Consider the following 57,671-nt stretch of genomic DNA (forward strand, 5'->3'; position numbering starts at 1 on the left):
TTTGCTGAATAGTACAGGTGTCAACGCTGCATTGGGTGAGAGTCGTTTTATCGTGGCTGAAGCGGATGAATCAGATGCTTCTTTCTTGTATTTGCAACCGATGGCTGCGATTGTGACCAATATCGATGCAGATCACATGGATACCTATGAAGGTAGCTTTGATAAATTAAAAGATACTTTTATTCAATTCTTACATAACTTGCCATTCTATGGTTTGGCCGTAGTGTGTGGTGATGATGCCAATATCCGTGAAATCTTGCCGCGTGTAGGTCGTCCAGTATTGACCTATGGTTTTGATGAAGGCAATGACATTCGTGCGGTCGATGTTGAACAAGAAGGCATGCGTTCGCACTTTACGGTATTGCGTAAAGATCGTGAGCCATTACGTGTCACGATTAATCAACCGGGTTTACACAATGTCCTAAATGCACTTGCTGCGATTGGTGTTGCGACAGATGAGGGTGTTTCTGATGGTGCGATTTGCCGTGCTTTAGCAGGCTTTAGCGGTGTTGGTCGTCGTTTCCAAGTTCAGGGTGAATTTGAAGTCGGCGAAGGCTTAGTGAAATTAGTCGATGACTATGGTCACCATCCAAAAGAAGTTGAAGCAACAATTAAGGCAGCGCGAGCAAGCCATCCAGATCGTCGTTTGGTCATGATGTTCCAGCCACACCGTTTTAGCCGTACTCGTGACTGTTTCGATGACTTTGTCGATGTGTTATCGCAAGTCGATCAGCTATTATTGCTTGAGGTATATCCTGCGGGCGAAAAACCGATTGTGGGTGCGGATAGTCGAGCATTGGCACGCAGTATTCGTCTACGTGGTCAGGTTGAACCGATTCTTGTTGATCCAGTTGAAGGCAATTTGCCAAGTGTTTTACAAAAAGTGTTACAAGCGAATGACCTGTTATTAACACAAGGCGCAGGTAACGTTGGTGCAATTTCGGTAGAATTGGCTCAGCATCGCTTGTATGCCGAATAGTTTTAGAAAATCTCTCCCAATCTTCCTTTAATGAATAGGGAATAGGGGGAGATTTAGAGAATTTAGAAAAGTTTTAAGGATATAAACGTGTCAAATGCTGCAAAATTCGGCAAAGTTGCCGTGTTATTGGGTGGGAAGTCGGCTGAACGTGCTGTTTCGTTGGACAGCGGTCAAGCCGTATTAGAAGCATTATTGCGCTCGGGTGTGCAAGCAGAAGCATTTGACCCTCAAGATCGTAGCGTGACAGAGCTGGTTGCTTATGACCGTGCTTTTATCGTATTACATGGTCGTGGTGGTGAAGATGGCCAAATCCAAGGTGTCTTGGAATGGTTGAACCTACCTTATACAGGAACAGGTGTGCAAGGTTCTGCGATTGGTATGGACAAAGTCAAAACCAAACAAATCTGGCAGGGCAGTGATTTACCAACAGCGCCGTACCGTATTATTACCAAAGAAACTGATTTAGATTCAGTGATTGCCGATCTTGGTCTACCTGTGATTATCAAACCTGTTCACGAAGGCTCAAGTGTGGGCATGAGCAAGGTTGAGAAAGCAGAAGATTTTGCTGCTGCGATTGCTAAAGCGACCGCACATGATGCTGTGGTTATGGCAGAAAAATGGATCACAGGGCGTGAATTTACGATCTCATTTTTAAATGGTCAGCCCTTGCCAGTCATTCGTTTACAACCACCAGCAGATGTTGCTTTCTATGATTATGAAGCAAAATATCAACGTAATGATGTCGAATATGGTATTCCTTGCGGCTTGAGTGACGCTGAAGAGAAAAACTTGCAAGCATTGTGTCTACGTGCATTCCAAGCAGTGGGTGCAGAAGGCTGGGGGCGTATCGACGCGATGCAGGATGAACAAGGGAATTTCTGGTTATTAGAAGTAAATACTGTACCAGGTATGACCAGTCATTCTTTGGTACCGAAGGCAGCACAAGCAGTTGGTTATAGTTTTGATGAGCTTTGTGTTGCGATCTTAGAGCAAACATTAACTGAGTCGGTCTAACTTTTATGGCTCAACTTCCTGCATCAATGCGTCGTAAAACACGACCAGCGATTAGCTCGATTCACGAGAAACCGCCTTCGCCAAAACAAAAAATGGTGAATGCGGGCGGCTGGGCATTGTTGATTATTGCATTTGCTGTTCTTGCCATTGGTCTTTATGGTTTATATAAAGTCATGACTGATGCCAAAGTGGCGGAATTGCAGGTGGTTGGCACCCATTCAGATGTTGAGAACCAACAGATGGTTCAACATTTGGATCCAGTGATTAAAGATAACTATTTCACGTCCGATTTAGAACAAATTCGAGATCAAGCATTAAAGGTCTCATGGGTTGATCGAGTGGTTGTATCACGGGCTTGGCCAAATGCAATTCGAGTGCGCGTTATGCCGCGTCATGCAATTGCACGTTGGGGAACAGGGCGCTTGCTCAGTGATAATGGGGATGTATTTAGTGAGGCTGTGTTAACCGCACATCCAAATTTGCCACTTTTACATGGTCCAGTCAGCCAATCCAAAATGATGATGCGTCGCTATAATGAAATTAATCAGCTTTTTCATCCTGCAAATTTGCGTTTAAAAGAGTTGTATTTAACTGAGCGTATGACGTGGTTTATGCAGTTTGATTCTGGCTTGCGCATTATCGTTGATCAGGATCAGACCATGAATAAATTACAACGCTTAAGCCATTTGGCACAAACAGATCTAAAACCTGTATGGTCAAAAATTTCGTCGATTGATTTGCGATATCGGAATGGCTTAGCGATTCAATGGAAAAATGCAGCACCGCCCAAGATTGTGAACGGTCAGTTTGTTGTAACGATTGATGACACAAGCCTTGCAGGTGCAATTCAGGCAAAGCCATAATACGTGGCTTGAAAATAATAGGCAGTGGTCCTAAACAACATTAAAGAAATGGTATTTAAGTAATGAGTGAAGCTGTTCCCTCAGTTGTTGCGATTGATATTGGGACTCATAAAGTCTCAGTTTTGATTGGTAAGATCCATGCACCGGATAAGATCCAAGTCATTGGCATGGCAACTGCTCGCAACCGAGGTATGGTTAAAGGCAAGATTGTCAGTTTAGACAAGGTGATTGCTGCGATCAAAAATGCAGTATCCGAAGCAGAGGATATGGCTGAATGCCGTATTCACAGTGCGTGGGTGTCGATTCCAAGTACAGAATTACAAAGTTTTTATGCTTCAGGACGTACGCCTGTTGCTAACCATGATCATATTATTACAACAAATGAAGTGGTTAGAGCATTAGAATTGGCGAAAGCAAGTCATGTTTCGCCTGATTATTATTTGGCGAGTGCAGTTCCTTTAGGCTTTGAACTTGGTGACTCTGCTGAATGGGTACAAAACCCAGTTAATATGTCTGCACATAGTATGACGGGTCATTATCAGTTAATGATGATGCCTATCAGCACCATGCAAAACCTTGATCGTGCTATGAAAGGCGCTAATATCGGGGTTGAAAAAATGGTGGTGTCTTGCTTGGCAACAGCTGAAGCAAGCCTGCTTAAAGATGAAAAAGAATATGGCGTTTGCCTTGTTGATATTGGTGCAGGTATTACCAATCTCGCTGTGTATTTAGATGGTCGATTAGCTTTAGCGCGTACCCTCGCGCGCGGCGGTGAAAATGTAACGCGTGATATTGCTGCGGTATTGCAGACCACAACTGAAGAAGCTGAGCGCATCAAGATTTTACATGGTTGTGTTGACCTGAGTGTTGTGAAACCAGATCACATGATTCAAGTTCAAGGGATTGATGGTACTCAAACCATCAGTCGTATTGAGCTTGCAGAAATTATTATTGCGCGTTATGAAGAGATCTTTGCATCAATTCGTGAAGAACTAGAGCATAGCGGTGCAATTCACGGTTTATATCATGGGGTGGTTTTAACTGGGGATGCATGTCAGATTGAAGGTATGGTCAATTTGGCACGTCGTATGCTTGGGGTATCTGCACATTTAGGAAATCCACCATTACAGGTTTATGCTGATGATCAACATTTACCAGCATTACGTCGTTCGATGTATGCAACGACGGCTGGATTGTTGATGTTTAGCCAAAGTGATCTACAAGATGCAGTAGAAGAGCCAGAGGAGGCAAGTGATCGTAGTTTTATTGATCGTGTCTCAAATGGCTGGAATGCATTAAACAGTAAGCTGAAGGCGATATTCTAAGTTGTAGGCATTTTGGGGAAAAATTGTTAGGAAGTTGTAATACTAAGTCACTGGACTTGACAAGCTGACGAATATTGAACAGCATCCTAAACATCAGGTGTTTTAAAAATCAAGGCAGTAACGGGCTGAAGTAACTGCCATTTATATATTAGGAAATCTAAAGGTCATGGCCTCATTTGAATTTATAGAAGATGAACTAGACGATGGCAACGGTCAAGCCCGTTTCACAGTATTTGGTGTTGGTGGTGGTGGTGGTAATGCTGTCCAGCACATGGTGCAATCTGATATCCAAGGTGTGAAATTTGTTTGTGCGAACACCGACAAACAAGCTTTAGATAGCATGAATGCGCCATTTAAAATTCAATTAGGCGAACAAAGTACGCGTGGCTTAGGTGCTGGTGCAAACCCAGAAGTGGGTCAAATTGCAGCGGAAGAAAGTCGTGAAGTCATCCGTCAGCACCTTGAAGGTACTGACATGGTATTTGTCACTGCTGGTATGGGCGGTGGTACGGGTACGGGTGCGGCACCCGTAGTTGCTGAAGTTGCCAAAGAAATGGGTATTTTGACTGTTGGTGTGGTGACAACACCATTCAATTTTGAAGGTCGCCGTCGTCAAAAGTCTGCAGAAAAAGGTATTGATGCTTTAGAAGCACATGTTGACTCGCTTATCATCATTCCGAACCAGCGCTTACTCAGTGTTTATGGCGATATTTCAATGAAAGATGCCTATAAAAAGGCAGATGATGTATTGCTCAATGCGGTACGCAGTATCTTTGACTTGGTTGTAAACCGCGGTCATATTAACCTTGACTTCGCAGATTTGAAAACTGCAATGAGTACTCGTGGTTACGCAATGATGGGTGCTGGTTTAGGTCGTGGTGAAGATCGTGCTCGTCAAGCAGCTGAACAAGCGATTCGTAGTCCGTTGCTTGATAACGTCAACATTATCAATGCCAAAGGCGTGTTGATTAATATCACGGGTGGTGATGATATTACCCTACGCGAAACTGAGATCATTACGGATGTCGTTAACCAAATCGTTGATTTGGATGAAGGTGAAATCTTCTACGGTACCGTATTTGATCCTGATGCACGTGATGAACTTCGCGTAACTGTTATAGCGACAGGTTTAACGCGTAATGCAACTGAAGTTGAACATAAGAAACGTACTGTTCCTTCACATCACGCATCAGCTCAAGTTGCACAGCAATCTGTTGATGAAGACGATGTACCAGCGATCAGTAAACGTACAAATACTGAAGCACCAGTTAGCTCTGCACCAAGTTCTACGCCACGTTCGTCTCCGATGAGCATTCAGGACTATCTAAAAAATCAACAGCGTAAATAATAAAATCAACTATTTAGGAAAAGGGGGCAAGTAATTGCCCCCTTTTTTATTTTTTTAAAATGGCAAAATATGCTAAGTTATATCGGTTTTTGCAAATGAAGTTAGCATGGCATGGTGAAACAACGAACTCTAAAACGTGTGGTGAAAGCGAGCGGTATTGGTCTGCACAGTGGTCAAAAAGTGCTGATTAATTTTGTTCCGCATCATATTGATGGAGGAATTGTATTTCGCCGTATCGATCTCAACCCACACGTTGATATCCCTGCCAACGCTTTATTGATTCAAGAAGCTTTTATGTGTTCCAATTTGGTTCGAGAAGACATTAAAGTCGGCACAATTGAGCATGTCATGAGTGCGATAGCTGGTTTAGGCATTGATAATCTCATTGTCGAAGTCTCTGCTTCTGAAGTACCGATCATGGATGGTAGCGCAGGACCATTTATTTACTTACTCATGCAAGGTGAGTTAGCGGAACAAAATGCCCCAAAGAAGTTTATTCGTATTCTTAAGCCTGTCGAAGCTTTGATTGAAGATAAACGTGCGATTTTTACCCCTCATTCAGGTTTTCAACTGAACTTTACTATTGATTTCGACCATCCTGCCTTTGCTAAGGAATACCAGTCTGTCTCCATTGATTTCTCCACTGAAACATTTGTCTATGAAGTCAGTGAGGCGCGTACCTTTGGTTTTATGAAAGATTTGGATTATTTGAAAGCCAATAATCTTGCATTGGGTGCAAGTTTAGAGAATGCAATTGGTGTAGATGATACGGGTGTCGTCAATGAAGAGGGTTTACGCTTTGCTGATGAGTTTGTGCGCCATAAAATTTTAGATGCTGTGGGTGACTTATATTTGCTTGGGCATCAAGTTATTGCCAAGTTTGATGGCTATAAATCTGGACATGCGCTAAATAACCAGCTTTTGCGCAATGTTCAAAACGATCCAAGCAGCTATGAAATTGTAACATTTGTTAACGAGAATGAATGTCCAATTCCATACGTGAGTGTGACATAAGTCATTGTCTTTCAGTGGGTGTGTTATATTATAACAATCTAATCTGAGATTTTTGTCACAAAATTTGTGTACGTTTTCTTACTGTAAAGCTAGGTTATTATTTTTTATTGCTTGCCAAACGTAGTAAAGCTTGGCTAAGCTTAGGGTCGCTCACATATTCAGCGGCACTGCGTAATAGCTCTTGTGTCTCTGATGAAAGTGCTTTAGATGGGGGAGAGGGTTCACGAGAGACTGTGGTTTTGTTTCTCAACCGGACTTGTATTTTTCGTAATTCCTTGAAACCTTCAAGCTGAGCTAACTGCGCAACATAGTGACTTTGTAAATAACTCAGTTGACTGATCATTGCTTGATTTTCACCTGTTATGGTCAAAATACCATGTTGATAACAAACAACCTGCCATTGCTCTGGTTGGGGCAGTAATGGTTGAATAATTTTCGTAAGTTGTTTCCATTGTGTGACTTGCGTAGTGAGAAACGTTAAGTTTCCAGTTTTTATGTGTTGTCCTTTCTGTTGAAAAACGTTGGTAGGTTCAGACATGTTAACTTCCTCAGAGGTTATGTGTTCATCTTAAGCGTTCAGTTCAACTGTTATCAAGGAAGAGATGATAAAGGAACTTTAGTAAGGACGGTTTCAAGAGGTTTTTTATGCATCATACGCGTCGTATTTTACTCGCATTTTCATTGGCTGCGTCAGCTGCTTCGGTTGCTTTTGCAGATTATCAAAATATCAGCCAAACAACGGACACTGACCGTTTAGAACAGTTATCTAAAACCTTAGCTCAAGGTTCTTATAATCACCCAGATGATATTGATCTGCCAGCAGTTTCAAATGTTTCAGTTCAATTACGTGAAAAAACTATCGAATTGAATAACGCGACGATTGAAAAGAAATACGGCCGTTCTGCAATTTCAAGCAAAGACAATGCACCATCATTCTCTGCGAATACAGGTTATTCTTGGTTGGTAAGCCATCCTTTACAAGAAGGTCGTGTAAGTTCTTCTTGGGGTAATCGTACGCTACTTGGTTCAACGCGTCATCATTCAGGTCTTGATCTTGCTGCACCATCAGGCACGCCGATTTATGCGACTGGTCCAGGTGTTGTTACCAAATCAGGTTGGGGTACAGGCTACGGTCAATATGTTGAGATTGATCATGGCAATGGTTACATCACTCGTTATGCACACGCATCTCGTTTAATCGTGAATGCTGGTGATCGCGTAAGCGCTGGTGAGCATATTGCGAATGTTGGATGCACAGGTCGCTGTACAGGTCCGCATTTACACTTTGAAGTTGTAAAAGATGGTCAACGCAAAAATCCTTCACCGTACTTAGCGATGTTGCCATAATATAATTTGTTAACAGTTGTATAGAAATATTAAAAAATCGCCTTTATTGGCGATTTTTTGTATTTTTTGTTTCATTTGGGTCAATGACTATTTAGTGAGAAAATATTAAGGAATTTTGTATTCATTTGGGGCAATACCTTTATGAAGTGAAAACATGATAAATATATAACGTCAAAATAACTTAAGGGAAAAGGTGAATTGTATGGCGTTTTATGGCGACTCAGACGCGCAGGAAACCCAGGAATGGCAAGAAGCATTTGATTCAGTATTACAACATATGGGCACGGAACGCGCTGCATTCTTACTCGAAAAACTGTATCAAAGAGCAATTGCGAAACATGTTCCAATCCAACGCTTAAATACACCTTATCTCAATACCATTTCAGTTGAAGAACAGCCTGCAATGCCAGGTGATCAGGATATGGAGCGTCGTATCCGTGCTTTGATTCGTTGGAATGCACTGGCAATGGTATTGCGTGCGAATAAAACCGGTGATGACTTAGGCGGACACCTTGCAAGCTTCGCATCTTCTGCGACTTTATATGATGTTGGTTTTAACCATTTCTTCCGCGCTGCTTCAGATAACTTCGGCGGCGATATGATTTATTACCAAGGTCATTGCGCCCCTGGTATTTATGCACGTTCTTTCTTAGAAGGTCGTTTAACTGAGGATCAGCTCAATAATTTCCGCCGTGAAGTCGGTGGTAATGGTCTCCCAAGCTATCCACATCCTTATTTAATGCCTGATTATTGGCAGTTCCCAACGGTATCGATGGGTTTAGGCCCTATTATGTCGATTTACCAAGCACACATTCAAAAGTACTTGATGAATCGTGGTTTGATTAAAGAGGAAGATCGTAAAGTCTGGGCATATCTGGGCGATGGTGAGATGGATGAGCCAGAAAGTACGGGTGCAATTTCACTAGCAGGTCGTGAAAAATTAGATAACTTGGTTTGGGTGGTGAACTGTAACTTACAGCGTTTGGATGGTCCAGTACGTGGTAACGGTAAGATCATCCAAGAGCTTGAATCATTGTTCCGTGGCGCAGGTTGGCGTGTGATTAAAGTGGTGTGGGGCCGTCATTGGGATCCATTGCTTGCACAAGACGCTTCAGGCGCTTTAAAAGCGGTCATGGAAGAAACGGTTGATGGTGAGTACCAACGCTATCAAGTGAAAGGTGGTGCATATACCCGTGAGAAATTCTTTGGTAAGTACCCAGAAGCTGCGGAACTTGTAAAAGATTTAAGCGACGAAGACATCGATAATCTTAATCGTGGTGGCCATGATCCGTACAAAGTTTTTGCTGCTTATGCAGAAGCGATGAAAGCCAAAGGCCAACCGACCGTTATTCTTGCGAAAACGGTTAAAGGTTACGGTTTGTCTGAAGAAATTGAAGCGGTGAACAAAACGCACCAAATCAAAAAAATGCAGATCGACTCTTTGAAATATGTACGTGACCGTTTTAATCTGCCATTTACAGATGACAAGTTAGAAGAGCTTCCGTTCTATCGCCCAAGTGAAAACTCTCCAGAAATGAAGTATATAAAGGCGCGTCGTGAAGCATTAGGTGGCTACCTACCTGCACGTCGTAAGGAGAGTGAAACTTTACCGATTCCTGAATTATCTGTATTTGATGCTGTGTTAAATGGTTCAGGTGGTAAAGAGCAATCGACTACGATGCTGATGGTGCGTTTAATTGCTGCTTTACTGAAAGAAAAAGCCATTAAAGATCGCGTAGTTCCAATCGTTCCAGATGAAGCACGTACTTTTGGTCTGGAAGGTATGTTCCGTCAGCTGGGTATTTATGCTGCTCACGGTCAAAAATATACCCCAGAAGACCAAGAACAGTTAATGCATTACCGTGAAGCAAGTGACGGTCACATGTTGCAAGAAGGGATTAACGAAGCAGGTGCGATGAGCGCTTGGGCTGCGTTGGCAACCAGTTATTCAACCAATAACTTGCCAATGATTCCAATGTACATGTACTACTCAATGTTCGGTTTCCAACGTATTGGCGACATTGCATGGGCTGCTGGTGATGCACAGGCACAAGGTTTCTTGTTAGGTGCTACTGCTGGTCGTACCACATTGAACGGTGAAGGTTTGCAGCACCAAGATGGTCATTCACATATCTTAGCGAACACCATTCCAAACTGTGTATCTTATGATCCATGTTTTGGTTATGAATTGGCTGTGATCGTACATGATGGTTTACAACGTATGTATGTGAACCAAGAGCGAGTGTTCTATTACTTAACTGTAATGAACGAAAATTACGAGCATCCTGCAATGCCAGAAGGCGCTGAGGAAGGCATTAAACGTGGTATGTACTTGTTCGAAAAAGATGAAAAAGCAACGGTTCAATTACTTGGTTCAGGTGTCATTCTGCGTGAAGTGATCAAAGCAGCGAAAATCTTACGTGATGAATACCAGATCCACTCAAACGTTTGGAGCGTAACAAGCTTCAATGAGTTGTCACGTGATGGTATGGCATGTGAAGAATACAACCGTTTACACCCACTGACTGAAGAAGTGAAAGAGTCTTGGGTATCTAAACAGTTACGTGGTACAGAAGGTATCGTTGTTTCAGCAACAGACCATATGCGTGCATATAGCGAACAAATCCGTGCATATCTTCCAGATGGTCGTCCATTTGTTGCATTAGGTACAGATGGTTATGGGCGTTCAGATACTCGCGCAAACTTACGTAGTTTCTTTGGTGTTGATGCTGCACATATCGTTGTTGCGACTTTGAAAAAATTAGCTGACGAAGGTGAAGTAGACGCACGTTTAGTCAAAGATGCAATTTCTAACTTTGAGTTAGATACGGATCGTCCAGTGGCTTGGGCGCCACAAGCGCATCCAGAAGTTCAGGCCGTTGCTGAATATCATGAAACACAAACAGGTGAGGGGAAATAATCATGCAAATCCAAGCACCTGATATTGGCGTAGATAAAGCGCTCGTTGCAGAAATCTTGGTCAAAGTAGGCGACCATGTTGCAGTTGACGATAGCCTTCTGGTGTTAGAGTCAGATAAGGCAACGGTCGAAGTACCAAGCACTGCGGTAGGGATCGTAAAAAGTATTCTGGTGAAACAGGGTGATGAAGTTACCGAAGGCGTCGCATTGATCGAACTAGAGTCTGAGACTGCTGCTGAAGCGCCTGCGAATGACGCACCGAAAGCAGAAGCGCCAAAAGCAGAAGCAAAACCTGTCGAAGCTGAAATAAAAGCACAACCAGCTGTCGCCCCAACAGCGACAGCAAGCCAAGTTGTCGATGTAAAAGTTCCAGATATTGGTGTAGAAAAAGCGTTGGTTGCAGAAGTACTGGTCAAAGTTGGTGATCAGATTGAACCTGAACAAAGTATTGTGGTGGTTGAATCGGACAAGGCGACTGTAGAAGTACCAAGCTCGGTTGCTGGGATTGTGGAAGCAATCCAGATTAAAGAAGGCGACAGCATCAAAGAAGGCGTGGTATTGATTCAGGTCAAGACTGAGAGCGCTGCAACGTCATCTGAACCGCAAGCAGCTCCAGCTAAAACAGAAGCGCCAGTCGCAACTAAAGAAGCACCAGTTGCAAGCAATACCTCAACAGGTAATGTCGAAATTGAAGTGCCTGATCTAGGTGTAGAAAAAGCACTTGTTTCAGAAATTTTGGTCAATGTCGGTGATCGCGTTGAAGCTCAACAAAGCCTATGTGTGGTTGAGTCAGATAAAGCGTCTGTTGAAGTGCCAAGTTCAGTGGCGGGGATTGTAAAAGCAATTCATGTCTCTGCCAATCAAGAAGTTCGCCAAGGCATGGCTTTGGCAATGATCGAGGTAAGTGGTCAGGCTGCTGCTCCAGCAGTGCCAAAAGCTCAACCCGCCGCTGCGCCTGCTACGCAAGCAGCACCAGCAAAACCACAGGCAGCAGCGACAGCAGCACCAAGTGCGCCAGCGCCAGCTGAGAAGCTGACCAAAGAGCAAGAAGCAGAAAATGCGAAGGTTTATGCAGGCCCTGCCGTGCGTAAACTGGCGCGTGAATTAGGCGTTGTTCTAGGTCAGGTCAAGGCTTCTGGTGAACATGGTCGTGTGATGAAGGACGATGTTTTTGCATATGTAAAAGCACGTCTCACGACATCACAGCCAGCACCTTCTGCTCAAGCAGCACCAGTAGCTTCGGGCTTACCGAAGTTGCCAGACTTTGGTGCATTTGGTGGTGGTGAAGTGAAAGCAATGACGCGTTTACAGCAAGTGTCTGTACCACAGTTGTCATTGAACAATTTCATTCCGCAAGTCACCCAGTTCGATGTGGCGGATATTACTGAACTCGAAGCGTGGCGTGGTGAACTCAAAGATGGCTTTAAAAAGCAGGGTCTGAGCTTAACAATTTTGGCTTTTATTGCCAAAGCGGTTGCACACTTGCTCAAAGAAGAGCCTTATTTTGCTGGGCATTTGGCCGATGATCAGAAGTCAGTGTTATTGCGTAACGAAATTCATATGGGGATTGCAGTTGCGACTCCAGATGGCTTAACCGTTCCGGTATTACGTAACCCAGATCAAAAATCGATTAAGCAGATTGCGACAGAACTGGCTGAATTGAGCCAGAAAGCACGTGACCGCAAATTGTCGCCGAAAGATTTACAAGGTGCCAACTTTACCATTACCAGCTTGGGTAGTATCGGTGGAACTGCATTCACCCCATTGGTGAATTGGCCACAAGTTGCGATCTTAGGTATTTCGCCTGCAACCATGCAACCAGTATGGAATGGTAAAGACTTTGATCCACGTTTGATGTTGCCATTGTCATTGTCTTATGACCATCGTGTGATTAATGGTGCGGATGCAGCTCGCTTTACCAATAAGCTGACCAAACTGTTGAAAGACATTCGCACATTACTACTGTAAGTGTTTAAATTATATTTGGAATAACCTCGCAAATGCGGGGTTTTCTTTTCAGTGATACATCAAAACTTAAGCTTTATTTGTGGCCAATTTTATTTAGAATAATTCTCAGTATTGAGTTTAAAACAGGAGCAAGGATGTTTGCCATTTATCGAGTGATGCTACCGCTTTTGCTGGTTGTATTTGTAGCGATGGGGGTGTGGGTGAGTTTTTTGCACTTTCCTTGGGAATGGGTAATGTACGCGGTGATGGGTTTAGAAGTATGTGTTGCTACAGTGGTGATGGCTGTTGAATATCAAGCTCAGCATGTAGGAAGTGCGAGCGGTTGGGGAAGTTTTGGTTTTCTTGGCTTGAGTGCCTATTTTGCATTTCTTTTAGGTATATTCCGTTTGCTGTTATGGGGTTATCAAAAATTCTGGGTCTAAAGATTCAAAATGATATCTTTATTTGTTAGAATAGTATCACTTCATTGGGGAGTAGCCGCTCTTTACGCAAAGTAAAGAGGTGATGATCAACATAATTGTTCAACAGAACATGGTCATCATAGCAAAGAACCAAAGCAGCTTAGGCTGTGCTTTTGTTGGCAAGACCTTTGATTTATCACTCTGCATCAATCTATTTGATTTTGGCTAGCAGGAGGGATAAGTCATCGGTATATATGCTAGCCAGAGCATTCAATTATGTATGAATTTCTCATCTCAACTTCAATTGTTGCCCTTGCAGAAATGGGTGATAAAACTCAGCTTCTTGCCTTACTCCTTGCCGCGCGCTTTCGAAAACCTGTTCCAATTTTAATTGCCATTTTACTTGCAACAACCATTAACCATGGTATTTCTGCGGTATTTGGTCAATGGATTACAACTGTATTAAGTCCTGAGATTTTGATCTGGATTCTTGCACTTGGATTCATCGGTATGGCGATTTGGATGCTGATTCCTGATGAGCTTGGAGATGAAACTGAAAGCATTAATAAGTGGCAACGTTTTGGTGTATTCGGTGCGACTTTTATTTTGTTCTTCTTGGCGGAAATCGGTGATAAAACTCAAATCGCAACTGTCGCACTCGCTGCTCGTTTTGACAGTGTGTTTTGGGTGATGTGTGGTACGACTGTGGGGATGATGATTGCCAATGCGCCTGCTGTGTTTATTGGTAATAAGCTTGCTGATCGTTTGCCAATTTCTTTGATTCATAAAATTGGCGCTGCGATTTTCTTAATTGTCGGTGTTTCAACATTGGTTCAGCATTATTTCTTTGCTTAACGGCTGTATCGACGAAATATAAGTTAAATCAATGCCAAGTCTATTTTGATGAAATTCAACGTAGGACTTGGCATTATTTTTTAATTTTAGTAGTTAAATTTCACTGTAAAATTGATTTGGCGTGGGTTGCCTAGCGTAATCAGATTTTCATTGAGTGCGCCAGCATAGTAGTCTTTATCAAACATATTGCGGATTGAAAGTTGTGCACCCCAATGTTCTGTATCATAGCCTGCTTCAGTATCAAATACTGTGTAGCTCGGAATATCCAACGTTAAACCATCAACGCTTTTTTTCGTTTCGCCTCGAAGTCCTGCACCCACATACCAGCCTAAATTTGAATTTGGTTCAAAGCGATAGCGTGTCGATAAGCTATAGCTCTGTTTTGGAATATTGTCGATGCGAATACCAATATTTTCAGCTGTTGTATCCTGAGTAGTTTTTGCATCAGGTGTATAGGTATATGCTGCGGTGAGTTTGAGCTGATCAAATAAATGCGCCGTGACTTCTGTTTCAATCCCCCGTGTCATTTGCTCACCACGTTGTACTTTAAATCCACTGTTGATTGGATCTGATACTGAGACATTTTGGCGACGTAAATCAAACCATGCGATGCTACCTTGGATGCGTTGATCTAGGCTTTGTAGTTTTAAGCCGACTTCAACTTGCTTGCCTTTCTCTGGGTTAAATGCATTGTCATTAGCATCTGTTCCGCTGACAGGAAGAAATGATGTTGCATAGCTAACATAAGGGGCTGCAATATCATTGATGGTATAGAGGAGAGACGCATTGCCTGTAAATGCATTATCTGATTGGGTTGATTCTGTATTTTTCACCAAATTTTTATTTTGTGTTTCAGCCCAATCGTGACGACCTGCTAGATTTAACACCCATTGATCATTGAGTTGAATTCGATCACGTAGATATAAGCCTGTATATCTGAGGCGATTGATATCATGATTTGTGGGTGATTCAGGACAAGTTACCTTGGTATTGTATTGCGGATGATATAAATTTAAATTGCCCACGGTACAACGGTTATTGATGTAATCGCTTTTTTCTTGCATGGCATCGACACCAATCGTGAGTTCATGCGACATATTGGCAAGGCTAAAGCGTCTTTGTAGTTGATTATCGATTGAAAAACTTAAATTATCGACATCTTGATAACGTCCTTGACGTTGGATTGTGGTGTAATCGATCGTCCCATCAGAATTTTTCGCCCAAAAGTTCTTGCCTGTTGCAGCAAATACGGCAGGACCAACCATGTCTGTTTTTTGTACGGCAAAATTTTGTTTGAACTTCCATTCATTTTCAAAAGTATGTGCAAAATTATAGCCACTCCGATAAACATCCGCATTGTAGCCGCCATGAGCTGGTTCGCTAATGAATAATTTTGAGTCTAATGCGCCATTTGGATTTGTTAGCAATGTACCTAAGACTGGTAAGCCTTGTTGGCGCATATATTCACGATGTTGATAGCTCGCAATGACCGAAAGATCAGTATTGTCACCTAAGTCAAAATTATAAGAAGGTGAAATATAGTAATTTTTAAAATACACGAAATCGGTTGGATCATTTTGATCTGCAACACGTCCGTTGATGCGGAAAGCACCTTTTTCACTGTCATTCGGACTATAGTTTAAATCGAAAGTGCCTTGTTTAAGTTGATTAGAGCCGTAGGTCACAGATCCTCGGTAGAATGAGTCAGCTTGAGGTCGTTTAGTGACCATATTGACCATGCCACCGGGTTGAACGAGGCCGAAATTAACAGATGCAGGCCCTTTGATGACTTGTACTTGATCCATACCAGAGAGTTCTGTTGCGACAAAAGTGCTCTGCCCTTGCCGTAAACCATCAATAAAAACCTGATCCGATGAGTTTTGTCCACGGATAATAAAATCGTCCCAACCACGTCGTCCAAGTTGTCCCGAAACAACACCTGCAACACCATCAATCGCTTCTGCTAAAGTCTGTGCTTGTTTTTGCTCTAGCTGTTCTTGATTAATTACACTGACGGATTGTGCTGTTTTAAAAAGTGGAGCGTCTGACTTTAGTGCTGAAGTTGCTTGAGTGGCAACATAAGTGTCAGTTTGATCTTGCTCTGCTTGAATTGAAATGGTGGGAAGCGTATTGGTTGTATCGTCTGCATAAGCGGTTGTCATAAAGCCGAAAACAAGTGTTGCTAGCAGCGTTCGATGTGGAGGGAGCATAGAAGATTCCAAAACTGAGAGGTATCTCAGATCGAGGTGATATTAATGAGAATGGTTATTATTTTAATTGATGTGAATAAGGATACTCAAGTTATAAATCAGTAAAATTTACATAGATAAATTACGATAAAAGTCCAATATCTGATTGAAACAGCGACTAAATCCCATTATTTTATTATGGAATTAAAAATATTTCATATTTAAAGAATTTTTCTGGGGTTGCTATGAGCTTTGATCGGACTACATCACAAATATTATTTGATAATGGTACTCATAAATGCATTAGTTTTACCAGTTTGGTAAAGGGCGAGGGTATTCAAGCTAATCAATTTTTAATTATTGATCATGATCGTGCTGCTGTTTTAGATCCAGGTGGGGACTTAACGTATGTTCCTTTGACGATGGAATTGAATCGATATACGAAGCTTAAAAATTTAGATTATGTGATGGCTTCGCATCAAGATCCTGACATTATTACCTCGATGCCGCGTTGGTTGGTTTATACCGACGCAAAAGTTGTCGCTTCAAAATTATGGGCACGATTTTTACCACATCTGAATTCAGCTTTTATGAGTGATCGTATGAAAGGCAATTGGGAGGAGCGTTTGATTGAATTGCCTGACACAGGACAAGTGATTCCACTGGGTGAATCATCTATTGTTGCCGTGCCTGCTCACTTTTTACATTCGGTTGGCAATTTCCAATTTTATGATCCAACGGCAAAAATTTTATTTTCTGGTGATATGGGGGCGTCGATTGTTGAAGATGCCAGTCTACCGATCACTGATTTTGAAGCCCACATCAAAAAAATGAAAGGCTTCCATCAACGCTATATGTGCTCAAATAAAGTGATTCGTTTATGGGTCAATATGGTTCGTCAAATGGATTTGGATATGATTGTTCCTCAACATGGCACGGCATTTGTCGGTAAAGAGATGATTAATAAATTTTTGGATTGGATTGAAAATCTAGAATGTGGCGTAGACCTTATGAATGAGTATGTTTTCAGCATTCCAACGGAAATAAATTAAAGCTTGATTAATCCTTAAAATTTGAACGAATAAATCTATCGAAAACAGATAAATATATATTGTTTTCGGTAGTGAATTTTCTTAGGATTCGCGCTATAAAAAATTTGATTTGGTCGCGAGAATTTTAATAAAAATGTTGTCTCAAATTGCTACGCCAGATGCATGCATTAGTTGTGGTGCATGCTGCGCAAATTTCCGTGTCTCATTCTATTGGGCTGAAGCTGAAAGCATGCCTGAAGAAATGGTTGAACCTCTTACAGCGGTTTATTCTTGCATGAAAGGAACCAATCAATCACAACCTAGATGTGTAGCCTTACAGGGTGAAGTTGGTGTCAATGTAAGTTGTTCTATTTATGAAGCGCGTAGCTCAAGTTGTAAAGAAGTACAAATTGCAGATGAACAATGTAATAAAGCACGAATGAAACACAATATGATTCCACTCATTTGTGTCGATCCACAAGATTCTGAAAATAATGAGAATTTTGATCAGGTCTGTTAATTCTGTTTTGATAAATTCAATGTAAAAAGCATTTATTCTGATGAAGAAGTGCTTTTTCTCAAATTATTTTCTTCATAGAAAATGAAAATCACATCGAAATTTGTTTATAATAGCTCACGGAAATTACCAGTGAGATTGTTATGCTGACCATCGTTCAAGAAGCCTTGACCTTCGATGATGTCTTATTACTTCCTGCCTACTCTACTGTTCTCCCAAAAGATGTCTCCTTAAAGACACGTTTAACTCGCGGAATTCAACTTAATATTCCTCTCGTTTCTGCTGCAATGGATACTGTGACTGAGTCTCGTATGGCAATTGCGATGGCGCAGAATGGTGGTATTGGTATTTTGCACAAAAACATGGACATCTCAGCACAAGCTGCTGAAGTTCGTCGTGTGAAAAAATTTGAAGCGGGGATGGTGAAAGATCCTATCACTGTGACACCAGAAACAACTGTTCGTGAATTGATTGCAATCACAAGTGCCAACAACATCAGCGGTGTGCCTGTTGTTAAAGATGGCAAAGTTGTCGGTATCGTAACAGGACGTGATACACGTTTTGAAACGAACCTAGAACAGCCTGTGAGCAACATCATGACAGGTCAAGATCGCTTAGTTACTGTACGTGAAGGCGAATCTAAAGAAAATATTCAAGCATTATTGCAAAAACATCGTATTGAAAAAGTCTTAGTTGTTGGTGAGCACAATGAACTCAAAGGCTTGATTACGGTGACTGACTTCCGTAAAGCCGAAAGCTATCCAAACAGCTGTAAAGATGACCTTGGTCGTTTACGTGTAGGTGCTGCTGTGGGTACAGGTGCTGAGACACCAAGTCGTGTAGAAGCATTGGTTGATGCTGGTGTTGATGCGATTGTTGTAGATACTGCACATGGTCATTCAGCTGGTGTAATTGAACGCGTTCGTTGGGTAAAAGCAAACTACCCACAAGTTCAAGTGATTGGTGGAAATATTGCGACAGGCGATGCGGCATTGGCATTGCTTGATGCTGGTGCAGATGCCGTTAAAGTGGGTATCGGTCCTGGTTCGATTTGTACAACACGTATTGTGGCAGGTATTGGTATGCCACAAATTTCTGCGATTGACAGTGTTGCAAATGCACTGAAAGACCAAATTCCTTTGATTGCTGATGGTGGTATCCGCTTCTCTGGCGATATGGCAAAAGCAATTGGTGCGGGTGCAAGCACGATTATGGTCGGTTCACTGCTTGCGGGTACTGAAGAAGCGCCGGGTGAAGTTGAGTTCTTCCAAGGTCGTTATTACAAGGCGTATCGTGGTATGGGTTCTTTAGGTGCGATGGCAGGTGCGACTGGTTCAGCTGACCGTTATTTCCAAGACTCAAAGGCAGGCGCTGAAAAATTAGTACCTGAAGGCATTGAAGGACGTGTTCCATATAAAGGCCCAATGGGTAATATCATCCATCAAATGATGGGCGGTCTACGTTCTTCTATGGGTTATACTGGTTCATCGACCATTGAAGACCTTCGCCAAAATGCGAAATTCGTGAAAATTACTTCAGCAGGTATGTCTGAATCACACGTACATGACGTAACGATTACTAAAGAAGCGCCAAATTATCGTGTTGGTTGATTTTTGGTAATTTTACCGATAGAAAAACCGTCAGTTTACTGACGGTTTTTTTGTTTTTGGTGTAAAGTGAGCGTGATGAGAAATATATGGTGATAGACCATATAAACGATAAGAAAGTGAGTAGAAGATGAGTTATTTTGGCACTGATGGCATTCGTGGAAAATTTGGACAAATGCCAATTACCCCTGAGTTTGCATTAAAACTTGGCTTTGCCGCAGGAAAAGTACTAAAAAGAAATAGTCCGAAAAATAAGCCAATTGTGGTATTAGGTAAGGATACGCGTTTATCTGGATATATTTTAGAAGCTGCACTACAAGCAGGTCTAAACGCTGCGGGTGTTTATGTTCATTTATTAGGTCCATTACCAACACCAGCGATTGCTCACTTAACTCGTGCACTACACGCGCATGCGGGGATTGTGATTTCTGCGTCGCACAACCCTTACTTTGATAATGGGATTAAGTTCTTCTCAAGTGAAGGTAAAAAACTTCCTGATACCTTACAGGACGAAATTAACCAAGAATTAGAAAAAGATCTTGTCATTGATGACACGGCAAACCTTGGTAAAAGCGTACGTGTAACAGATGCCAATGGTCGTTATATCGAATTCTGTAAATCCACTTTCCCATACCATTTCAACTTACATAATTTAAAAATTGTTGTGGATTGTGCCAATGGTGCAGCCTATAGCGTAGGACCTTCTGTATTCCGTGAGTTGGGTGCGAAGGTAATTTCATTATTCAATGAACCAGATGGTTTAAATATTAATGAAAATTGTGGTTCAACTCATCCTGAACAATTACAGAAAGCAGTTGTAGAACATCAGGCTGATCTTGGCATTGCTTTTGATGGTGATGCTGATCGTGTAGTGATGGTGGATAAAAATGGTGATCTGATTGATGGTGACCATATTTTGTATATTTTAGCGACGCAAGCCAACCACAAGCCAAAAGGTGTCGTGGGTACAGTCATGAGTAATATGGCGCTTGAACTGGCATTGGAAAAAGCGGGCGTGGGTTTTGTCCGTGCCAAAGTAGGTGACCGTTACGTGTTACAAGCACTCGAAGAAAACGCTTGGGTAACGGGCGGTGAGCCATCAGGGCATATCCTCACTTTGGATAAAAGCACAACAGGTGATGCGATTATTGCTGCATTGCAAGTGCTGACGGTTATGGTTGAGCAGGGTAAAGCCTTACATGAATTAGTGGAAGGTTTTGTTTTATTCCCTCAAGTGCTGGTTAATGTTCGTTTACAGCAAATGATCGACCCGTATTCTATTCCAGCTTTAGTGGCTGAATTTGATAAAGCAGAGCAGCAGCTCAAAGGTCGTGGACGTATTTTAATTCGTAAGTCAGGTACTGAGCCTATGATTCGTGTGATGGTCGAAGGCGATCAACAAGAAGAGGTTGTGAGTCTGGCAAATCATTTAGCTGATGCAGTACGTGCGCAGGCGCAAGTTGCTTAAGGAGATAAATAATGAGTGATGTCATTAAGGATCTCAGCGAGCTACGTTTAAGTTACGAACAAGGCGAATTACACGAAGCGCAAATCAGCAATGATCCACATGTGCAATTTTTAAACTGGTTTAATCATGCGCTTGATGCAAATCTGCATGAACCCTATACCATGTCACTTGCGACAGCAAATGCACAAGGTCGTCCGCATGTTCGAACAGTCTTGTTACGTGGTGCGACTGAGGCGGGTTATGATTTTTATACCAATTATGACAGCCAAAAAGGTTTAGATCTTGCTGAAAATCCTTTTGCTGAGTTGTTATTTTATTGGCCTAGCTTAGAACGTCAGGTGCGTATCAGTGGTAAGGTACTTAAGATTTCTGAACAAGAATCGACTGATTATTATCATAAACGCCCTCGTGATAGCCAAATTGCAGCGCACATTAGTACTCCACAAAGTGGTGCGATTTCGAGTCGTGAAGAATTGCAACAACGCTTTCAACAACTCCAGCAGAGCATTGGTGATCAAGGTGAGTTAGCTAAACCTGAATTTTGGGGAGGTTATCGTCTCGAAGCAGATTATTATGAATTCTGGCAGGGGCGACCAAACCGCTTGCATGATCGTTTAAGTTATGAAAAACAGAATGATCTCTGGACGATTCAACGTTTGATGCCATAAATGACACAGATACTTATTCAAAAGAGACCATTACTCACACGCCCTGAACAGTTTCAGGGCGTGCCTCTGTTTATCGCAGAGATTTTGGCAAGACGAGGTGTTCAGTCTGAACAAGAGCTTGAATTAAAGCTTAAACATCTACTTGCTCCGCATTTGAAAGGTTTAGATCGAGCAGTTGAGTTGATTGATCAAGCGATTGATCAGCAAAAGAAAATCATCATTGTGGGCGACTACGATGCAGATGGTGCAACCAGTACCGCGCTGATGGTATTAGTCTTAAAAGAAATGGGTGCATTGGTCGACTATCTGGTACCTGACCGTTTTAAATATGGCTATGGGTTAACTCCCAAAATTGCTGAATTGGCACACGCAACCTATCAACCTGATTTATTGATTACTGTCGATAATGGGATATCAAGTCATGCGGGTGTTGAAACGGCGCAGTCGCTTGGGATGCAAGTGATTATTACGGATCACCACTTAACCAGTAAGCCAACACCACTTGCTGAAGCTGTGGTGAATCCAAACCAATTGGATTGCGAGTTTTCGAGTAAGGCATTGGCAGGGGTTGGAGTCGCATTCTATGTCTTGGCAAAACTGGCAAGTTTTCGCAGTCAGCACAATAAAACGAGCAGTAAAGTCACTCAATATTTAGATCTAGTTGCTTTGGGTACTTATGCTGATGTTGCAACTTTAGATTATAACAATCGCATTTTGATTGATGCGGGTGTTAAACGCATCCAACAGTATCAGTGTCGTGCTGGAATTTTAGCGTTACTCGATATTGCTGGTCGTGATGCAGCTCATCTACGTGCGCAGGATTTAGGTTTTGTGCTTGGTCCGCGGATTAATGCCGCAGGTCGTATGGAAAGTATGCGTATCGGAATAGAATGTCTACTTGCTGAAGACATGGCAACTGCTTATCCGATTGCTCAGCAGCTCAATCAACTGAATGTTGAACGTCGACAAGTTGAAAATGAAATGAAGCAACAGGCACTCACGGCTTTGCAACAAATACAATTAACAACCGAACATATTCCTCCTGCTTTGGTAATGTTTGAGGAACAATGGCATCAAGGGGTGATCGGTATCGTTGCAGGCCGCTTAAAAGAGCAGTTTCATCGACCAAGCTTAGTGTTTGCGCCCGATGAAGATGGGATACATATCAAAGGTTCTGCTCGTTCAATCGAAGGGATTCATATCCGAGATATGATTGAGCAGGTTGTTGAACAGTATCCGCATTTGGTCAGTCATTTTGGTGGGCATGCAGCAGCAGCGGGTTTAACACTAAAAAAAGAACATTTTGAAGAATTTAAAACCGTGTTTACTCAAATGATTGCGGAAATGGATTCTGATTTATTTCAAGCAACTTTATGGACGGATGGTGAGTTAGATGACTCCGCTTTGCATTTAGGAACTTTAGATTGGATAGAGCAACTTGGCCCTTGGGGACAAAAATTTCCTCTACCTCAGTTCGAGGGTCGGTTTAAAGTGATTGATTATCGTTGGCTCAAGGATCAGCACTTAAAATTAAAACTTGCTGTAGGGCAACATGCGATTGATGCGATTGCTTTTAATGCCATCGATCGTTATGAATTTAATCCAATGTTGGGTTATGTCGATTTGGTGTACACCTTAGAACGTAATGTTTTTAATGGGAATACCAGTTTACAATTGCAGGTCACCTATTTAAAGCAATAAAAAATCCGCTCTGTTGAGCGGATTTTTTGTTTTATAGAAACTCAATTAAAAGCGGAATGTACCTTTGATGCCATAAGAGTCAGCACCATCAGTTGTCGTGTATCCCACACCTAAAGCAAATTGAGGGTTAAAGAATTTTTGTGCACGAATGTTGAAAATACTATCCGAGTCGTCAGCTGTAGAGTCTGCAAAAGAAACACCAACACTTAGTGTTTGATCTAAATACATATCAGCAGCTAAACGATAAGATGTTTCATCACCGATGTAAGTTACACCTTCAAAATTTGTATAGAAGCCTGCGACTTCAGAAACATATTTTGCGCGAAGTGAAACGGCTGTATCGTCGTTATCACCAGAAACAACGGCAGCATTACTGACATTAGTAACAAAACCATATTTTGCTACTTTTACAGGGTTGATACTTTCTGAAAAATCAGCCACACCTACAGCAAGTAATAAACCATTTACTGGAAGGAAACCTGCTTCAAACTCGTAACCATTGCCATTATCTGACTCTGAACCAAGTCCATTAATGGTGGCTTTAATATTCGTGCGGTGTAATGCACCAGAAACATAAAACTGAGTATCAGGAATAAAAATTTCGCCTTCTACACCGATAATATTAAATTGCAAATCACCAAAATCTTCATCATCTTGAAGTTTGCTATACGCATATCCACCGCCGATGTTCGATGCTTTGTCAAGGAAAGCTGCTTCTGCAAGAGGCGCATTACGGGTTTGCACAGGATTAAAGTAATATTTACCGCTGATTGCTGCGCTATTGGTTTTACCGCCGTCCATGTCGACGTATTCATAAGCACCAGTCGCTTCGGTTTGATATGCATTCGCATTTAAAGCAACACAAGAACTTAAAAGTGCTGTAATTAAGCTTAATTTTTTCATTCAATAACTCCCCTTTATTAAAATAATGCATCGTAATAATTTGTTGCGAGTTGTAGTGTAGTCAAAATTTGAGAGTCGTCAATTATTAAATGAATGATCAAAATATTTAGCTGTTTCTGTTTAAATAATCAGATATTGAATTCAATATGAATCAGGGTGCTTATTTTTTTATTTATAAATATTCATTATAAAAAAACCGCCACGAAAATTGATTTCAGAGCGGTTTTTAGAATCTAAAAGTTAGGATTTAACGATTAGAAACGGTATGCAGCACGAACACCATAAGTGTTGTAATCATCGCCAAAACCGACACGGCCTTCTAAGCTTACTTGCTGATTTAGGAATTTCTTCGCAGAAATACCCCATTCATCACGGTTCGTAAGATCGTTATTGTAGTAATCTGCACCTACACTGAGTGTTTTATCTAGGTAGTAATCACCTTTTACTCGGTATTCATCTAAATCACCGAAAGCACCATATGCTTCTAGATTGATGTCATTTCCACCAACTTGAGTGACGTATTTTGCGCGAACGGTTGGGTCTGCACCGTCTTTACCATCTTTTTCGTCATACCCTTTGACACCTAAAGCAAGTAATAAACCTGGTGCAGGTAAGTAACCTACTTCAGCAGCATAAGTTGTAACTTTTTGATCGATAGATGTATTGTCTACTTCTAACTCATTACGACCCAAATTACCGCTTAAGTAAAAGTCACTGTTCGGGACGAAATATTCTACACCTACGCCATATTGTGAGTCTTTTATACCGTTATTGTCTGCGTAATTCACTTTTGCACTAACATTACTTGCACGGTTTACAAACGCCGCTTCAGCAAGAGGTGCATTACGGGTTTGCACTGGATTGAAATAGTATTTTCCATCTACACCAAAGCTATGTGTTGCATCGAAATCATCCCAATCAGAATAAGTATATGAGCCGCCTACTTCAGCTTGATAAGCATGTGCAGTACCTGTCACTGCCAATGCAGATAAAAGTGCCGATGCAATTGCTAATTTTTTCATGGTTACTTCCCTCTGAAATAATGAGAACTAGCTAAATCTTAATTACATGTTTTGTTACAAGTCCCAGTCTATTTAAAATTTGATGAGGGTCAATCATGAGAAAGTAATCAAACAGTACGAATGTAATTAACTTGTAATTTTGACATTTTATATATTTGATTTTTATTTAAAAAAATGGATTGTATTGATTTATTAAAACTTAGGAGGGATTGTGTATTTTAGTATATTTAGTCTAATTTTTTGCGCAATTTAAGTTTAAATTGTTTCAGTGAAATCGTTGGACAAGTATGAAAAGATGAAAGTGAAACATTTGTCTTCGTTTTCCATGATGTACAAAATAAGACGGCTGTGTCGTAAAAACACTTATGTTAAAATAGTCGATTAAGTGAAAAATAGTGTGGGAAAAGACACGTGGAAATTAATCCGTATTTAGTTCAATTGAAAGATTTATCTGATCGTAGCCAAACACTACGGGGGTATCTTTGACTACGATCTAAAAGTTGAGCGTTTAGAAGAAGTTTTAAGAGAATTAGAAGACCCTGCAATTTGGAATGATCAAAATCGTGCTCAAGCGATTGCCAAAGAAAAGGGCAGTTTAGAAAATACCATTAGTGTATTTGATCGTTTGGCTGAACAGCTTGATGACGCGAAAGCGATGCTTGATTTGGCTGTTGAAGCTGATGATGAAAGTTTATTGGTCGATGTACAAGCTGAACTGGATAGTGCTGAACAGGCTTTAGGTAATCTTGAATTCCGCCGTATGTTTAGTAATCCAATGGACCCAAATCCATGCTTCCTTGAAATCCAATCGGGTTCTGGTGGTACAGAAGCACAAGATTGGGCATCGATGCTGTTACGTATGTACCTGCGTTGGATTGAACGTCATGGCTTTAAAGCTGAATTGATGGAAGTTTCTGACGGTGATGTTGCAGGAATTAAATCTGCAACGATTCGTGTGGATGGTGAGTTTGCTTATGGTTGGTTACGGACAGAAAGTGGTGTACACCGTTTAGTGCGTAAATCGCCATTTGATAGTAACAACAACCGTCATACATCATTCTCGGCAGTATTTATCTCGCCTGAGATTGATGACAATATTGAGATCGATATTAATCCATCGGATGTTCGAACAGATACTTATCGTGCTTCGGGTGCAGGTGGTCAGCACATTAACAAAACTGATTCTGCGGTACGTTTAACCCACGCACCAACAGGTATCGTGGTGGCGTGTCAGAACCAACGTTCACAACATGCTAACCGTGATCATGCGTGGAAACAGTTACGTGCCAAGCTCTATGAATTAGAGATGAGTAAGCGTAATGAAGCAGCTCAAGCTTTGGAAGATTCAAAGTCAGACATCGGTTGGGGCAGCCAAATTCGTTCTTATGTCTTAGACGATTCACGTATTAAAGATTTGCGTACAAGTGTAGAAACATCGAACACCAAAGCAGTCTTGGATGGTGATTTAGACAAGTTCATTGAAGCAAGTTTGAAACAAGGTTTATAAGTTTAAAACGGCAATTTCGTTCAGCATCTTTTGGTTAATCGGAAAAATATGATATTAATATCGATAAAAATGGATATTAATATTTATAAAATTCGATATACTGGGTTTAGATGCTGAACAAAGCTTTTGCCTGTTGAGAAACGTGGTGAGTCTATGGATATTGATGTTATAAGCAAAGCCTTAGCCAACCCATTACGTCGACAGATTTTGCAGTGGTTAAAAGAGCCAGAGCAATTTTTACCTGTACAGGAATGTGGTGGTAGTTTTGAGCGTGGTGTATGTGCTGGGCACATCGAACGTTTAGGCAAAGTTGCGCAATCGACGATGTCGAATCATTTGTCTGTGTTACAGCAAGCGGGTTTGATTAATGTCGAAAAATATGGGCAATGGTCTTATTTCACACGTAATGAAGCTTTGATTCAGCAATACATCGAACATTTAAAACAAACACTCTGACGGCGAGGATACGGGCAATCTTAACCCGCTAAATAGAGTGAAGTTGAGGCGATCATGGCTGAATTAAACTCTACCTTACAAGTAGGTGACTTTAAGATTAAAAACCGTTTGGTTTTAGCTCCTTTAACGCGTGCACGTAGCGGTGCGTCTCGTGTTCCAAACGATTTAATGGTGGAATACTATCAACAACGTGCCAATGCGGGTCTAATCATTACCGAAGCAACGGTGATTAGTCCAAAAGCCGCAGGTTATGCCAATACCCCAGGCTTATGGTCACAAGAACAAGCACAGGCTTGGAACAAGATTGTTGATGCAGTGCATTCACAAGGCTCAAAAATCGTGGTTCAGCTTTGGCATGTTGGTCGTATTTCACATCCCGATTTGTTAGATGGTGATACGCCTGTTGCGCCAAGCGCAATTCAGCCTGCTGGTGAAGTGAGTTTACTTCGTCCAAAACGCCCATTCGTTACACCGCGTGCATTATCCCATGAAGAAATTCAGGAAATTGTTGCACAATATAGAAATGCTGCTGAACAAGCGAAAGCGGCAGGTTTTGATGGTGTAGAGTTGCATGCTGCCAACGGATATTTGATTGACCAGTTCTTGCAAAGTTCAACCAATCATCGTGATGATGAATATGGTGGTTCAATTGAAAACCGTGCACGTTTACTCTTACAAGTCGTCGATGCTTTTATCGAGGTTTGGGGGGCAGGTCGAGTGGGCGTTCATCTAGCGCCACGTGGTGATTCACATGATATGGGCGATGAAAATCCATTGGCAACTTTTGGCTATGTCGTTGAGCAATTGGATCAGCGCAATGTTGCTTTTATTTTCACGCGTGAATACCAAGCCGAAGACAGCTTAATGCCTGCACTACGTTCGAAATTTAAAGGTGTATGGATTGCAAATGAAGGTTTAACGGCTGATTCTGCAAAACAAATGTTGACAACAGGTCAAGCAGATGCAGTGTCATTCGGCAAAGCTTATATTGCCAATCCAGATCTGTTAGAACGTTTGCAAAATGATTTACCTTTAAATGCTATTCAGCCTGAAACCTTATATGGCTCAGGTGCAGAAGGTTATACAGATTATCCTGCTTTTGAACAGTTAGAAGCTTAATCTGATCTAAAAGACTCATGCTATTTACCAAAATGGCATGAGTTTTTTATTGAAATTCCGCATAATAAGCTCACATCAAATCGTGAAATATGGTCTAGGATGGCGCAGAAAAACGCAGTGCAGCAAACACCCTTTTGGTATAACTTTTTATTGACCTGTATCAAACCGTTATATCGTTGGAAAATAAAACAACGCGCTGAAAATGCGGCGGCATTTCAACAAGAGTGTATCGAGCGTTTTGGCCCTTTTCAGCCACCCAAAAACTTAGAAACGATTTGGTTTCATGTGGTGTCTGTTGGGGAAACCAATGCAGCACAGCCTTTGATCGAGCATTATTTAAAATTAGGCCATCCTGTGTTGGTGACCAATACGACGAAGACGGGTCAGGCACGCGCCAAATCGCTGTTTCTGAAAGCACCTTATCTCGATTTATTTCAAGCGGTTTATTTGCCCGTTGATCAAAAGCCATTGCTCAAGCAGTTTTTTGATGTATATCAACCCAAACTTTTGGCATTGGTTGAAACTGAAATCTGGCCAAATTTGATTGCGGAAGCCAAGCAGCAACAGATTCCCTGTATTTTATTGAATGCCCGTCTTTCGGAAAAATCGGCGAAAGGTTATGGCAAAGTGGCACGATTAACCAAGCCGATGTTACAACAACTGACGTGGATGCTTGCACAAGATCAAGCGACGCAGCAACGTTATGTCGCTTTAGGACTTGATCAAAACAAAAGTCAGGTGGTTGGAAATATTAAATTTGATATTACTGCTCCACAGCAGTATGTCGTACAGGCAGAACAGTTCAAACAAGATTGGCAACTCGAACATCGTCAAATCATCACCCTTGCTAGCACACATGCACCAGAAGAAGAGAGTTTACTGAAACAGCTGCAACCGCACTTAAATGCAAATTCCAATTTGTTGTGCATTGTTGTGCCTCGTCATCCTGAGCGATTTGATGAGGTCTACCAGGTATGTCAGCGTTTAAATTTAAATACGCAACGCCGTAGCCTGCAACAACCGATTCAAGCGGATACACAAGTTTTTCTTGCTGATAGTATGGGGGAAATGTGGTTGTGGTATGGCTTGAGCCAAGCGTGTTTTGTTGGCGGTTCATTGAATGAACCGGGTGGTGGTCATAATATTTTAGAACCTATGGTACTCGATGTGCCGACTGTCATTGGACCGCGCTATTTTAACTTCCAAAGCATTGTCGATGAGTTTGTTGTAGAGCAAGGCATTTTGATTGGAGATGATGCAGCACAGATTGTGCAACAGCTGTTGAGCTGTTTAGAAAATACTGCTCAAAAACAACGTTTAGTTCAGCAAGCTCAGTTGGTTTTACAACGAAATACGGGTTCTTTACAAAAGCATATTCAGTTAATTGATCATTATTTACAGCAAACCGCATCCTCATGAATATTGTGTTACTTAAACCAGAACAGACACAATCTGAGCTTTGGAATATTGAAAATCCAAGACAATTGCAACATTTACGTCAGCATTTACAACTTCAAGTAGGTGATTCGCTGAAAGTCGGTATTCGACACGGTCTACGCTATTTGACAGAAGTTGTTGCATTGAATGAGACGCGAATTGTGGTGCGCCCGATTGAGACCGAAGCTGTACCTGCTAAGCATCCTGTACATTTGATTCTTGCCTTACCTCGTCCCAAAGTGTTGCGTCGAATGATGATGGATGCAGTGACTTTAGGGGTAGAGCGCATTAGTTTGATTCATAGTTATCGCGTAGATAAAAGCTATTGGCAGACGCCTTTTATACAGCAATTGGATGATTATGTAACTTTGGGCTTAGAGCAGGCGGGAGACACCATTGCGCCAGAGATACAATTGTACAAACGCTTTAAACCTTTTGTAGAAGATGTTTTGGCAACTTTAATCACAGAGCAGCAGCCAGCTTATGTGGCACACCCGTATGCTGAGCATGTGATGCCTCACGCAATACAACATCCCTGTATTGTGGTGGTCGGGCCAGAAGGCGGATTCATTCCTTATGAAATTGAATTGCTCAAAAAAAATGGTTGCCAAGCTGTGAGCTTAGGCAACCGAATTTTGCGAACTGAAACTGCTGTTCCGTCTATTTTAGGAAGGCTGTTTATCTGAGTTTTGTGTATCAAAAGGCAATTGAGCATTATTCTGCTGTACTTTAAGCTCTTGAATTGGATATGGAATATTAATTCCTTGAGCATTAAAGGCTTGTTTTACTTGAGCTTGGATTGAACTGGTCGATGATAAAATATCGGTTTCAGTGGTATTAATCCACCAACGAACCGTTAAATTGACAGAGAAATCGGCTAAAGCAGTAACATTGACTGAGAATGTCGGTTGACTGAGCACATTACGGTCATTATTCAAGATATCCAAGACAATTTGCTTGGCTTTTTGTTCATCGTCATCGTAACCAATACCAACAATAAACTCACAACGACGTTGCTGATAAGCGGTATTGACGGTTACAGGACTAGTATAGACCGTTGCATTCGGAATCACGATACGACGACCATCATAAGAGCGTAAAAAAGTCGCTCGAATCTGAATATCTTCGACCACACCTTCCATGCCATTTACGATGATTGCATCACCGATACGGAATGGTTCGCCAAGTAAAATCAGTACACCCGACAGTAAATTTTGGAAAATATCTTTAAATGCGAAACCAATGGCAACAGAACCAATTCCTAGAGCACCGATGAGTTGGCTCGGTGTAAATCCTGGAATCGCAATCACCAATGCGATTAGGAAGCCAAAGAATAAGATAAATGTTCCACCGACACGGTGTAGAACTAAAACCAAATTCTGTCTTGCATAAGAGCGATTGGTTAATGTTTTATTTACAAAAAATTTAAATAATTTAGTGAGTAACCAGAAAATGATAAAAACAACAATCGCAATACAGATATAGGGAACACGTTCCCAAAAGCTGTCGATGATTTTATCAATCGTTGTATAGGCATCGTGATATTTCTCAGTATGTGCAAGTACCGTCTGTGTGGTTTTCGCGCTTGCCTGATGCAATAGTTCGCCTGTATCTTTCGCGACATTTGTCAATGTTGTTTGTTCGTTAGCCACTAGAAATCTCTATTTCGCAAAGAAAGGAGTAATAAGGTGTTGCATGATAATGAAATTATTGTAAACACGCTTGGCAAATTCAGTAATCAATTGATTTCATTAATGCTACAAACGCATAAAAATTACTCACAATCAAAAATACTCCGTTGTGTTTTGAATAATCTGTGTTGGTGCATCCCAAATATCGGGACTAGCGAAGTAATACATAAAGACAGACATACTAAATAGTATGAAAATACTCAGAATAATCATGATCCAAGCCAATAATTTTTCCCATGCTTTCGATGGACGTACATCACCATAGTCATTGCGATACGGTGTGCCCGGCGCAAGTAATACATATAAAGTGAAAAAGAGTTGTATCAATGGCACAAGTAACAGTAGGCATAACCAACCTGTTTTATTGAGATCATGTAAGCGTCGAATCAAGAAAACAATTTGAAAATAAAATCCTGCAAACCACAGCGCAATAATGGCAAATGTTGCAATACCTGAAAATGCTGAGAACATTGGTTCGTTCATATTGACATTGTTTATGCTGACATTGCCTGCGATTGATACCAATAGCACGAACATAAGTATGAATCCGATACTGATTAGTCCATGCCAGCCTAAGTAGCTAAGTCGATTAAAACGTCCTCTCGATGAGAGCGGATGATCTTTGCTGGGTTGCGTCTGCGGTGCAATTGTAAAATCTGACATAGATGGATTCCTATTTTTCTGCTTATTAAATCTTTTAAAGTATTTACATTGATCAAAATAATCACTTATTTTAAAAACAAAAAGCATAGACAAGCAGTTAAATTTTAAATTATTTTGAGTAAATTTTTGAAAATATGCGAATCGTAAAATTGCAACAGTTCTACGACCAAAGCCGCATTGTTTGCTCTTGTTGTTGGTGACCATACTGCAAGAGACAACAAAAAATACCGATGCATTAGATGGTATATCTACGGTATGAGATAAAAAACCAAGGAAGTGAACTATGAAAGAAATCTACCCAGTGCCTGACAAATTCAAAGAAACAGCAAGAATCTCTGAAGCAGACTATTTCAATCGTTATCAGTATTCAATTGAACAGCCTGAAGCATTTTGGGCAGAAGAAGCGAAAAAGATTGATTGGATCAAACCTTTTACGCAAGTCAAAAACACCTGTTTTCATCCAGATAATTTTAAGATCGAATGGTTTGCAGATGGCGAACTGAATGTTTCTGCTAACTGTTTAGACCGTCATCTTAAAGATAATCCACTCAAACCAGCAATTATTTGGGAAGGTGATCATCCATCACGTCATAAAATTATTTCATTTGCAGAATTGCATGATGAAGTGTGTCGTTTTGCCAATGTCTTGAAAAAGCAAGGGATCAGTAAAGGCGATCGCGTAGTTTTATATATGCCAATGGTGCCTGAAGCAGCAATTGCCATGTTGGCATGTGCCCGTATCGGCGCAGTACATTGTGTGGTGTTTGGCGGTTTCTCACCAGACTCATTGGCCAGTCGTATTGAAGATAGCCAAGCAAAATTAGTCATTACCGCTGATGCAGGGATGCGTGGCGGAAAAATTATTCCGCTCAAAGAAAATGTAGATGCTGCATTGGAAATTGATGGTACAAGTAGTGTTCAGAATGTCATTGTGGTGCACCGTACAGGAAATTCAGTTGCGTTTAATCCGGAGCGAGATGTTTGGTATCACCTTGCCATTATGGAGGTAGATGAGCACTGCCCACCAGAGCCAATGAAAGCAGAAGATCCGTTATTCATTCTGTATACCTCAGGTTCAACGGGTAAACCGAAAGGCGTGCTCCATACCACAGGCGGTTATCTAGTATATGTCAACACAACATTCAGAGAGGTCTTTGATCTTCGTGAAGATGATGTGTATTGGTGTACTGCGGATGTCGGTTGGATTACAGGGCATAGTTATTTACTTTACGGCCCACTGAGTAATGCGACGACGACGGTGATGTTCGAAGGGATTCCACAATATCCAACTTGGGCACGTATTGGTCATGTCATTGATAAGCACAACATTACTATTCTCTATACTGCTCCAACAGCAATTCGCGCCATGATGCGTGAAGGTGATGCCTATGTGCGTGAAAGTGATCGCAGTAGCTTACGTTTACTGGGTTCGGTTGGTGAGCCAATTAACCCTGAAGCATGGAACTGGTATCACGAGGTGGTTGGTGAAGGTCGTTGCCCAATTGTTGATACTTGGTGGCAAACAGAAACGGGTGGTATCTTAATTTCACCGTTGCCGGGTGCAACCGCTTTAAAACCGGGTTCAGCAACACGTCCATTCTTCGGTGTTCAGCCAGCCTTGGTCGATGGTGAAGGCAATGAGTTGGAAGGCGCAACCGAAGGGAATCTGGTGATTAAGGATTCATGGCCGGGTCAGATGAGAACCATTTGGGGCGATCCTCAACGTTTTATCGAAGCATATTTCTCGACCTTTAAAGGTTGCTATTTCACGGGTGATGGTGCACGTCGAGATGAAGATAATTACTATTGGATCACAGGACGTGTTGATGATGTGTTGAATGTTTCTGGTCATCGTCTAGGAACTGCCGAGATTGAAAGTGCGCTAGTGGCACATGAGGCAGTCGCTGAGGCTGCGGTGGTTGGGATGCCGCATGATATTAAAGGTCAGGGTATTTGTACCTTTGTGACTTTACAAGCTGATGTGGCAGAATCTGAAGAGCTACGCAAAGAGTTAGTGAATTGGGTGCGTAAAGTTCTTGGACCTGTGGCAACCCCAGATGCATTGCATTGGGCGCCTGCTTTACCAAAAACCCGTTCAGGTAAAATTATGCGTCGTATTTTAAGAAAGATTGCGGCAAATGAATTGGATAGCTTAGGTGATACCTCAACATTAGCTGAACCAGCTGTGGTCGAGCATTTGATTGCGACGGTTTATCCAAACAGATAATCGTTTTTTACTAAAAGAGCGTTCTGTAGAACGCTCTTTTTTTATATGGTTTATTTATGTGAGGCTAAAAAATCTGCCGTGTTTTGTACAGTGGCGAAGAAGCCTAGTGCTGATAAAAAAGCAGTTTGTACATCTGCTGCTTTGACTATTTTGCCCTCATGTTCTAAATTGCGAGTTGCAGTCGCATCTGCAATCACAATCGGCTGATAGCCAAGCTCTTGTGCCGCTCGTGTTCCTGCATCGACGCACATATGTGTCATCATGCCTGCAATCACTAATTGCTCAACTTGATGCTGTTCAAGGATGGCTTGAAGTTTGGTTTCTAGAAAGCTATTTGGAAAATGTTTTTCAACAATCAGAGAATCATCAGTGATTTTAAGTTGTGGGTGTAATTCAACACCAACAGTATTCTCCTGAAAGAAACTGGCCGAGGCTGGACTAATGTGCTGGATATAAATGATTGGTAAATTGTTTCGAATAAAATAGTCTTCTAGTTGATTGGTATTTTGCAAGGCAAGTTCAGGATTGACCAACTCCATTTTGCCATTTTTAAAATAATCATTCTGTACATCAATAATTAGTAAGGCCTGTTTCATCATATTTAGCTCTAAGGTTAAGATAAAACAAGCGTAGGGTGAAACTGAAAAATGGGCTATATTTTGGTGAAAGCATTGTTGCTGGTTTTCTTTCGTAATGAAAAATGAATATTGAACTTGATCCCATCGACTTAAAAATTCTTGAATTATTGAAACAAGACTCGCGCATTAGCCATAAAGAAATTGGACAATGCGTGCATCGTACAGGACAGGCAGTGGGGGCACGTATTGCTCAGTTGATGGATGCAGGTATTATCAAAAAATACACTGTGGCGATAAAGTATGAGCATAAACAATTCATCCAACTTTTTATGAATGATCAGCAAGCTTTTATCGAGGTTGAGCGTTTAGTCAAACAATATGAGCAAGTGGATGAATGTTTTAAGGTTCTCGGCAATGCTTGTTATATGATCGTCAGCCACTTTGATCCGCCACAATTAAATGAATTCATTGAGCAGCTGTCGCAGTGGTGCCGTTATTCGGTTGAAACCGTCATGCGAGAAATTGAGACCCATTAAAATAAAAAAGCCCCAAGCCGAGCCTTGGGGGACTATCTGCCATTAGTTTTGTTATTCTTTTTATTTAACGCTGAAAACTACGCTGATTTTGCTGAGAGATGATGCTCCTGTTGTTCAAGTTGACGGACTAGCGGTAAAACTTTTTCTCCAAAATATTCAACTTCCTCAATGAAATGAAGAAAGCCAGAAAGAACTAGATCTACCCCCACATTTTTTAAAGCAAGAATGCGTTCTGCAATTTGATTTGGTGTACCAATCAGATTAGTTTTAAAGCCATCGTTATATTGCACCAAATCATCGAAGGTCGATTTTGCCCAATTCCCTTCGCGTTCTGGAGCCGCTGCACCTGCTTCACGAGTGGCATCACCAAAGGCATTTACCGCCTCAATATTGGCTTGAGCAATGATGTCATTCAGCACGGCTTTAGCTTCTTCTTCTGTATCACGGGCGATAATGAAAGCATTAACCCCGATCTTGACGTGTCTATTAGATAACTTCGCTTTGCTGCGAATGCCATCAATCTGTTTATTAATTTCTTCGACACTATTGCCGTTGGTAAAATACCAGTCGGATACACGTGCTGCCATATCACGAGCGGCGCGAGAACTACCACCTTGAAACACTTCGATGGACGGTTTTTGCAATGGTTTTGGTTTAAGCGTGTAATTTTGAAATTGGTAATATTTACCATCAAAGCTGTAATGGTCAGTCGTCCAAATCCCTTTGAGAGTACGAATAAATTCTTCCGAGCGAACATAGCGTTCGTCATGCTCAGGCCAAGGTTCGCCAATCGCATCAAATTCACCACGGAACCAACCACTGACAACATTAATTGCAATGCGCCCTTGAGTAAGATAGTCAATGGTCGCCAATTGCTTAGCAGCTAATGCGGGCTTCCAAGGGCCGGGCAGGATCGCTGCAATTACTTTGAGTTTTTCAGTCTTTGCTAATAAAGCATGACTAAAACTGACAGATTCATGTTGGTTCTCTGCACCATAGCCAGCGGTAAAACGAATTTGAGTGAGAGCATATTCAAAGCCGCTTTGTTCCGCTGCTTGAGCTAAGCGCACATTATAGTCATAGCTCCAGTCAGTACGTTGTTCAATATTGCTGACAACGAGACCGCCACTCACATTGGGAACCCAGTAGGCAAATTTAATTGCGGATGCTGTTGTTGTCATTGTTGTATCCTCCATTAAATCGGTTTATGCAACGTGAGTTAGATTCTTAGTTGGTTTGGAATGCAATCGAGATTCCGCTGCATTCAAATCAGGAACTGCTGCGGATGGAAGTACCTCCGCTTGTTCAATCTGTTTATTGATACCAAGATTTTGATTAGCTTGTTCGGTTTTGGTTTTAATGGCAGCCGCACGCTGACCTTTGGCTGGTGCCCATTCTAAAATTGGTAAAGCACGTGCAACAGCGAGCGTCACGCGATCAGATAATTGCTCGCTTTTCACCGTATATTCAGGGGTGAAGTCGCGATCTGTGGCATAAACGCCAATGGGTAAGGTTTGTGCTTGAAAGAAACTGAATAGTGGGCGTAATTGATGTTCTAAGACCAACGCATGACGGTCGCTGCCACCTGAGGCTGCAAGTAAAACGGGTACATCAACCAAAGCAGTTTGCTCTACAAAATCAAAAAAATGCTTAAATAAACCTGTAAACGAAGCACGATAAACAGGGGTGCCGACAATCAGTGCATCAGCTGCTTCTACCGTTGCGAGGTCATCTTGAACACGTTGTGGCAATTGATTACGGTAAATTGCTCCACCAAGCAAAGGCCCAATTTCACTGAGTTTCACAAAATGTACTTGGATGTTGATGGCTTCAGCCAGTTCATTGAGAATGGCTTGAACTAAACTTTCTGTTTTCGAAGGGCTATTTAAACCACCAGATACAGCAACAATATTCAGTGGAGTTGATAAAGTATTACGATTGGACATGGTCACAGCCTAAAAGATCATTACGAATTACTATTTATTTATCTATAGCTCGACCGCAGCTGTAAAATAAGGAAAAGCTGCAAGCTTATCTGTTTTCTAGATATATCTGTTCTAAGTATTACGAGAAAAATTAAATGAATTTAATACTCTGTTTCTTCTCATTATTTCTGTATAGTGTTTATTGATTAGTTGCTGTTATGTGACTTATATCAATATTTGTATTGTTTTGCATTTATGCTGGAATACACAACTCTTGATGCTTGACCAACAGTTTATTTAAAAATACGCTAAGATAGAGTAGATTTGAATAAACTCCGTACAGTGACGTACTTGAAGACTGCATAAAGCGCTTATGAATATTTTAATTGTAGATGACCATCCTTTATTTAGACATGCTTTGATTCAAGCGGTTCGTTATAGCATTCCTCAGGCTCAAATTCAGGAAACTGCGGATGTTGATGAATTCTATGAACGATTAGAGCATGGTGCAGAACCAGACTTAGTGCTGTTGGATTTAAATCTTCCAGGTGCTTCTGGATTTTCAGCCTTAGTGTATGTTCGCGCTCAATATCCAGCGATTCCGATTATCGTTGTATCTGCACATGAAGAGCTTTCAATTATTCAACGTGCAATTGCACATGGTGCGATGGGATATATTCCAAAGTCTTCACATCCTAGCCATATTGGTGAAGCGATTAAACAAGTGTTGGAAGGTGAGATTTGGCTACCACCAAATTTACCAACACATGCAGGCTTTGATCCTCGTGCTGCGGATGAAACGGCTTTAGCTGAGCGATTACAGTCTCTTACACCACAACAATTTCGTGTATTAATGATGGTTGCGGAAGGTCTATTAAATAAACAGATTGCTTATGAGCTGGATGTATCAGAGGCAACGATCAAAGCGCATGTGACTGCGATTTTCCGTAAACTTGGCGTACAAAACCGTACTCAAGCAGTATTGGCGATTAGTGCGCTTAATATTGAAGATAAAAAGATGTAAGTAATGACTTGAGTTTCTTTTATAGATGAAAGTTAATCAATGTTGTTAAAAACAAAAAAACCAGTTCTGATGAACTGGTTTTTTTATTGTGAATTAAGGGTTCTAGGTTTAGAACCCGAATTCAATATTAGAAACGGAACTTCGCGTTCACGCCAACAGTTTGCGTATCTAGGTCAGCATTAACTGCATTTGCATTTAAATAGCTAGCACCTACAGCAACAGCTGGAGTGATGAAGTAGTTAACGTTCGCGCCCCAAGCAGATTTGATTGGAGAGAAGTTATCGTTAGCAGGGTTTTTGCTAGCACTTACTTCTGCATAAGAAGCACCAACGCTTAACTTGGGTGTTACGTATACATCAGTTTTTAATTGGTAAGCAGTAGTGTCACCATAAACAAGGCCAGCTTCAAAACCTACAGCCATGTTCGTACCATCGATGTTACCAACGTATTTAGTACGTGCAGTAATCGCATCTTGGTCTTCACCAATTGTTGCAGCTTCGCCAAATGATTTAACGATACCTTGAGAAAGTACGCTGTTTGCATCTAAAGCGAATTGGTCAACGATGCTAGTGTAACCTACAGCAACTAAAAAATTAGGCGCTAATAAAGTACCAACTTCTAAAGCATAACGATCGCCGTTGTCTTTTTCGCCATCAACTTTAGTTTTAGAGTGGCTATAAGATGCGCTTGTATATACTGGTAAATAAGGTGTAGGGATATATGCTTCACCCTTAGCACCAATAGATTCATTTTTTGTAGTAACGATCTCATCGCCACTTTCTTTAGCAAAGCTATATGCAACAGAAACATTAGATGCTTGGTTTAGGAAAGCAGCTTCAGCTAAAGGACCTTTAGATGTATCAACATCTTTAAGGAAATAGCTGATTTGCCCAGCACCAGTAAAGTCTTTGTCATTCTGTTTTGTATCTAAAAATTCAGATTGACCTTGAACTTCGAATTGGTAAGCGTGAGCACCGGTCATGGCTAATACTAAAGCAGTGGCTAAACCGAGTTTTTTCATAGTAATTTCCAGCATTGATATAAAAGAAATATAAATCTGGAGTCATTCTATTGTAACAAAATATGAAGTCAATGTAATAAATTCTATGACCCGACAAACGAATGTATGGCTTGTATGTATTGTCTAAAAAATAGACAAACGTATTTTATTTTGTCAACCAATCATGAAAATTATAATTAACAGTAAGATAGCGTCATTTTAGATATTCTGATTTCATCTAATAGCAGGCATATATCTATGCTTTTTAATTGTTTTATACGATTAATATGATCGTTTTTTTCTTTTTTTAAATTCTTAAAATTGTAATATTTTAGGTTTTTTACTGAGACTTTTATCTCATTTTCTTGGTTTTTTGTGTGGTGTAACTGTTTTTTCTTAATTGTAATCTTAAATTTTGTGTAATTGTAACGTATAAATAATCAACAAAAACGATAAAAAACACAATTCCGATCTATTTAATCAACTTTACTTTTTGAGACTTGGTTCGCATAATTGGCATCAAGAGGTATTTAATTTGCATTATGCCTTTATAACATTTTCTTGAGTATTCGATGTTTTTACATCTCTGTTTACTAGCTCGGCTTTCCCCAAGGCTGAGCTTTTTTTTGCCTTTTTTATAGTAAATGAAAATAGAATAATAATACAAATTTGATGAAGAAATAGGCTTATATTAAAACTCCATACTCTGCCACATTCCTATCATTATGCGAAAAAAACTCAAAGTTGCTCTGCTATGTAGTTCGTTATGCTTAAGTTTAGGCTTGGTTGCTTGTCACAGCTTAAATTCAGAGCTGCAGATTGCAGAACAGCAAAAGCAACAACAAAAAATTTCTGAGCTATTTGTGAATGCCAAAACAGAAGGCGTATTTGTCACTTATGACGGTCAAAAGATACATGAATATGGGAATGCCTTAAATCGAGCTCAAACCTCTTATATCCCTGCATCTACTTTTAAAATGCTCAATGCTTTGATTGGCATCCAACACCATAAAACGACACCAAATGAAGTTTTTAAATGGAATGGAGAAAAGCGTAGATTTAAGAGCTGGGAAAAAGATTTGACTTTAACTGAAGCGATCCAAGCATCCGCTGTTCCTATTTATCAAGAATTAGCCAGACGAATAGGTTTAGATTTGATGGGATCAGAAGTTAAAAGAATAGGCTTTGGAAATTCAGATATAGGCAATCAGGTCGATAATTTTTGGTTGGTTGGCCCATTAAAAATCACACCGATTCAAGAAGTCAGATTTGCCTACGCATTGGCAAATGAGCAATTGGCGTTTGACATTCCTGTTCAGCAGCAAGTTAAGCAAATGTTATTGGTGGATCAGGTGAATGGGACAAAAGTTTATGCGAAAAGTGGTTGGGGAATGGATGTTGAGCCACAAGTGGGATGGTGGACAGGATGGGTAGAGCAACCTAATGGTAAAGTAACTGCATTTTCTCTAAATATGGAGATGAATAAAACTGAACATGTGGAGGCTCGGAAAACGATTGTTTATGAGGCATTGCAGCAGTTAGGTTTAATTTAGCATTAGATTAATATTCACATAAAAAAGACCCAACCGTTTTATTCGGTTGGGCTGAAAAGGATGTTTAGCTTGGGGGAGAAAACATCCTAGAGGGTTAACTAAAATCTATAAGTTTGTGCTTCAGTAAAGTATTGCTCTTTTTAATAAACATGTGAAATTGATAATTTTTATCTAAAAGATTTAGTTTTTCGATCAGGCGTGGAATGTTTTTATTTGAAAACAGTGTTATATCTCTAATAATTAAAGATAATTTTGAATATATAGCAATTTATTTAGCTCATAAATCATTTATTTATTCTTTTGGCTAATTTAAATAATACAAAAGTATTTTATAATTCTTCGAAAGATCAATTTGATGAAAATTGTTTTAATTATTATTAATAATTAAAACAAATAGATAAATATAAATTAACAAACCAAAAGGAAAATTGGTTTTGCTTGTATTTTATCTGTTTAAAAAAACAGCTTTAATTATGACGGTATAATTTTAAAAATCAGGTAAAATTACATACTGTTTGAAAATCAATCTGGATGAGTTTTTGAAACAAGCAAGGTGTGTGCATGGGACGTAGTTTAAAAAGTGCGAAATTACGTTCTGAGCAAATCAGTCTCCGGCTTTTTCTATGTATGGTCGTTATTATTTCTTCGATCCTATATATCTCTATCCCTCTGATTATTCAAAGCTATCAAGAATATATTAAGACAAATCAAGTATTAACAGAAATTACGAGCCTGCGTGCCTTAGTAAAAACAGCCAATAAAATTTCTCGAGAACGCGCACCTGCCAATAAGGTTATGTCGAGTACCGTTGAAGAATTAGCAGCCAATCAAAAAGAGTTAGCTGAGTTTAGATTGGTTGTGGATGATCAGATTGATCAGACCATAGCGACGTTAAATCAAGGTGGATTTGAGTCGATTGCGACACATTTACAAACTGATTTCAAAGCAAAGTTGAATCATGGTCGTGAGGTTGTAGACGCTTATGCAAATATTCCACATGCTCAGCGCACGTCTGCTCAATTTAATCATGCAATTTTTACGATGTTTGATGTTTGGGATGAGAGCCGAAAATATTTAAATGATTTGATGAAACTATCCAAAAGTAAAGACAGCAAAATGTCGAATTATTTTATTTCGATTTTGGTTCTTACGGATATGCGTGATCAGGCAGGGCGAGTTGCTTCAAATATTATGGCACCTGTGACATTTGGTGAAAAAATCTCAGATATTAATCGAGCACGTTGTTTACAAACCCAGCATCAATCTCAATATTTATGGTCTTTGGTTGATACGATCCAACCTGAACAAACCAAGACAGCTGAATATGTACATTTACATCAACGAGTAAAAACAGAGTTTTTAGATCAAGGTTTACCTTTAATTACGAAATTACTCGATCAAAGCCAAAATAATCAAACCTATTTTCTCACGGGTACGCAATTAACGAATCGGATTGTAGATAAATTTACAACGGTTATGGATTTGCAGAACTATATTTTAGATTACAGTATTCAAGTTGCACACGAGCAGAATAAAAAAGCCAAGCAACAATTTATTTTTACCCTGTGTATTTCTTGTTTGTCTTTACTGACGGCTATTTTCATTATGATTTATACAAAGCGGAAAGTATTTAGTCCGTTAATTAAAGCGCGAGAAATGATTCTACGCTTATCAAATGCGTCAAAAGAAGAGTTAAAAACCAAACAATCCAGACAGGAGTTTTTATCTTTATTTGAGGCGATTGATCGTCTAAAAGTGATGTTGAATCAGCGTGACATGATGGAGACGCAGCTAAAAAAGATTGCCAACTCGGATGTGTTAACAGGTGTCGCGAATCGTTTGGCTTTGGAAGAATATGTTCATGCTCTGGAGCGTAAGCCGAGTGGTTTTTTAAACACGGGTGTGGTTGTGGCGGATATTGATAATTTTAAATTTGTGAATGATCAGTATGGGCATATTGTGGGTGATCAAGTCATTTCCACGATTGCCGATCATCTCAAACATAATGTCCGAGCATCTGATTTAATTGTTCGTTATGGTGGTGATGAGTTTTTGGTTGTCATTGAAAATATTACGATAGATGCAGCAAAGGTTATCGCAGAAAGTATCCGTTCAGAAATTGCGAAAGAGCCTATCACTCTTTCCAACTCTGAAGAATTGCTTTGGGTTTCAGTCAGTATTGGTGTAGCTGTTGGGGCTGAAAATTGGTTGGAATTGTTAGAAAAAGCGGATCAGTCAATGTTAAGAGCGAAGGCAAAAGGGAAGAATATTGTTGAGACTTGATTAGCTCAATTATTTAATTATTATAGAGTTTTATAATTATAGTGTTATAGCTAATGAATATCTCAGAGAAAGAAAAAAGATTAAAAGACTTGCTAGCACATAATATAAAAAATGAGAAAATTGGTACTGCAATTGCGATTACTGGGCCTTGGGGTGTAGGCAAGACTTTCTTTTGGAATAAGTTTCTAAAAGGTGTTACACAGAAAGAAAAAGAAGATCAGGAAAGTTTTTATTACGAAGCAAGTAGAGTTGGTTATGAGCGTATTTTTGATTGTCGCAAATATGCTTATATTTCTCTTTTTGGAATAGAAAATTTAAGCGATTTAAAAAATACGATTTGTACAAAAATAAGTTTTAACCCTTATGCAAAATCAGATACTAATACATTTGAATTTTATCAACTTTTTAAGAATATTGCTGCTCAATTTAGAGACATGAAAGTATCGCAATATGGAGTTAGTGCTTCTGCAATAATTCTAGAGTCTTTACTTTTCTTACAAGTCAAAAATGCAATTATTTGTTTTGATGATTTTGAGAGGATGTCTGATAAACTTAATATAAATGACGTTATGGGCTTAGCGAACTATTTAAAATTAGAAAAAAATTGTCAAATCATTTTAATTTTGGATGAAGATAAAGCTGAAGGAGACAATAAGAAAAAGTATGCTGAATACAAAGAAAAATTGGTTGATGAGACAATTATTGTAAATTCTGTTGAACCTTTAATCCGAGCAAATACAAAAGATATTGATGGTCAACTTGTTGATTTAATGATCGAGTTTGCTGAGACTTTAGAAGTTCACAATTTTAGATTTTTTCAAAAGGTAATTAAGCTATATCAGCAATTTAGGAATGAACTATCAATTGATATTGCTCTGTCAACTAAAGAAATTATTTTGATAAGAATTCTGCAAGGTTACTTGATTCATGACTTTGCAAATTTTGAATATGATTGGGAAGATTGTCGATACTACACGGATAGAGATCGTGAACATTGGAGTGAGATAAAACAACAAAAGTATGGAGCATTGAAGAAAATTAGTTATAGTTTTACTCAAGATGATTTATGGTTTTATGAATTTAAAAAATGGTTTGAACAAAAAGACAGAGTGGATTTCAAAAAGCTTACAGAACTAGCTACGTCTGAGTTGATATCGGAGGAACAAAATCAACTTACAATGGAAATAAGGCAGCTAATGATTCAGTGGAGAAATATTGAGACAGAAAAGAATTTTTGTGAACGGCTACATTCTTGCGCTATTAAAAAGATTGGTTTTGAGAGCTTAGAAAATTTAGATTTTTGCAGAGTTTTATTAATTAAGTTTGGTAGAGCTGATCTATCAAAAGATTTAAGAATTAATATAAAACATTGGATAGATGCAAGAGTACAGGCCAAAGGAAAATCGTTTTCTGAAGAAGTATTTGGTTTTGGTTATAAAGAAAGCAATATATTTCATCGTTACATAAGAATTTTAGTTAAACTCAATCCGTTAGCAGGTTTGCCTAATCTTATCGAAGTAGTGAAGCGATATGTTATCCATGATACTTATAATAGTGAAAAAAGTGCTCTTGTTTTAGAACAAGCTGATAAAAGGGATTGGCATAAATTGCTCTTTGAAGTTTTTAATGAAGATCTCGACTTTAAAGAAATTGATAGGTTGGATTTTATTAAAAAAATAATTAGACAACCAATTAAGCCTGATTTGAATCCAAAAATAAGACAAGAAATTTTAGAAATATTACAAGAAAAGGCAAAGGAATCAGAATTAATCAAAATGAATGTAGACTATATAATTACAAGATTAGACAATTAAAAAAGGGCTCATATGAGCCCTTTTTTATCACTTCAGCATCGGCTTTAAGAACTTACCTGTATGTGAAATCTCAACCTTAGCGACTTGTTCAGGTGTCCCCTCAGCAATAATTTGACCACCACCAGAACCGCCTTCTGGACCCAGATCAATCACCCAATCGGCAGTTTTGATCACATCCAAATTATGCTCAATCACCACAATGGTATTACCCTTATTACGTAGCTCATGCAAGATGTCGAGTAACTTGGCAATATCGTGGAAATGCAGACCTGTGGTCGGTTCATCCAAGATATATAAAGTTTTACCCGTATCACGTTTTGCTAACTCACGCGCTAACTTCACGCGTTGTGCTTCGCCACCTGATAACGTTGTCGCAGCTTGACCCAAACGAATATAACCAAGACCAACTTGAGTTAACGTCTCTAAACGACGATGAATGACAGGAATAGCACTAAAGAATTCTGCTGCATCCTCTACCGTCATTTCGAGCACATCCGAAATGTTCTTACCTTTATAGCCGACTTCCAATGTTTCACGGTTATAACGTTTGCCATGACAAGCATCACACGGCACATACATATCAGGTAAGAAATGCATTGCGACCTTAATCATGCCGTCGCCTTCACACGCCTCACAGCGTCCGCCTTTCACGTTAAACGAGAAACGACCTGCGCTATAACCCCGTGCTTTGGCTTCAGGTGTCTGAGCAAATAACTCACGAATCGGCGTAAATAAACCTGTGTAGGTCGCTGGGTTTGAACGTGGTGTACGTCCAATAGGACTCTGGTCAATATCCACCACTTTATCCAAATGCTGTAAACCATCAATCGAATCAAACTTTTCAGCAGTCAGTGTGGTTGCACCATTCAATTGTGTTGCTGCTAAAGGCAATAAAGTGCGGTTAATCAGGGTTGATTTACCAGAACCTGAAACCCCAGTCACACAAGTCATGATGCCGAGAGGAATCGTTAAATCGACATGTTGTAGATTATGCCCATTTGCACCAGAGAGTTTGATGACTTCATCAGGACGTGGTGATTGAGTACGCTGTTTTGGCACTTCAATTTTAAGTTTGCCTGATAAATATTGACCTGTGAGTGAATCGGCATGGTTCGCCAATTCATCATAAGTACCTTCGGCAATCACGGCACCACCATGAATACCCGCACCTGGACCAATATCAATAATATGATCTGCGGCACGAATCGCATCCTCATCATGCTCAACCACCAGTACAGTATTACCCAAATCACGTAAGCGAATTAGGGTTTGCAGTAGGCGATCATTGTCACGTTGATGTAGACCAATCGACGGTTCATCAAGCACATACATCACGCCCATCAGACCTGCACCGATTTGCGAAGCTAAGCGAATACGTTGTGCTTCACCGCCCGACAAGGTTTCAGCCGAACGTGCTAAGCTGAGATAATTGAGACCAACACTGACCAAGAAGTGCAAACGTTCACGAATCTCTTTAAAGATTTTATCCGCGATTTCGCCTTTAGCACCTTCGAGATTGAGATCCTGATAATAGCTTTCAGCATCGCCAATCGACATCTTGGTAATTTCAGCGATGGTTTTATCTTTGACGCGAACATGACGAGAAATTTCATTCAGACGAGAGCCACCGCAGGCATCACACGCGGCATTCGACAGATATTGTGCCAAATCATCACGCACATAATTAGATTCCGTCTCGCGATAACGACGTTCTAAATGCGGCAAAATCCCTTCAAAGGCTTGTACACGACTGTGCTTACGACCACGTTCATCAATATAACTGAGGTCAATTTTCTCTTTGCCAGTGCCTTGTAAGAATTTCTTTTGTGTATCTTTGTCGAGTTGATTCCACGGTGTATCAAGTGGAATATCAAAGTGATCAGCCACTTTCTGCAACATCGTGTAGTAATACGGACGCTGTCTATCCCAACCACGAATTGCACCTTGGCTAATTGAAATTTCAGGATTTGGAATGAGTTTATCTGCACTAAAATGACTACGCGTGCCCAAACCATCACAGACAGGACAAGCACCGAATGGATTGTTAAATGAGAATAAACGTGGTTCAAGCTCCGCAACCGCTCGATCACATTCAGGGCAAGAGTGTTTTGCTGAAAATACGCGTTCTGGGTGTTCGCCATTTATCCACGATAAAACTGCAATATCACCACCTAAACGTAAAGCCGTTTCAAAGGATTCCGCGATACGATTACCGAGATCATCACGGACTTTAAAGCGATCGACGACTACTTCAATCGTATGTTTTTTCTTTTTGTCTAATTCTGGCGGCGTATCAATATCAATGATTTCGCCATCGACACGGGCACGAACAAAACCTTGACCTTGAAGTTGCTCAAACAGTTGAGTGTATTCACCTTTACGCTCACGCACGACGGGTGCGAGCAGCATGAGTGCAGTCCCTTCTTCAAGTGCTTTCACTGCATCGACCATTTCTGAAATGGTTTGCGCCACCATGGGTAGATCATGTTCAGGACAATACGGTGTCCCTACACGCGCATACAGCAAACGTAAATAGTCATAAATTTCGGTAATGGTGCCCACGGTTGAACGTGGGTTGTGGCTAGTTGACTTTTGTTCAATGGCAATCGCAGGAGAGAGGCCTTCAATCGAATCAACTTCAGGTTTCTCCATTTGTGAAAGGAACTGACGCGCGTAGGCAGACAGCGATTCAACATAACGGCGTTGACCTTCGGCATAAAGTGTATCGAAAGCAAGTGAGGATTTGCCTGAGCCTGAGAGTCCCGTAATCACCACAAACTTGTCACGTGGAATATCGAGTGACACATTTTTTAAATTATGGGTACGTGCGCCTCGAATACGGATATGACTTTGACTCATAAATACATCTCGGAATTGTGCGAATAAAACGTGTATATAATAGCGATTTAAAATTGTTCAAGCTGTAACAAAACGATTTTAAACGTCAGATTGTGTCGGATTAGTGATTTTAAGTAAGTTTTAACATGAATTTTCTATATTGCCCAAGCCTTTATCAATGCAATTTAAATACCATTAAGTAAAAAATAAATTCCTGAAATCGAGGATCGTATGTCGAAAACGTTGAAGATTTCTATCTCGGCTATTGTGCTGACTGCTTTAGCTTATTTAATTTTGTCGCCATATTTTGTGATTTATCAAATTCGACAAGCGGTAGAACGAGATGATGTGAATGCTGTCGCAAGTTATGTGGACTTTCCCAGTGTGCGCCAAAGTTTCAAGGATCAATTCAATAATGAGCTGTTGCAAGAGTTTCCATCACGAGAATATGAAGGTAGCTTTGTTGCTTTAGGGGCAATGTTGGCATCTTCGATGGTCGATAAAATGGTGGATCTGATGGTGACGCCTCAAGGAATCTCTTTATTATTACAGGGCAAAAAGTTCAAAGAAGGCTTGTCTTTTCAAGGCGAATCGGCACGACAACCTCAAAATAAAGCACTGACAAATCATCAAGATGATGCTGAGAAAGTGACTTATCACAGTCGTTATCAGTCATGGAATCAATTTAGCGTTGAAATAGATGATCCAAAAACTCAATCTTCAGTCAATTTAATCTTACATCGAGAGGGTTTGAGCTGGAGAGTCACGGAAATCATGTTACCTATCACGCAATTCAAATAGATCAGTGATAAATTGGAAAGCATTGCACGATAGATAAGATCAGGAATAAGTAAAATGTTAGGAACGATTCTCGTTGCGTTGATTGCGGTATTACATGTTTATATTTTAGTGTTGGAAATGTTTTTATGGGATAAACCTTATGGTTTGAAAGCATTTGGCAATACACCCGAAAAAGCACAACTCACCAAAGTTCTGGCTCAAAATCAGGGTTTATATAATGGCTTTTTGGCGGCAGGTTTATTTTGGTCGCTCTGTGCTCCTGAAACGTATGCATTAGCGCTCGCCAATTTCTTTTTAGGTTGTGTATTGGTTGCAGGGATTTACGGTGGACTCACTGCCAGTAAAAAGATCATCTATATCCAAGCCGTACCTGCGTTGCTCGCGTTAATTGTGGTGAATGTTTTTTAGTCCAAAGATAAAAGTAGGCAGCGTCTCTAATTTATGCTTTAATGCGCCCAGTTTGAGATGAGCCTCATACAGTATATTGGCGATACAATATACGACTAAGCCCCTTAATTGGGGCTTTTTTACGCCCTTAATAAAGAGAGTCAAAGATTTATCAATATCAATTTGACGACGTAATTTGTAAGCATCGCAAGTGTTAGGTTAGAAGCTGTCATTTTCAGTCAGTTCAGCGAAATTAGTGCAAGAAATGCTTTGTTGATAATGAAATAAGTAAATTAAAATTAAAGACTTATAAATACAGAGTAATAATAATGTTAAAAAATCTGATTTTATTGTGCTGGGGGATCTGTGCAAGTTTTAGTCTATATGCGCAAGAAACAAAGATTACGGGATTTGATCAATTCTTCAATTTAGATGTGGAACATCATTATGAATTGGAATTAAAAAACTTAAATCCTAGCGCGCAAATCTGGACGGCATTTTATATTGTTGGCGTGCCTAAATCGGCAGGCATGCAGACCAAAGCTGATTTTACGGTAATGGGTGATGGTTTACTTTCACAAGTGCATCCGACAAATCCAACTGAAGTCATGAGCTTGATGGCAAATGATTTACCGATTCGTCAGAACTATTCTCTTAAAGCATTTGATGATTTAGCCAGTGAAATTGAAAGCCAAACAGGTGTTAATATTCAAGATCCTGACGTAAATGGTGCAGCGAATGTCCGTGTATATGGACGTATTTTGGACTGGATTCCTGAATATAATTTGCAAAAGCCCGCTGTGATTTCTTTCGGTATTACAGATGCACAAGATTTTGATATTAAGGCAGCTTATGTCATTGTTGGTGAAGGAGAGAAAACCCCGCAGTTAATGCAGCTGAATATTCAGGAAAAAGCTGATCCAGAGCAAGTTCAGCAAGCATTTCAAGAGACCACCAGAAGTTCAGAGTTTAGATTAGCTCGCTTTGAGACCAAATTTTTAATCTTCTTTGTGATACTCGCAGCGACAATCTTTTTAAATTGGCACAGATTCCGCAGAGGTTAAGACAGAAAAAGTGCTTAAAAAGAAAAATATTGGGTAGATGAATCTTTGGCTGATAGCAATTCGCTATTTGCACCTCGCTTGTTGAAGTGAGGTGCAATTTATGACTCGCTTAATCCAATCCTAACCATTGACGTTGTTGGTAAGCACTGTCCCAAAATAGCCATTCTAGTTTGGCTCCCATGGTATAAGCAGCGTGCATTTTGGCTAAGGTATCTTCATCACAACGCGCGGCCACTTTATCAATGGTTGCAATCACATTGCTTACGGCTGTATTGAATTCCTCTCCAGCATAGGTATCAATCCAAGCTTGGTAAGGGTTATTGGCAACCGATTTATCAACGATGTCTTTACCAACTTCTGCATAAATCCAGAAACAAGGTAACAGTGCTGCCAAAATCACAGGATAGCTTTCTGACCAAGCTGTTGCGGTGAGGAATGAAGTGTAGTGATGACAAGCGAGTGTTAATGGCGTTGATTCAAATTCTGTTTTGCTGACATTAAATTCCTGCATAAAATCACTATGCAAACTACGTTCTACGATAATTGCGATTTTAGCGGCTTCAGAAAATTGAATAATATCATCAGCGTCATAGGCTTTTGCAGCAGCCACAGCAAGTGCACGACCATAAGCCACAAGATAATGCGCATCTTGAATCACATAATGACAAAAGACCTCACGGTTTAATGTGCCTGCTGTAAGTTCTTGATTAAAAGGAAGTGCAAGAATTTTTTGATATAAGTCTTGATTTCGTTGCCATACATCTTGTGAAAAAGTCATGTTTTGAACCTATAAAAAACATAAAAACGATTTTGGCAAAACTATAGCAGAGATCGTTGCAATCTCTATTCTTCTCACAACAACAGCAACAATCTTTTCTATCTTTCAGTCAAAACTCGCCTACAATAGTCTCATTTTTATCACTCGACGATTTCGAATAAAAGGCTGCTCATGAAGCATTTTCGTTTTTCAATTTTCTTTACAGTGGTGTGTTTAGCACTATCTGCCTACTGGGGCTATACGCATGGCCCAGAAGCAGGCGTGGCAACGATGCTGAAAGCATTGACGATTACTGCAATTTTGGCGGTGATGGAAGTTTCACTTTCTTTCGATAATGCGGTTGTGAATGCTTCAGTTTTACGTAACTGGGATCATTTCTGGAAAATGATTTTCTTAACGGTCGGTATTCTGGTTGCTGTCTTTGGTATGCGTTTAATTTTCCCTGTTGTGATTGTCGCAGTGACAGCAGATATGGGCATGATTGAAGTTGCGAAATTGGCTTTGAATGATCCAAAAACATATTCGGAACGTTTGATGGCACATCATGCTGAAATCTCAGCCTTTGGTGGTACTTTCTTACTGATGGTGTTCTTAAACTTCTTCTTTGATGACGGTAAAGAAACCCATTGGTTTAAATGGTTAGAGTCTAAACTTGCGCATCTCGCAAGTGTCCCTGCGATGTCGGTATTTCTCGCTTTGATTGCCATGATTATCATGGCAGCAAATGTTGATGAGTCTGCACGTTTAGCCGTGACGATGTCGGGTATTTGGGGAATCGTGGTCTATATTGGGGTACAAGTCCTGAGCCATTTATTAGGTGGCGAGCCAGAAATTGATGACAATGGTAATGCGGTTATGCATGATTCTAATGGTGCAGCCTCTGGGGTAGTGAAAGCTGGAATCGGGGGGTTCTTGTACCTCGAAGTACTTGATGCATCGTTTAGTTTTGATGGTGTGATTGGTGCATTTGCGATTACCAGTGATGTCGTGATCATCATGTTGGGTCTTGCGATCGGTGCGATCTTTGTGCGTTCGATGACGATTTATTTGGTCGAGAAAGGCACATTGGATGCATATATCTTCTTAGAACATGGTGCGCACTATGCCATCGGTGCTTTGGCATTCATCATGATTGCCAGTGGTACGGGCGTGCATGTCCCAGAAGTGGTGACAGGATTAATCGGTGTTGCGTTCATTGTTTGGGCTGTGATTGCGTCCATTCAATATAGTAAGCATGAACAGCGAATCTCTTAAGCTTGCTTTCAGTTTAATGATCTAAGATCAGAAAAAGGGACGGAAACGTCCCTTTTGATTTTTTAGCTTGTGATTTTTTCAGCGCATTCTAAGCGAATGGCTTATAATTCGCTGAGCCAGTAATAGTGTCTTGCCAATGATGAATGCTTTAGAACGCCGTTCAACCTTTGCCTTAAGTAGCATTTTTGCCTTACGCATGTTGGGCTTGTTCATGATTATTCCTGTCTTTTCAGTTGCAGGACAGTCTTATCAATATGCAACGCCAGCATTAATTGGTTTAGCTGTGGGGGTTTATGGTTTAACGCAAGCCATTTTGCAAATCCCATTTAGCTTGTTGGCAGATCGTTTTAGCCGTAAACCTTTGGTAGTGTTGGGGCTATTACTATTCGCCATCGGTGGTGCGATTGCTGGGCTGTCAGATACGATTTATGGTGTGATTATCGGGCGTGCGGTTGCGGGTGCGGGTGCTGTTTCTGCTGTGGTGATGGCACTGCTTGCAGATGTTACTCGTGAGGAGCAACGTACTAAAGCGATGGCTGCCATGGGGATGAGTATTGGTCTGTCATTTGTGGTGGCATTTAGTCTAGGGCCTTGGCTCACCAGTTTGGTTGGGATTTCTGGACTATTTTTCGTGACTACGATTATGGGCTTGGCTGCAATTTTAATGTTGTTGCTGGTGCCGAAAGTGACACGCCATCATAAGAACTTTCAGCAAGGCTATTTGTCTCAACTCAAACAAATCATACAAATTGGCGATCTGAATCGTTTGCATGTTTCTGTCTTTTCGTTGCATTTATTATTAACAGCGATGTTTATTTATGTGCCTTCGCAGTTGATTGAGTATGCGCAGATTCCACTGGCAAAGCATGGTTTAGTGTATTTGCCATTGTTGTTAATTAGTTTATTTTTTGCGTTCCCTAGCATCATCATTGCTGAAAAATATCGCAAGATGCGTGGAATTTTCTTAACCGCGATTGCAGGCATTATTGCAGGTTTATTGATCCTGATTTTTGGCTATGAATCTAAATATGTACTACTGGCGGGATTAGGTATTTTCTTTATTGCATTTAATGTGATGGAAGCACTTTTACCATCGTGGTTATCGAAATCTGCACCCATTCAATCGAAAGCAACTGCGATGGGAATTAACGCAAGTAGCCAATTCCTAGGTGCATTCTTCGGCGGTACGTTGGGTGGTCAATTGTTAATGTTACACAATACCTCGCTTGGGTGGAGTGTGTTGGCTGGTATTGCTATAATTTGGTTGCTCGTAAGCTTTGGTCTGGCTCAGCCGAGATATTTGTCTTCGATTGTATTGCGTTTACCTGAAGCGCAACAAACAGATGAATGGACTTCAAAATTACTGGCGATTCGTGGTATTGAAGAAGTGGTGGTGATGTCTGAACAACAAGTTGCTTATATAAAGGTCGATAAACATCAAATTGATGATTCTGCGCGACAAGATTTAACGCACTTGTTAGGGAAAGAGGTAGCCATTTAAGCATAACTCTTATAAAGTAAAACATAGAAATAGATAGGACGTAGATAAGCTAATGCGTGGTGTAAATAAAGTAATTTTAGTCGGAACTTTGGGCCGTGATCCTGAAACAAAAACTTTTCCAAATGGTGGATCTTTAACCCAGTTTTCGATTGCAACAAGTGAGTCTTGGACAGATAAAAGCACGGGTGAACGTAAAGAACAAACGGAATGGCACCGTATCGTGTTGCACAACCGTTTAGGTGAAATTGCACAACAATATTTACGTAAAGGTTCGAAGGTTTATATCGAAGGTTCATTGCGTACACGTCAATGGACAGACCAAAATGGTCAAGAGCGTTACAGCACGGAAATCCGTGGTGATCAAATGCAAATGCTTGATTCACGTCAACAAGGTGAGCAAGGTTTTGCTGGCGGTAACGACTTCAACCAACCGCGTTTTAATAACAATAATAGTAATCAGGGCGGTGGTTACCAGAACACAGGTTATAACAACAATAATCAAAATGGTTATGGTCAACAAGGCGGTAACTACGCAGGTAGTCCGCAAGCTGGAAATGGTTTTAATACACCTAAATCATCGCCACAGCCTGCGGCAGCACCAGCTGATTTAGATGATGATTTACCGTTCTAAGACTTGGAACTAAATCTAAAAAGCCTCTTTTCAAATCTTGGAAAGAGGCTTTTTTATGTGCATCACATTTTTATCCTAAAACAAAATAAGACTTAAGTTATGGATCAATAATGATTCGCTTTCAATAAAAAGAACCAATCTATAGATCATAAAATATGTAATAAATTTTGATTTTATTGATGTTTAGTTGATTGATTTTAAATGTAAAAACAACCAATTATGATTTCTTTGAAAAATATAAAGCTAGCCAGTGTTGCACATAATTTTTACAATTGGCTCTCTCCTTTATTATAAAAATGGCTCTCGTTTCTTCAGGGCCAAAACGACAAATTAAAGCCATAGGAAGTATGCATACGGAAGCGTTGTTTGGATCACTCTAGTTTTTCTGTGAGAACAAGAGCAATTCAGCGACACAATTTTTAGGGGATATATTGAGCAGTGAGGCAAGAAGCCTCGGATTGCTGGTATCCCTCATAGGTTAAGGAAAATGATATGGCAGCACATCAAGATGGTTCTGAAGCCAATCCCTCCCAAAATTTAAAACATGGTCTGCAATCACGACATTTGACGATGATCTCTATCGCTGGAGTGATTGGTGGCTCTTTATTTGTCGGTTCAGGCAGTATTATTTACAACACAGGCCCCGTGGTCTTTCTTACCTACGCTTTGGGTGGTTTGTTGGTCTGGTTCATTATGCGTATGCTCGGGGAAATGGCCGTTTTAAACCCTGACAGCGGTTCATTTTCGACTTATGCGGACCGAGCGATTGGTCGTTGGGCTGGTTTCTCGATTGGTTGGTTATATTGGTGTACTTTAGCCATGCTGATGGGGTGGGAAGCTTATGTTGCAGGTAAAATTTTAAATAATTGGTTCCCGTTTATCCCGATTTGGGCTTATATGGTTTTAGTGATTGGTGGGTTGGTCGCGGTCAATTTACAGAACGTTAAGAACTATGGTGAGTTCGAATTTTGGTTTGCATTGATCAAAGTCATCGCAATTGTGATATTCCTCGTAATTGGTAGTCTTGCGATCATGCACCTATGGCCGTGGGGTGATGTTTCAGCCGCAGGTGTGACCAATTTAACTGCCCAAGGATTTATGCCAAATGGCGCATCGTCCGTTATCACTGCTTTACTTGGGGTCATGTTTGCCTACATTGGTGCTGAAATTGTGACTGTAGCAGCGGCAGAGTCAGAAAATCCATCTAAAGAAATCCGTAAGGCATCTAATTCCGTCGTGTGGCGAATTGTCTTATTCTATGTCGGATCGATGTTTGTCGCGGTATGTTTGATTCCTCACAACAATGAGCTTTTAAAAGATTCAACTTGGGGAACCTATAGTGTCACGCTCAGTGCGCTTGGCGTTCCTGAAGCACGTCATATCGTCAACTTTGTGGTACTGACATCGGTTTGTAGCTGTTTTAATTCCGCGTTATATACTTGTTCCCGTATGCTCTTTTCACTTGCAAAGCGTGGTGATGCGCCGAAAAGTTTTGCTTCTGTGAATCGTAAAAGCAGCCCATGGGTGGGTGTATTGGTGTCGTGTTTCTTCTCAGTTATTGCTGTGATTTTAACAGCGACCAAGAGTATGGATGTCTATGATTTCTTCATGTTAACCACTGGTGCAGCGACCTTGTATGTATATTTGACCATTGCTTATTCACAGTTGTGTATGCGTAAAAAGCTTGAGGCTGAAGGTGTTAATATTGAATTTAAAATGTGGATGTTCCCTTATTTAACTTATGTGGTGATCTTTGCAATTATTGCTGCCATCCTGACCATGTTGATCGAAGGGACATATTTTAAAGAGGTGATCTATACCACAGCATTGTTTGGCATCATCGTGGTTTCAGGATTATTGTCGCAAAAACTAGGTTGGGGGAAGGAGCGTAGAGAAACGCATTTAGCCCAAATCCATGAAGAAAAATTAGTCTAAGATTCAAAAAAAGATAAGAGCCTCAATCTGGAGGCTCTTTTTTTATTTATACTTAAAAATATAAAACTCAATTGAGTGTTGGTACACCAGCTTCACGTAAGCATTGCAGCAATGTCCCAAATGCCATGACCATATCTTTCTCATTGACACAGGCAAATCCCATCAGTAAACCACGTTGAGCATGGGCATGTGAGCGCATGTAGTATTGAGACAGAGGACGGACTTTGACTCCGCGCTCTAATGCAGTTGCGGCAACTTCGACATCATCACACGTAGCAGGTAACTTTAAAACCAGATGCAGACCTGCTGCTTCATCATATTCATGTAGAAATTCAGATCCTAAATAGCGATGAATCAGACTGACTAAATAGTCCCGTCTTTTGCCATAGAGCAATCGCATTCGCCGAATGTGAGCTTCATAATGACCTTCACGGATAAATTCAGCCAGTGCTTTTTGTTCTAATAGATGCCCGCCACGATATAGCTCTGCTGCAACGATACGTAGTGGTGAAAACAGTGGCTTAGGCACAACTAAATAACCAATCCTCAAAGAGGGATAAATCGTTTTGCTAAACGTACCCATATACAGGACTGGGGCATTATTTTCCAAGCCTTGTAGGGATGGATAAGGCTGTCCAGAGAAGCGGAATTCGCTATCATAATCATCTTCCACGATCCAAGCATTGTGTTGACGTGCGATTTGAAGCAGTTGTTTACGACGGTTTAAGCTCAGATGTGAGCCTAAAGGATATTGGTGTGATGGCGTGACAAAAATCAGTTTGGGTGGTTGGGTTGGATTTTGCTCAGGAATGATCCCTTCTGCATCAACAGGCATTGGCTGAATATCTACGCCGTTAATTCTTAAATTATTACGCATTCCCCAATAGGCAGGGTCTTCAATCCAAACGCGGTCACCAATGTCACTCAGTGCGCGTGAGACTAAATCTATCGCTTGATGAATGCCTTCCGTAATAATAATTTGATCAGCATCGCATTGAACTGAGCGCGCTACCCGTAAATAATCAGCTAAGGCGCTGCGTAGCTCAAGACATCCCCCAGCATTGCTATAAATCAATCGGTTAATATCAGGTTCACGGCTCAAACGGGCTTGGATACGACTGAAAATATGATGAGGAAATTCGGTGACATCCGGCGCACCGGGCACAAAAGCACCCCATTGATGCGGTGAGGCTGCGGCATAACCTAATAGGTTGGAACCTCGCTGTGATAACGCATATGAACTTTGAGTAACTGGTAAATCGGGTTCTTTCTTTTTATTTTTGGTATTTAAAAATTTTTCAGGTAATTGCTCCGCTACCCATGTGCCGTGACCTGTACGTGCCTCTAAATATCCTTCAGCCTGTAATTGTTCATAAGCACTGAGGACGGTATTTCGAGAGACATGAATTTCGCTTGCTAAGTCGCGAGAAGCAGGTAGGCGAGTCATCGGTTGAACCACACCATCAATGATTGCACCACGCAGACAACGGAACAGGCGTTGATGTAGTTTTCCCTCAGTGTCCTGTTGGA

At 40.6% G+C, this 57,671-nt stretch carries 48 protein-coding genes and 1 riboswitch (2 of these 49 cut by a window edge); of the genes, 35 read left to right on the plus strand and 13 right to left on the minus strand.

The window, feature by feature from the left end; genetic code table 11:
- The 6 genes from murC to lpxC form a co-directional block, all read left to right on the plus strand.
- On the plus strand, positions 1–979 hold the 3' portion of the coding sequence (murC, locus tag ACF8D3_RS00560) for a UDP-N-acetylmuramate--L-alanine ligase (protein WP_392469522.1). The gene continues 467 nt to the left of window position 1, outside the view; only the last 979 of its 1,446 coding nucleotides appear in the window; its start codon lies off the left edge, out of view; it ends in the stop codon at positions 977–979.
- A gap of 87 nt (positions 980–1,066) precedes the next feature.
- Positions 1,067–1,993 carry a D-alanine--D-alanine ligase gene (locus ACF8D3_RS00565; protein WP_007481378.1) on the plus strand — a complete coding sequence of 309 codons (927 nt, stop codon included), beginning with the start codon at positions 1,067–1,069 and terminating at the stop codon, positions 1,991–1,993.
- Between the two features lie 5 nt (positions 1,994–1,998).
- Complete coding sequence (locus ACF8D3_RS00570) at positions 1,999–2,856, plus strand: cell division protein FtsQ/DivIB (RefSeq protein ID WP_019385622.1); 858 nt, start codon at positions 1,999–2,001, stop codon at positions 2,854–2,856.
- 62 nt (positions 2,857–2,918) lie between these two features.
- The gene (gene ftsA / locus ACF8D3_RS00575) at positions 2,919–4,181 is read left to right on the plus strand and encodes a cell division protein FtsA (protein ID WP_007481376.1); all 1,263 of its coding nucleotides are present in this window, start codon (positions 2,919–2,921) and stop codon (positions 4,179–4,181) included.
- Between the two features lie 166 nt (positions 4,182–4,347).
- A complete protein-coding gene (ftsZ, locus tag ACF8D3_RS00580) occupies positions 4,348–5,529 on the plus strand; it encodes a cell division protein FtsZ (protein WP_007481374.1) in 1,182 nt (393 codons plus the stop codon).
- 111 nt (positions 5,530–5,640) lie between these two features.
- On the plus strand, positions 5,641–6,543 hold the full coding sequence (gene lpxC, locus ACF8D3_RS00585) for a UDP-3-O-acyl-N-acetylglucosamine deacetylase (protein ID WP_392469524.1): 903 nt from the start codon (positions 5,641–5,643) through the stop codon (positions 6,541–6,543).
- Between the two features lie 97 nt (positions 6,544–6,640).
- Here the strand turns inward: lpxC and ACF8D3_RS00590 are convergent, their stop codons facing one another.
- The gene (locus ACF8D3_RS00590; protein ID WP_004878056.1) at positions 6,641–7,081 is read right to left on the minus strand and encodes a DciA family protein; all 441 of its coding nucleotides are present in this window, start codon (positions 7,079–7,081) and stop codon (positions 6,641–6,643) included.
- 107 nt (positions 7,082–7,188) lie between these two features.
- Here ACF8D3_RS00590 and ACF8D3_RS00595 point away from each other — a divergent pair, with 107 nt between their 5' ends.
- The 5 genes from ACF8D3_RS00595 to ACF8D3_RS00615 all read left to right on the plus strand — a co-directional run bounded on the left by ACF8D3_RS00595 (position 7,189) and on the right by ACF8D3_RS00615 (position 14,033).
- Positions 7,189–7,890, plus strand: coding sequence for a M23 family metallopeptidase (locus ACF8D3_RS00595; RefSeq protein ID WP_007481372.1), 702 nt, complete (start codon positions 7,189–7,191; stop codon positions 7,888–7,890).
- A gap of 202 nt (positions 7,891–8,092) precedes the next feature.
- The gene (gene aceE / locus ACF8D3_RS00600; RefSeq protein WP_392469526.1) at positions 8,093–10,810 is read left to right on the plus strand and encodes a pyruvate dehydrogenase (acetyl-transferring), homodimeric type; all 2,718 of its coding nucleotides are present in this window, start codon (positions 8,093–8,095) and stop codon (positions 10,808–10,810) included.
- 2 nt (positions 10,811–10,812) lie between these two features.
- Complete coding sequence (locus ACF8D3_RS00605) at positions 10,813–12,777, plus strand: 2-oxo acid dehydrogenase subunit E2 (RefSeq protein WP_392469528.1); 1,965 nt, start codon at positions 10,813–10,815, stop codon at positions 12,775–12,777.
- A 134-nt stretch (positions 12,778–12,911) separates the two neighbouring features.
- Complete coding sequence (locus tag ACF8D3_RS00610; protein ID WP_392469529.1) at positions 12,912–13,199, plus strand: hypothetical protein; 288 nt, start codon at positions 12,912–12,914, stop codon at positions 13,197–13,199.
- A 34-nt stretch (positions 13,200–13,233) separates the two neighbouring features.
- Positions 13,234–13,371, plus strand: a riboswitch (yybP-ykoY riboswitch).
- A gap of 83 nt (positions 13,372–13,454) precedes the next feature.
- Positions 13,455–14,033, plus strand: a complete 579-nt coding sequence (locus tag ACF8D3_RS00615; protein WP_007481364.1) for a TMEM165/GDT1 family protein — start codon at positions 13,455–13,457, stop codon at positions 14,031–14,033.
- Positions 14,034–14,119: 86 nt separating this feature from the next.
- Here the strand turns inward: ACF8D3_RS00615 and ACF8D3_RS00620 are convergent, their stop codons facing one another.
- On the minus strand, positions 14,120–16,243 hold the full coding sequence (locus ACF8D3_RS00620) for a TonB-dependent siderophore receptor (RefSeq protein WP_392469530.1): 2,124 nt from the start codon (positions 16,241–16,243) through the stop codon (positions 14,120–14,122).
- 224 nt (positions 16,244–16,467) lie between these two features.
- On the opposite strand from ACF8D3_RS00620, the gene ACF8D3_RS00625 reads away from it, so the two are divergent.
- The 6 genes from ACF8D3_RS00625 (at position 16,468) to recJ (ending at position 23,214) form a co-directional block, all read left to right on the plus strand.
- Positions 16,468–17,274, plus strand: a complete 807-nt coding sequence (locus tag ACF8D3_RS00625) for an MBL fold metallo-hydrolase (protein ID WP_392469531.1) — start codon at positions 16,468–16,470, stop codon at positions 17,272–17,274.
- 133 nt (positions 17,275–17,407) lie between these two features.
- The gene (locus ACF8D3_RS00630; protein ID WP_061518115.1) at positions 17,408–17,773 is read left to right on the plus strand and encodes a YkgJ family cysteine cluster protein; all 366 of its coding nucleotides are present in this window, start codon (positions 17,408–17,410) and stop codon (positions 17,771–17,773) included.
- A gap of 140 nt (positions 17,774–17,913) precedes the next feature.
- A complete protein-coding gene (gene guaB / locus ACF8D3_RS00635) occupies positions 17,914–19,380 on the plus strand; it encodes an IMP dehydrogenase (protein ID WP_004878042.1) in 1,467 nt (488 codons plus the stop codon).
- A 127-nt stretch (positions 19,381–19,507) separates the two neighbouring features.
- Positions 19,508–20,845 carry a phosphoglucosamine mutase gene (gene glmM, locus ACF8D3_RS00640; RefSeq protein ID WP_392469533.1) on the plus strand — a complete coding sequence of 446 codons (1,338 nt, stop codon included), beginning with the start codon at positions 19,508–19,510 and terminating at the stop codon, positions 20,843–20,845.
- An 11-nt stretch (positions 20,846–20,856) separates the two neighbouring features.
- A complete protein-coding gene (pdxH, locus tag ACF8D3_RS00645) occupies positions 20,857–21,513 on the plus strand; it encodes a pyridoxamine 5'-phosphate oxidase (protein WP_023012675.1) in 657 nt (218 codons plus the stop codon).
- Positions 21,514–23,214: a single-stranded-DNA-specific exonuclease RecJ gene (gene recJ / locus ACF8D3_RS00650; protein WP_392469534.1), complete on the plus strand. Its 1,701-nt coding sequence runs from the start codon at positions 21,514–21,516 to the stop codon at positions 23,212–23,214.
- Between the two features lie 45 nt (positions 23,215–23,259).
- Here the strand turns inward: recJ and ACF8D3_RS00655 are convergent, their stop codons facing one another.
- Both ACF8D3_RS00655 and ACF8D3_RS00660 read right to left on the minus strand, forming a co-directional pair.
- Positions 23,260–24,117 carry a putative porin gene (locus tag ACF8D3_RS00655; RefSeq protein WP_392469536.1) on the minus strand — a complete coding sequence of 286 codons (858 nt, stop codon included), beginning with the start codon at positions 24,115–24,117 and terminating at the stop codon, positions 23,260–23,262.
- A gap of 254 nt (positions 24,118–24,371) precedes the next feature.
- Positions 24,372–25,139, minus strand: coding sequence for a putative porin (locus tag ACF8D3_RS00660; RefSeq protein WP_004878034.1), 768 nt, complete (start codon positions 25,137–25,139; stop codon positions 24,372–24,374).
- Between the two features lie 411 nt (positions 25,140–25,550).
- Between ACF8D3_RS00660 and prfB the strand changes: the two genes are divergently transcribed.
- From prfB to ACF8D3_RS00685, 5 genes are all read left to right on the plus strand, one after another.
- Positions 25,551–26,646 (plus strand): peptide chain release factor 2 gene (gene prfB / locus ACF8D3_RS00665; RefSeq protein ID WP_100607978.1). Its coding sequence is split into 2 segments (ribosomal slippage): positions 25,551–25,622 and positions 25,624–26,646, totalling 1,095 coding nucleotides; the frame shifts between segments, so codons are not numbered across the junction.
- Positions 26,647–26,799: 153 nt separating this feature from the next.
- Complete coding sequence (locus ACF8D3_RS00670; protein WP_017196833.1) at positions 26,800–27,102, plus strand: helix-turn-helix transcriptional regulator; 303 nt, start codon at positions 26,800–26,802, stop codon at positions 27,100–27,102.
- 54 nt (positions 27,103–27,156) lie between these two features.
- Positions 27,157–28,221: an alkene reductase gene (locus tag ACF8D3_RS00675; RefSeq protein WP_392469539.1), complete on the plus strand. Its 1,065-nt coding sequence runs from the start codon at positions 27,157–27,159 to the stop codon at positions 28,219–28,221.
- A gap of 99 nt (positions 28,222–28,320) precedes the next feature.
- Complete coding sequence (locus tag ACF8D3_RS00680) at positions 28,321–29,640, plus strand: 3-deoxy-D-manno-octulosonic acid transferase (RefSeq protein ID WP_019385610.1); 1,320 nt, start codon at positions 28,321–28,323, stop codon at positions 29,638–29,640.
- Positions 29,637–30,344, plus strand: a complete 708-nt coding sequence (locus tag ACF8D3_RS00685) for a 16S rRNA (uracil(1498)-N(3))-methyltransferase (protein WP_023012670.1) — start codon at positions 29,637–29,639, stop codon at positions 30,342–30,344. Before ACF8D3_RS00680 ends, ACF8D3_RS00685 begins: the two co-directional genes overlap by 4 nt.
- On the opposite strand, the gene ACF8D3_RS00690 is transcribed toward ACF8D3_RS00685, so the two are convergent.
- Together ACF8D3_RS00690 and ACF8D3_RS00695 are read right to left on the minus strand one after the other, a co-directional pair.
- Entirely contained in the window at positions 30,324–31,310 is a 987-nt protein-coding gene (locus ACF8D3_RS00690; RefSeq protein ID WP_007481348.1) for a mechanosensitive ion channel family protein, read from the minus strand. The genes ACF8D3_RS00685 and ACF8D3_RS00690 overlap by 21 nt on opposite strands.
- A 132-nt stretch (positions 31,311–31,442) precedes the next feature.
- Positions 31,443–32,012: a DUF805 domain-containing protein gene (locus ACF8D3_RS00695; RefSeq protein WP_392469542.1), complete on the minus strand. Its 570-nt coding sequence runs from the start codon at positions 32,010–32,012 to the stop codon at positions 31,443–31,445.
- Positions 32,013–32,295: 283 nt separating this feature from the next.
- Here ACF8D3_RS00695 and acs point away from each other — a divergent pair, with 283 nt between their 5' ends.
- Positions 32,296–34,239, plus strand: coding sequence for an acetate--CoA ligase (gene acs / locus ACF8D3_RS00700; protein ID WP_392469543.1), 1,944 nt, complete (start codon positions 32,296–32,298; stop codon positions 34,237–34,239).
- 50 nt (positions 34,240–34,289) lie between these two features.
- On the opposite strand, the gene ACF8D3_RS00705 is transcribed toward acs, so the two are convergent.
- Positions 34,290–34,835 carry a cysteine hydrolase family protein gene (locus ACF8D3_RS00705; protein ID WP_392469544.1) on the minus strand — a complete coding sequence of 182 codons (546 nt, stop codon included), beginning with the start codon at positions 34,833–34,835 and terminating at the stop codon, positions 34,290–34,292.
- A gap of 104 nt (positions 34,836–34,939) precedes the next feature.
- Between ACF8D3_RS00705 and ACF8D3_RS00710 the strand changes: the two genes are divergently transcribed.
- Positions 34,940–35,353, plus strand: coding sequence for an Lrp/AsnC family transcriptional regulator (locus tag ACF8D3_RS00710; protein ID WP_392469546.1), 414 nt, complete (start codon positions 34,940–34,942; stop codon positions 35,351–35,353).
- 77 nt (positions 35,354–35,430) lie between these two features.
- Here the strand turns inward: ACF8D3_RS00710 and sfnG are convergent, their stop codons facing one another.
- Together sfnG and msuE are read right to left on the minus strand one after the other, a co-directional pair.
- A complete protein-coding gene (gene sfnG, locus ACF8D3_RS00715; RefSeq protein ID WP_392469548.1) occupies positions 35,431–36,534 on the minus strand; it encodes a dimethylsulfone monooxygenase SfnG in 1,104 nt (367 codons plus the stop codon).
- 24 nt (positions 36,535–36,558) lie between these two features.
- On the minus strand, positions 36,559–37,299 hold the full coding sequence (gene msuE / locus ACF8D3_RS00720) for an FMN reductase (protein WP_392469550.1): 741 nt from the start codon (positions 37,297–37,299) through the stop codon (positions 36,559–36,561).
- Positions 37,300–37,651: 352 nt separating this feature from the next.
- Here msuE and ACF8D3_RS00725 point away from each other — a divergent pair, with 352 nt between their 5' ends.
- Positions 37,652–38,302 carry a response regulator transcription factor gene (locus ACF8D3_RS00725; RefSeq protein ID WP_004878012.1) on the plus strand — a complete coding sequence of 217 codons (651 nt, stop codon included), beginning with the start codon at positions 37,652–37,654 and terminating at the stop codon, positions 38,300–38,302.
- Between the two features lie 127 nt (positions 38,303–38,429).
- Here ACF8D3_RS00725 and omp33-36 read toward each other — a convergent pair whose 3' ends face one another.
- Positions 38,430–39,323, minus strand: a complete 894-nt coding sequence (omp33-36, locus tag ACF8D3_RS00730; protein ID WP_007482787.1) for a porin Omp33-36 — start codon at positions 39,321–39,323, stop codon at positions 38,430–38,432.
- 704 nt (positions 39,324–40,027) lie between these two features.
- Between omp33-36 and blaOXA the strand changes: the two genes are divergently transcribed.
- The 3 genes from blaOXA to ACF8D3_RS00745 all read left to right on the plus strand — a co-directional run bounded on the left by blaOXA (position 40,028) and on the right by ACF8D3_RS00745 (position 44,952).
- Positions 40,028–40,855: an OXA-266 family class D beta-lactamase gene (gene blaOXA / locus ACF8D3_RS00735; protein WP_392469553.1), complete on the plus strand. Its 828-nt coding sequence runs from the start codon at positions 40,028–40,030 to the stop codon at positions 40,853–40,855.
- Between the two features lie 561 nt (positions 40,856–41,416).
- The gene (locus tag ACF8D3_RS00740; RefSeq protein WP_392469555.1) at positions 41,417–43,138 is read left to right on the plus strand and encodes a GGDEF domain-containing protein; all 1,722 of its coding nucleotides are present in this window, start codon (positions 41,417–41,419) and stop codon (positions 43,136–43,138) included.
- Positions 43,139–43,191: 53 nt separating this feature from the next.
- Entirely contained in the window at positions 43,192–44,952 is a 1,761-nt protein-coding gene (locus ACF8D3_RS00745) for a P-loop NTPase fold protein (RefSeq protein ID WP_392469557.1), read from the plus strand.
- A 27-nt stretch (positions 44,953–44,979) separates the two neighbouring features.
- Here ACF8D3_RS00745 and uvrA read toward each other — a convergent pair whose 3' ends face one another.
- A complete protein-coding gene (gene uvrA, locus ACF8D3_RS00750) occupies positions 44,980–47,811 on the minus strand; it encodes an excinuclease ABC subunit UvrA (RefSeq protein WP_392469559.1) in 2,832 nt (943 codons plus the stop codon).
- 210 nt (positions 47,812–48,021) lie between these two features.
- Between uvrA and ACF8D3_RS00755 the strand changes: the two genes are divergently transcribed.
- The 3 genes from ACF8D3_RS00755 to ACF8D3_RS00765 all read left to right on the plus strand — a co-directional run bounded on the left by ACF8D3_RS00755 (position 48,022) and on the right by ACF8D3_RS00765 (position 50,042).
- Complete coding sequence (locus ACF8D3_RS00755; protein ID WP_392469561.1) at positions 48,022–48,591, plus strand: DUF2939 domain-containing protein; 570 nt, start codon at positions 48,022–48,024, stop codon at positions 48,589–48,591.
- Positions 48,592–48,645: 54 nt separating this feature from the next.
- On the plus strand, positions 48,646–48,999 hold the full coding sequence (locus tag ACF8D3_RS00760; protein WP_004878002.1) for a DUF1304 domain-containing protein: 354 nt from the start codon (positions 48,646–48,648) through the stop codon (positions 48,997–48,999).
- Between the two features lie 308 nt (positions 49,000–49,307).
- Positions 49,308–50,042, plus strand: a complete 735-nt coding sequence (locus ACF8D3_RS00765; RefSeq protein ID WP_392469563.1) for a hypothetical protein — start codon at positions 49,308–49,310, stop codon at positions 50,040–50,042.
- Between the two features lie 109 nt (positions 50,043–50,151).
- On the opposite strand, the gene tenA is transcribed toward ACF8D3_RS00765, so the two are convergent.
- A complete protein-coding gene (gene tenA, locus ACF8D3_RS00770; protein ID WP_004877998.1) occupies positions 50,152–50,820 on the minus strand; it encodes a thiaminase II in 669 nt (222 codons plus the stop codon).
- A 171-nt stretch (positions 50,821–50,991) separates the two neighbouring features.
- Here tenA and ACF8D3_RS00775 point away from each other — a divergent pair, with 171 nt between their 5' ends.
- From ACF8D3_RS00775 to ACF8D3_RS00790, 4 genes are all read left to right on the plus strand, one after another.
- Positions 50,992–52,074: a DUF475 domain-containing protein gene (locus ACF8D3_RS00775; protein WP_023012655.1), complete on the plus strand. Its 1,083-nt coding sequence runs from the start codon at positions 50,992–50,994 to the stop codon at positions 52,072–52,074.
- Positions 52,075–52,210: 136 nt separating this feature from the next.
- Entirely contained in the window at positions 52,211–53,575 is a 1,365-nt protein-coding gene (locus tag ACF8D3_RS00780; RefSeq protein WP_061393068.1) for an MFS transporter, read from the plus strand.
- A gap of 52 nt (positions 53,576–53,627) precedes the next feature.
- A complete protein-coding gene (gene ssb, locus ACF8D3_RS00785) occupies positions 53,628–54,206 on the plus strand; it encodes a single-stranded DNA-binding protein (RefSeq protein WP_007482778.1) in 579 nt (192 codons plus the stop codon).
- Positions 54,207–54,698: 492 nt separating this feature from the next.
- Positions 54,699–56,141 (plus strand): amino acid permease, encoded by a 1,443-nt coding sequence (locus ACF8D3_RS00790; protein ID WP_004877977.1) that lies wholly within the window; start codon positions 54,699–54,701, stop codon positions 56,139–56,141.
- 67 nt (positions 56,142–56,208) lie between these two features.
- On the opposite strand, the gene ACF8D3_RS00795 is transcribed toward ACF8D3_RS00790, so the two are convergent.
- On the minus strand, positions 56,209–57,671 hold the 3' portion of the coding sequence (locus ACF8D3_RS00795; RefSeq protein ID WP_392469566.1) for a PLP-dependent aminotransferase family protein. Its footprint extends 37 nt past the window's final position; the window shows 1,463 of its 1,500 coding nt (coding positions 38–1,500); its start codon lies off the right edge, out of view; its stop codon occupies positions 56,209–56,211.

This window comes from Acinetobacter sp. YQ_14, assembly GCF_043102985.1.
Taxonomy (GTDB): Bacteria; Pseudomonadota; Gammaproteobacteria; order Pseudomonadales; family Moraxellaceae; genus Acinetobacter; species Acinetobacter venetianus.

Coding starts and splice junctions, on each gene's coding strand:
- ACF8D3_RS00570 (WP_019385622.1), top strand. CDS start 1,999: ATGGCTCAACTTCCTGCATCAATGCGTCGTAAAACACGACCAGCGATT.
- ftsA (WP_007481376.1), top strand. CDS start 2,919: ATGAGTGAAGCTGTTCCCTCAGTTGTTGCGATTGATATTGGGACTCAT.
- ftsZ (WP_007481374.1), top strand. CDS start 4,348: ATGGCCTCATTTGAATTTATAGAAGATGAACTAGACGATGGCAACGGT.
- lpxC (WP_392469524.1), top strand. CDS start 5,641: ATGGTGAAACAACGAACTCTAAAACGTGTGGTGAAAGCGAGCGGTATT.
- ACF8D3_RS00590 (WP_004878056.1), bottom strand. CDS start 7,081: ATGTCTGAACCTACCAACGTTTTTCAACAGAAAGGACAACACATAAAA.
- ACF8D3_RS00595 (WP_007481372.1), top strand. CDS start 7,189: ATGCATCATACGCGTCGTATTTTACTCGCATTTTCATTGGCTGCGTCA.
- aceE (WP_392469526.1), top strand. CDS start 8,093: ATGGCGTTTTATGGCGACTCAGACGCGCAGGAAACCCAGGAATGGCAA.
- ACF8D3_RS00605 (WP_392469528.1), top strand. CDS start 10,813: ATGCAAATCCAAGCACCTGATATTGGCGTAGATAAAGCGCTCGTTGCA.
- ACF8D3_RS00610 (WP_392469529.1), top strand. CDS start 12,912: ATGTTTGCCATTTATCGAGTGATGCTACCGCTTTTGCTGGTTGTATTT.
- ACF8D3_RS00615 (WP_007481364.1), top strand. CDS start 13,455: ATGTATGAATTTCTCATCTCAACTTCAATTGTTGCCCTTGCAGAAATG.
- ACF8D3_RS00620 (WP_392469530.1), bottom strand. CDS start 16,243: ATGCTCCCTCCACATCGAACGCTGCTAGCAACACTTGTTTTCGGCTTT.
- ACF8D3_RS00625 (WP_392469531.1), top strand. CDS start 16,468: ATGAGCTTTGATCGGACTACATCACAAATATTATTTGATAATGGTACT.
- ACF8D3_RS00630 (WP_061518115.1), top strand. CDS start 17,408: ATGTTGTCTCAAATTGCTACGCCAGATGCATGCATTAGTTGTGGTGCA.
- guaB (WP_004878042.1), top strand. CDS start 17,914: ATGCTGACCATCGTTCAAGAAGCCTTGACCTTCGATGATGTCTTATTA.
- glmM (WP_392469533.1), top strand. CDS start 19,508: ATGAGTTATTTTGGCACTGATGGCATTCGTGGAAAATTTGGACAAATG.
- pdxH (WP_023012675.1), top strand. CDS start 20,857: ATGAGTGATGTCATTAAGGATCTCAGCGAGCTACGTTTAAGTTACGAA.
- recJ (WP_392469534.1), top strand. CDS start 21,514: ATGACACAGATACTTATTCAAAAGAGACCATTACTCACACGCCCTGAA.
- ACF8D3_RS00655 (WP_392469536.1), bottom strand. CDS start 24,117: ATGAAAAAATTAAGCTTAATTACAGCACTTTTAAGTTCTTGTGTTGCT.
- ACF8D3_RS00660 (WP_004878034.1), bottom strand. CDS start 25,139: ATGAAAAAATTAGCAATTGCATCGGCACTTTTATCTGCATTGGCAGTG.
- ACF8D3_RS00670 (WP_017196833.1), top strand. CDS start 26,800: ATGGATATTGATGTTATAAGCAAAGCCTTAGCCAACCCATTACGTCGA.
- ACF8D3_RS00675 (WP_392469539.1), top strand. CDS start 27,157: ATGGCTGAATTAAACTCTACCTTACAAGTAGGTGACTTTAAGATTAAA.
- ACF8D3_RS00680 (WP_019385610.1), top strand. CDS start 28,321: ATGGCGCAGAAAAACGCAGTGCAGCAAACACCCTTTTGGTATAACTTT.
- ACF8D3_RS00685 (WP_023012670.1), top strand. CDS start 29,637: ATGAATATTGTGTTACTTAAACCAGAACAGACACAATCTGAGCTTTGG.
- ACF8D3_RS00695 (WP_392469542.1), bottom strand. CDS start 32,012: ATGTCAGATTTTACAATTGCACCGCAGACGCAACCCAGCAAAGATCAT.
- acs (WP_392469543.1), top strand. CDS start 32,296: ATGAAAGAAATCTACCCAGTGCCTGACAAATTCAAAGAAACAGCAAGA.
- ACF8D3_RS00705 (WP_392469544.1), bottom strand. CDS start 34,835: ATGAAACAGGCCTTACTAATTATTGATGTACAGAATGATTATTTTAAA.
- ACF8D3_RS00710 (WP_392469546.1), top strand. CDS start 34,940: ATGAATATTGAACTTGATCCCATCGACTTAAAAATTCTTGAATTATTG.
- sfnG (WP_392469548.1), bottom strand. CDS start 36,534: ATGACAACAACAGCATCCGCAATTAAATTTGCCTACTGGGTTCCCAAT.
- msuE (WP_392469550.1), bottom strand. CDS start 37,299: ATGTCCAATCGTAATACTTTATCAACTCCACTGAATATTGTTGCTGTA.
- ACF8D3_RS00725 (WP_004878012.1), top strand. CDS start 37,652: ATGAATATTTTAATTGTAGATGACCATCCTTTATTTAGACATGCTTTG.
- omp33-36 (WP_007482787.1), bottom strand. CDS start 39,323: ATGAAAAAACTCGGTTTAGCCACTGCTTTAGTATTAGCCATGACCGGT.
- blaOXA (WP_392469553.1), top strand. CDS start 40,028: ATGCGAAAAAAACTCAAAGTTGCTCTGCTATGTAGTTCGTTATGCTTA.
- ACF8D3_RS00740 (WP_392469555.1), top strand. CDS start 41,417: ATGGGACGTAGTTTAAAAAGTGCGAAATTACGTTCTGAGCAAATCAGT.
- ACF8D3_RS00745 (WP_392469557.1), top strand. CDS start 43,192: ATGAATATCTCAGAGAAAGAAAAAAGATTAAAAGACTTGCTAGCACAT.
- uvrA (WP_392469559.1), bottom strand. CDS start 47,811: ATGAGTCAAAGTCATATCCGTATTCGAGGCGCACGTACCCATAATTTA.
- ACF8D3_RS00755 (WP_392469561.1), top strand. CDS start 48,022: ATGTCGAAAACGTTGAAGATTTCTATCTCGGCTATTGTGCTGACTGCT.
- ACF8D3_RS00760 (WP_004878002.1), top strand. CDS start 48,646: ATGTTAGGAACGATTCTCGTTGCGTTGATTGCGGTATTACATGTTTAT.
- ACF8D3_RS00765 (WP_392469563.1), top strand. CDS start 49,308: ATGTTAAAAAATCTGATTTTATTGTGCTGGGGGATCTGTGCAAGTTTT.
- tenA (WP_004877998.1), bottom strand. CDS start 50,820: ATGACTTTTTCACAAGATGTATGGCAACGAAATCAAGACTTATATCAA.
- ACF8D3_RS00775 (WP_023012655.1), top strand. CDS start 50,992: ATGAAGCATTTTCGTTTTTCAATTTTCTTTACAGTGGTGTGTTTAGCA.
- ACF8D3_RS00780 (WP_061393068.1), top strand. CDS start 52,211: ATGATGAATGCTTTAGAACGCCGTTCAACCTTTGCCTTAAGTAGCATT.
- ssb (WP_007482778.1), top strand. CDS start 53,628: ATGCGTGGTGTAAATAAAGTAATTTTAGTCGGAACTTTGGGCCGTGAT.
- ACF8D3_RS00790 (WP_004877977.1), top strand. CDS start 54,699: ATGGCAGCACATCAAGATGGTTCTGAAGCCAATCCCTCCCAAAATTTA.